Origin of the sequence: Pseudoflavonifractor phocaeensis (genome assembly GCF_038439875.1) — a bacterium.
Lineage (GTDB): Bacteria > Bacillota > Clostridia > Oscillospirales > Oscillospiraceae > Vermiculatibacterium.
Genome location: NZ_JBCDMT010000007.1, coordinates 56,054 through 113,724, shown reverse-complemented (window position 1 = coordinate 113,724; position 57,671 = coordinate 56,054). Strand labels below are relative to the sequence as shown.

At 62.0% G+C, this 57,671-nt stretch carries 46 protein-coding genes, 2 tRNA genes and 1 pseudogene (1 of these 49 cut by a window edge); 21 read left to right on the top strand and 28 right to left on the bottom strand.

Annotation, left to right across the window (positions count from 1 at the left end):
- Positions 1-2 precede the first annotated feature (2 nt).
- The 9 genes from AAEU42_RS13665 to AAEU42_RS13625 all read right to left on the bottom strand — a co-directional run bounded on the left by AAEU42_RS13665 (position 3) and on the right by AAEU42_RS13625 (position 11,996).
- Entirely contained in the window at positions 3-512 is a 510-nt protein-coding gene (locus AAEU42_RS13665) for a 4Fe-4S dicluster domain-containing protein (protein ID WP_342234128.1), read from the bottom strand.
- Positions 509-2,656: a molybdopterin-containing oxidoreductase family protein gene (locus AAEU42_RS13660; RefSeq protein ID WP_342234127.1), complete on the bottom strand. Its 2,148-nt coding sequence runs from the start codon at positions 2,654-2,656 to the stop codon at positions 509-511. The genes AAEU42_RS13665 and AAEU42_RS13660 overlap by 4 nt, the downstream gene beginning before the upstream one ends.
- On the bottom strand, positions 2,649-3,908 hold the full coding sequence (locus AAEU42_RS13655) for an NAD(P)/FAD-dependent oxidoreductase (protein ID WP_342234126.1): 1,260 nt from the start codon (positions 3,906-3,908) through the stop codon (positions 2,649-2,651). The genes AAEU42_RS13660 and AAEU42_RS13655 overlap by 8 nt, the downstream gene beginning before the upstream one ends.
- A 27-nt stretch (positions 3,909-3,935) precedes the next feature.
- Complete coding sequence (locus AAEU42_RS13650) at positions 3,936-4,925, bottom strand: ornithine cyclodeaminase family protein (RefSeq protein ID WP_342234125.1); 990 nt, start codon at positions 4,923-4,925, stop codon at positions 3,936-3,938.
- Positions 4,926-5,047: 122 nt separating this feature from the next.
- On the bottom strand, positions 5,048-5,755 hold the full coding sequence (locus AAEU42_RS13645) for a maleate cis-trans isomerase family protein (RefSeq protein WP_342234124.1): 708 nt from the start codon (positions 5,753-5,755) through the stop codon (positions 5,048-5,050).
- Between the two features lie 12 nt (positions 5,756-5,767).
- Complete coding sequence (locus AAEU42_RS13640; RefSeq protein WP_342234123.1) at positions 5,768-7,180, bottom strand: MmgE/PrpD family protein; 1,413 nt, start codon at positions 7,178-7,180, stop codon at positions 5,768-5,770.
- A gap of 21 nt (positions 7,181-7,201) precedes the next feature.
- On the bottom strand, positions 7,202-8,236 hold the full coding sequence (locus AAEU42_RS13635; RefSeq protein WP_342234122.1) for an NAD/NADP octopine/nopaline dehydrogenase family protein: 1,035 nt from the start codon (positions 8,234-8,236) through the stop codon (positions 7,202-7,204).
- A gap of 42 nt (positions 8,237-8,278) precedes the next feature.
- Complete coding sequence (locus AAEU42_RS13630; protein ID WP_342234121.1) at positions 8,279-9,655, bottom strand: APC family permease; 1,377 nt, start codon at positions 9,653-9,655, stop codon at positions 8,279-8,281.
- 337 nt (positions 9,656-9,992) lie between these two features.
- Positions 9,993-11,996 carry a sigma-54 interaction domain-containing protein gene (locus AAEU42_RS13625; RefSeq protein ID WP_342234120.1) on the bottom strand — a complete coding sequence of 668 codons (2,004 nt, stop codon included), beginning with the start codon at positions 11,994-11,996 and terminating at the stop codon, positions 9,993-9,995.
- Between the two features lie 490 nt (positions 11,997-12,486).
- Here AAEU42_RS13625 and AAEU42_RS13620 point away from each other — a divergent pair.
- Positions 12,487-12,759: pseudogene (locus AAEU42_RS13620) on the top strand (HU family DNA-binding protein); the annotation flags it as partial.
- A 69-nt stretch (positions 12,760-12,828) separates the two neighbouring features.
- Here AAEU42_RS13620 and AAEU42_RS13615 read toward each other — a convergent pair.
- Positions 12,829-13,905: a sensor histidine kinase gene (locus AAEU42_RS13615; RefSeq protein WP_342234119.1), complete on the bottom strand. Its 1,077-nt coding sequence runs from the start codon at positions 13,903-13,905 to the stop codon at positions 12,829-12,831.
- Between the two features lie 253 nt (positions 13,906-14,158).
- A complete protein-coding gene (locus AAEU42_RS13610) occupies positions 14,159-15,043 on the bottom strand; it encodes a hypothetical protein (protein ID WP_342234118.1) in 885 nt (294 codons plus the stop codon).
- Between AAEU42_RS13610 and AAEU42_RS13605 the strand changes: the two genes are divergently transcribed.
- Positions 15,042-15,755 (top strand): hypothetical protein, encoded by a 714-nt coding sequence (locus tag AAEU42_RS13605; RefSeq protein WP_342234117.1) that lies wholly within the window; start codon positions 15,042-15,044, stop codon positions 15,753-15,755. The genes AAEU42_RS13610 and AAEU42_RS13605 overlap by 2 nt on opposite strands.
- Positions 15,756-15,942: 187 nt before the next feature.
- Positions 15,943-17,736: an EAL domain-containing protein gene (locus tag AAEU42_RS13600; protein ID WP_342234116.1), complete on the top strand. Its 1,794-nt coding sequence runs from the start codon at positions 15,943-15,945 to the stop codon at positions 17,734-17,736.
- Between the two features lie 262 nt (positions 17,737-17,998).
- Here AAEU42_RS13600 and AAEU42_RS13595 read toward each other — a convergent pair whose 3' ends face one another.
- The 5 genes from AAEU42_RS13595 to AAEU42_RS13575 form a co-directional block, all read right to left on the bottom strand.
- Complete coding sequence (locus AAEU42_RS13595; protein ID WP_342234115.1) at positions 17,999-18,688, bottom strand: S-layer homology domain-containing protein; 690 nt, start codon at positions 18,686-18,688, stop codon at positions 17,999-18,001.
- Between the two features lie 53 nt (positions 18,689-18,741).
- On the bottom strand, positions 18,742-19,617 hold the full coding sequence (locus AAEU42_RS13590; protein WP_342234114.1) for a chitobiase/beta-hexosaminidase C-terminal domain-containing protein: 876 nt from the start codon (positions 19,615-19,617) through the stop codon (positions 18,742-18,744).
- A 273-nt stretch (positions 19,618-19,890) separates the two neighbouring features.
- Positions 19,891-20,955 (bottom strand): GGDEF domain-containing protein, encoded by a 1,065-nt coding sequence (locus tag AAEU42_RS13585; protein ID WP_342234113.1) that lies wholly within the window; start codon positions 20,953-20,955, stop codon positions 19,891-19,893.
- Positions 20,956-20,999: 44 nt separating this feature from the next.
- Positions 21,000-23,510: an S-layer homology domain-containing protein gene (locus AAEU42_RS13580; RefSeq protein WP_342234112.1), complete on the bottom strand. Its 2,511-nt coding sequence runs from the start codon at positions 23,508-23,510 to the stop codon at positions 21,000-21,002.
- A gap of 96 nt (positions 23,511-23,606) precedes the next feature.
- A complete protein-coding gene (locus AAEU42_RS13575) occupies positions 23,607-23,984 on the bottom strand; it encodes a hypothetical protein (protein ID WP_342234111.1) in 378 nt (125 codons plus the stop codon).
- Between the two features lie 172 nt (positions 23,985-24,156).
- Here AAEU42_RS13575 and AAEU42_RS13570 point away from each other — a divergent pair, with 172 nt between their 5' ends.
- From AAEU42_RS13570 to AAEU42_RS13555, 4 genes are all read left to right on the top strand, one after another.
- Entirely contained in the window at positions 24,157-24,882 is a 726-nt protein-coding gene (locus AAEU42_RS13570; protein WP_342234110.1) for a LytR/AlgR family response regulator transcription factor, read from the top strand.
- On the top strand, positions 24,879-26,246 hold the full coding sequence (locus AAEU42_RS13565; protein ID WP_342234109.1) for an ATP-binding protein: 1,368 nt from the start codon (positions 24,879-24,881) through the stop codon (positions 26,244-26,246). The genes AAEU42_RS13570 and AAEU42_RS13565 overlap by 4 nt, the downstream gene beginning before the upstream one ends.
- 82 nt (positions 26,247-26,328) lie before the next feature.
- Positions 26,329-26,877, top strand: coding sequence for a dihydrofolate reductase family protein (locus AAEU42_RS13560; protein WP_342234108.1), 549 nt, complete (start codon positions 26,329-26,331; stop codon positions 26,875-26,877).
- Entirely contained in the window at positions 26,867-27,217 is a 351-nt protein-coding gene (locus AAEU42_RS13555) for a DUF2200 domain-containing protein (RefSeq protein WP_342234107.1), read from the top strand. The genes AAEU42_RS13560 and AAEU42_RS13555 overlap by 11 nt, the downstream gene beginning before the upstream one ends.
- A 623-nt stretch (positions 27,218-27,840) precedes the next feature.
- Here AAEU42_RS13555 and AAEU42_RS13550 read toward each other — a convergent pair.
- Both AAEU42_RS13550 and AAEU42_RS13545 read right to left on the bottom strand, forming a co-directional pair.
- Positions 27,841-27,917 (bottom strand) — tRNA-Met (locus AAEU42_RS13550).
- An 11-nt stretch (positions 27,918-27,928) separates the two neighbouring features.
- A tRNA-Leu gene (locus AAEU42_RS13545) sits at positions 27,929-28,017 on the bottom strand.
- Positions 28,018-28,371: 354 nt separating this feature from the next.
- Here AAEU42_RS13545 and prfB point away from each other — a divergent pair.
- A complete protein-coding gene (gene prfB / locus AAEU42_RS13540) occupies positions 28,372-29,493 on the top strand; it encodes a peptide chain release factor 2 (protein WP_342234106.1) in 1,122 nt (373 codons plus the stop codon).
- Positions 29,494-29,840: 347 nt separating this feature from the next.
- On the opposite strand, the gene AAEU42_RS13535 is transcribed toward prfB, so the two are convergent.
- Positions 29,841-30,080 carry a hypothetical protein gene (locus tag AAEU42_RS13535; RefSeq protein WP_342234105.1) on the bottom strand — a complete coding sequence of 80 codons (240 nt, stop codon included), beginning with the start codon at positions 30,078-30,080 and terminating at the stop codon, positions 29,841-29,843.
- A gap of 97 nt (positions 30,081-30,177) precedes the next feature.
- On the opposite strand from AAEU42_RS13535, the gene AAEU42_RS13530 reads away from it, so the two are divergent.
- The 4 genes from AAEU42_RS13530 (at position 30,178) to AAEU42_RS13520 (ending at position 35,796) form a co-directional block, all read left to right on the top strand.
- Positions 30,178-30,426 carry a helix-turn-helix domain-containing protein gene (locus tag AAEU42_RS13530; RefSeq protein ID WP_342234104.1) on the top strand — a complete coding sequence of 83 codons (249 nt, stop codon included), beginning with the start codon at positions 30,178-30,180 and terminating at the stop codon, positions 30,424-30,426.
- Positions 30,413-30,667, top strand: coding sequence for a helix-turn-helix domain-containing protein (locus tag AAEU42_RS14585; protein ID WP_425288224.1), 255 nt, complete (start codon positions 30,413-30,415; stop codon positions 30,665-30,667). Before AAEU42_RS13530 ends, AAEU42_RS14585 begins: the two co-directional genes overlap by 14 nt.
- Before the next feature lie 143 nt (positions 30,668-30,810).
- Entirely contained in the window at positions 30,811-33,108 is a 2,298-nt protein-coding gene (locus AAEU42_RS13525) for a bifunctional metallophosphatase/5'-nucleotidase (RefSeq protein WP_342234103.1), read from the top strand.
- A gap of 183 nt (positions 33,109-33,291) precedes the next feature.
- Entirely contained in the window at positions 33,292-35,796 is a 2,505-nt protein-coding gene (locus tag AAEU42_RS13520) for an alpha/beta fold hydrolase (protein WP_342234102.1), read from the top strand.
- 63 nt (positions 35,797-35,859) lie between these two features.
- Here the strand turns inward: AAEU42_RS13520 and AAEU42_RS13515 are convergent, their stop codons facing one another.
- Together AAEU42_RS13515 and proB are read right to left on the bottom strand one after the other, a co-directional pair.
- The gene (locus AAEU42_RS13515; RefSeq protein WP_342234101.1) at positions 35,860-37,110 is read right to left on the bottom strand and encodes a glutamate-5-semialdehyde dehydrogenase; all 1,251 of its coding nucleotides are present in this window, start codon (positions 37,108-37,110) and stop codon (positions 35,860-35,862) included.
- Between the two features lie 60 nt (positions 37,111-37,170).
- Positions 37,171-37,983 carry a glutamate 5-kinase gene (proB, locus tag AAEU42_RS13510; RefSeq protein WP_342234100.1) on the bottom strand — a complete coding sequence of 271 codons (813 nt, stop codon included), beginning with the start codon at positions 37,981-37,983 and terminating at the stop codon, positions 37,171-37,173.
- Positions 37,984-38,232: 249 nt separating this feature from the next.
- On the opposite strand from proB, the gene AAEU42_RS13505 reads away from it, so the two are divergent.
- The 6 genes from AAEU42_RS13505 (at position 38,233) to AAEU42_RS13480 (ending at position 45,705) form a co-directional block, all read left to right on the top strand.
- Entirely contained in the window at positions 38,233-38,733 is a 501-nt protein-coding gene (locus AAEU42_RS13505) for a tRNA (cytidine(34)-2'-O)-methyltransferase (RefSeq protein WP_342234099.1), read from the top strand.
- 13 nt (positions 38,734-38,746) lie between these two features.
- The gene (locus AAEU42_RS13500) at positions 38,747-39,940 is read left to right on the top strand and encodes a phosphoglycerate kinase (RefSeq protein ID WP_342234098.1); all 1,194 of its coding nucleotides are present in this window, start codon (positions 38,747-38,749) and stop codon (positions 39,938-39,940) included.
- Positions 39,941-40,222: 282 nt separating this feature from the next.
- Positions 40,223-40,996 (top strand): triose-phosphate isomerase, encoded by a 774-nt coding sequence (gene tpiA, locus AAEU42_RS13495; protein ID WP_342234097.1) that lies wholly within the window; start codon positions 40,223-40,225, stop codon positions 40,994-40,996.
- Positions 40,997-41,209: 213 nt separating this feature from the next.
- Positions 41,210-42,724: a 2,3-bisphosphoglycerate-independent phosphoglycerate mutase gene (gpmI, locus tag AAEU42_RS13490; protein ID WP_342234096.1), complete on the top strand. Its 1,515-nt coding sequence runs from the start codon at positions 41,210-41,212 to the stop codon at positions 42,722-42,724.
- Between the two features lie 88 nt (positions 42,725-42,812).
- Positions 42,813-44,117, top strand: a complete 1,305-nt coding sequence (gene eno, locus AAEU42_RS13485; protein ID WP_342234095.1) for a phosphopyruvate hydratase — start codon at positions 42,813-42,815, stop codon at positions 44,115-44,117.
- A 349-nt stretch (positions 44,118-44,466) separates the two neighbouring features.
- Positions 44,467-45,705 carry a serpin family protein gene (locus AAEU42_RS13480; protein WP_342234094.1) on the top strand — a complete coding sequence of 413 codons (1,239 nt, stop codon included), beginning with the start codon at positions 44,467-44,469 and terminating at the stop codon, positions 45,703-45,705.
- A gap of 162 nt (positions 45,706-45,867) precedes the next feature.
- Here the strand turns inward: AAEU42_RS13480 and AAEU42_RS13475 are convergent, their stop codons facing one another.
- The 7 genes from AAEU42_RS13475 to AAEU42_RS13445 all read right to left on the bottom strand — a co-directional run bounded on the left by AAEU42_RS13475 (position 45,868) and on the right by AAEU42_RS13445 (position 54,876).
- On the bottom strand, positions 45,868-47,340 hold the full coding sequence (locus AAEU42_RS13475) for a S41 family peptidase (RefSeq protein ID WP_342234093.1): 1,473 nt from the start codon (positions 47,338-47,340) through the stop codon (positions 45,868-45,870).
- A 54-nt stretch (positions 47,341-47,394) separates the two neighbouring features.
- Positions 47,395-47,967, bottom strand: coding sequence for a chromate transporter (locus tag AAEU42_RS13470; RefSeq protein WP_342234092.1), 573 nt, complete (start codon positions 47,965-47,967; stop codon positions 47,395-47,397).
- Positions 47,964-48,542 carry a chromate transporter gene (locus tag AAEU42_RS13465; RefSeq protein WP_342234091.1) on the bottom strand — a complete coding sequence of 193 codons (579 nt, stop codon included), beginning with the start codon at positions 48,540-48,542 and terminating at the stop codon, positions 47,964-47,966. Before AAEU42_RS13465 ends, AAEU42_RS13470 begins: the two co-directional genes overlap by 4 nt.
- A gap of 112 nt (positions 48,543-48,654) precedes the next feature.
- Positions 48,655-50,574 carry an NAD(+) synthase gene (locus AAEU42_RS13460; RefSeq protein WP_342234090.1) on the bottom strand — a complete coding sequence of 640 codons (1,920 nt, stop codon included), beginning with the start codon at positions 50,572-50,574 and terminating at the stop codon, positions 48,655-48,657.
- Positions 50,575-50,841: 267 nt separating this feature from the next.
- A complete protein-coding gene (locus tag AAEU42_RS13455; protein WP_342234089.1) occupies positions 50,842-53,466 on the bottom strand; it encodes a cation-translocating P-type ATPase in 2,625 nt (874 codons plus the stop codon).
- A gap of 297 nt (positions 53,467-53,763) precedes the next feature.
- Positions 53,764-54,297, bottom strand: coding sequence for a methylated-DNA--[protein]-cysteine S-methyltransferase (locus tag AAEU42_RS13450; protein ID WP_425288227.1), 534 nt, complete (start codon positions 54,295-54,297; stop codon positions 53,764-53,766).
- Positions 54,298-54,336: 39 nt separating this feature from the next.
- On the bottom strand, positions 54,337-54,876 hold the full coding sequence (locus tag AAEU42_RS13445) for a transcription repressor NadR (protein ID WP_342234087.1): 540 nt from the start codon (positions 54,874-54,876) through the stop codon (positions 54,337-54,339).
- A 346-nt stretch (positions 54,877-55,222) separates the two neighbouring features.
- On the opposite strand from AAEU42_RS13445, the gene AAEU42_RS13440 reads away from it, so the two are divergent.
- The 3 genes in view from AAEU42_RS13440 to AAEU42_RS13430 are tightly spaced (at most 29 nt apart) and all read left to right on the top strand, a layout consistent with a single transcriptional unit that may run on beyond the window.
- Positions 55,223-55,867 carry a helix-turn-helix transcriptional regulator gene (locus AAEU42_RS13440; protein ID WP_342234086.1) on the top strand — a complete coding sequence of 215 codons (645 nt, stop codon included), beginning with the start codon at positions 55,223-55,225 and terminating at the stop codon, positions 55,865-55,867.
- 4 nt (positions 55,868-55,871) lie between these two features.
- Entirely contained in the window at positions 55,872-57,284 is a 1,413-nt protein-coding gene (locus AAEU42_RS13435; RefSeq protein WP_342234085.1) for a Sapep family Mn(2+)-dependent dipeptidase, read from the top strand.
- A gap of 29 nt (positions 57,285-57,313) precedes the next feature.
- Positions 57,314-57,671, top strand: partial view of a hypothetical protein gene (locus AAEU42_RS13430; RefSeq protein WP_342234084.1) — the 5' portion only. Its footprint extends 344 nt past the window's final position; 358 of the gene's 702 nt are visible here — the first part of the coding sequence; the start codon lies at positions 57,314-57,316; the stop codon falls past the right edge of the window.

Genomic DNA, 57,671 nt, shown 5'->3' with positions numbered 1-57,671 from the left:
CTTCACCGCTCAGTCAGTGACCTGCATATTGTTTGAAGGGAGTGCTTGCGTTTGGCGGACAGGTATTCCTCCTGCGTGGCGTAAACCGATAGGGCGCCGAAGGGGCAGACCCGAACGCAGGCGGGAGTGAGTCCGGCGCGGACACGCTGGATACAGCCGTCGCATTTGGTGAGCTTGTCCCTAGCGTTAAAAGACGGGATGCCGAAGGGGCAGGCCATGGCACAGGAGTGGCAGCCGATGCAGTTGATCGGATCATAAAGGGTAAGACCGCTTTCCGGGTCCTTCCGAAGTGAGGCGGTAGGGCAGCCGGCAACACAGGGGGCGTCGGCACAGTGCATGCAGGCCATGGAGAGATTCGTGTATCGTATCCGCTCCCCCACCTGCTCCTCCAGGGTATACACTGAGCGGAAGGGAACGTCTCCATTCAGGGGATCGGTGTCGTTCTGATCCATACAGGCCACGGCACAGGCCCCGCAGGAGACACATTTTTCCATATCCAGGTCGATAATCATTGTCTCCTCTCCGTCCTTTCCTCTTTGGTCACGGCGCACCGTGTCTGCCGGAATCCGGGGAACCCGGAATAGGGGTCCAGGTGATCCGCTGGGATGAGCTCGTTGGCGTCCGCCTCCCGGTAGCCGTGGTAGAGGTAGACTTCCCCGGGGGACACCGCCTCGGTAAGATGGGCCTTGACGTGGACCGAACCCGCGGAGGTGGACAGGCAGATTCCGTCCCCCTCCTGGAGGCCCAGTCCGGCGGCGTCGCCGGGATTCAGGTCGGCGGCGGGCTCCGGCCGGAGGGAACGGACCCAGGGCACGTCATGGAGGCGGGAATGAATGGCGTTGGGGAGCCGGGCGCCGGTGATTAGGGTGAGGGGAAACCGGACCGGGTCCGAGCTGTCGAAGCTGTCGGTGTAGGTGGGCAGGGGATCTAAGCCGGGGCGGTGGAGCGCGTCGATAAGCAGCGAGAAAAGCTCCAGCTTGCCCGAGCGGGTCTCGAAGCCCCGCTCCAGATAGGTTCCGGGCCGGTACGGCTTGAACTCTTTTACCCGGATGGGCAGGGGCGCGGCCTTCAGCTCCTCCAGGGTGACCGAGAGATCAGAGATGAGGTAGCGCATGGTGTTTTCGTATCCGCTTTTTAAAAGAGGATCGTTCAGATCCAGGTACGAGGCCAGCTCACAGATAATCTGAGGATCGGGTTTGGAACTGTACAGGGGGGAGATCGCCGGCTCGGTGCAGGTGAGGAGACCTCCGGGATAGCCCTTGAGCTCACTGCGCTCCAAGGAGGAGCAGGCGGGCAGAAGGATGTCGGCATAGGCGCCCATGTCCGTCATCACCAGATCCACACAGACCACCAGCTCCAGCTTGTCCAGAGCCGAAAGCAACCGCTTGGGCTGTGGGAACATCCGGTGGTTCATGCCGAAGCCCACCAGGGCCTTGATGGGGTAGGGGGTTCCCTCTTCAATCTGGCGGGTCAGGTCCATGGCCTGAAACTCGTCGGAGAGGGCGGCCCAGACGGGGAAGCGGGCGTCTCCGATCCGCTCTTTGCAGTGCTGGGGCGCGGTGTCGGTGACGAAGCTGTGTTCCTTGGTATCAAAACCGCAGTCGGTGTAGACAAGGCTGGTGTGGATGGGGAGCATCCCGCCTTTGCGGTCAATGTTTCCGCATAGGGCCTGAAGGGCGATGACGGCCCGGAAGTTGTTGTAGCCGTTTATGTGGTGCGTGAGAGTGGCGGAGGGGGAGTAGGCGGCTGCGGGGCCGTTGGTGGCATAGAGCTTTGCGGCGGCGTACAGCAGTTCCTTGGGCACTCCGGTGACCTCCTGGGTGTATTCCGGCGTGAAGCGGGCGGCGTAGGCCCGGAATTCCTCAAAGCCATAGACATATCGATCCACATAGTCCCGGTCCAGCCACCCGTTTTCGATCACCAGATGGCAGAGTCCCAGAGCCAGAGCCCCGTCTGTGCCGGGGCGGAGGCGGAGGTGGATGTCCGCCAGCTTGGTGGAGGTGGGGGTCTCGCGGGGGTCGATGATGATGACCTTGCCGCCCCTGGCCTTGAAGGCATTTAACTCCTTGCCCATGATGTGCCAGTTGATAAGCACGTTGCTCCCCCAGCCCAGATAGGTGTTGGCATTTCTCAGATCAGGCCGGTAGTTGCGCCCGGTCACCGTGGTCCAGGCCATCTGGGTGGCCTTGAAACAACTGGAGCTCTCGGTGCCGTAGTTCTCACTGCCAAAGGAGTGGACAAGACGGTGGAGCCAGGGCCGGTACCATTTGGAGTAGCCGGTGTACCAGGCTACGGCCTCCGGTCCGTCCTCCTTCTTGATACGGTTCAGAGTCCCGGCGATTTCCCGGTATGCCTCCTCCCAGCTGATAGGCTCGAAGGAACCGCTCCCTCGCGGCCCCACCCGGCGCAGAGGGGTCTTGATCCGGCCCTCCCGGTAGACATATTGACGGCTGCAGGCTCCCTTGGTACACAATTTGCCGTCGCTGCCGGGGAAGCCCTCGGTGCCCTCCACCTTGAGGATGGCGCCGTCCTTTACATACACATCCAGACCGCAGTGGGCGCCTGGAGTACAGATGTCACAGATGCTATGCTTGATCTCGATGCCCGTATCGGGACCCGGAATTTTGGATTTTAGGCGCTGGTCCGTTTCACACATGGCGGTTTCCTCCGATCTTTCGGATAAATTCCCTGCTGATCCCACACCCCAGCAGAGCAGCGGTCTGGACCGGGGTAAGGCCGCATCCGGGCCGGTCCAGCTGGGCCAGGAGCAGGCTCTTGAGGATCCCGGCGGCCCGGCGGCAGTCCAGGAGATTGACGCATTGCAGCGATCCGTTCCGGACCCGGGCCTCGATGTAGGGCCCCGCGGATAACCCGCCCCAGACCACCGGTTCCCCCTCCCGCCGGCTGTCTCCCAAACCGACGAAGTCCAGGCCCATGAAATGGGTAATGTTGTGTATGATGTTCCCGGCATAGGGTTCGGGGTGTCCCGCCATGGCCCGGCCGGCGGCCTCGCCCTGGCGGGCGGCGTTAGCCCACAGGCCGATGGGCATGGTTTGGCCGGACTGGAGCTCGGTGCCTTCACAGCAGTCTCCGGCGGCGTAGATGCCGGGGCAGGAGGTCGACATATTGCCGTCAACTACGATACCCCGGCCCACTTGGACGCCGCAGCCTGGGCCGGACACCGTGTCTGCTTCGGCGCGGGTGCCGATGCACAGACAGATGAGATCGGCGGGGAGCAGTGCGCCGGAGGTCAAAACCACGCCCTCGGGGGAGATCTCCCGCACCATGGCGCCCCAGGTGAAGCGGAGACCCCGCAGGGTGAGACGCCGTTCCAGCTCCCGGCCCACGTGGGGGAAGGCGGCCAGGGGGAAGAGCCAATCGGCCCCGTCGGCGATGGTTACCTCTACGCCGCGGGCAGCAAGAAGCTCGGCCACTTTGATGCCAACCATGGACCCTCCCACTACCACGGCCCGGCAGGGAGGGGCGGACGCAAGACGGGCCCGGAGCCGCTCGGCGTCCCCGAGGGTGCGCATCACAAGGACCCTGGAATCGGGGAGGCCTTTGAGCGGGGGCAGGAGGGCCCGGGCACCGGTGGAGACCAAGATGGCGTCGAAGGAATAGGAGCTGCCGTCCTCCAGGGTCAGGGTATTTTGGGAGATGGAGCTGACAGTCTGGCCCCCGTGGAACTGGAGGTCCAGTTGGGAACAGAGGGAATCGAGATTTCCGAAAGGAAAGACCCCGTCCAGGGAGATACGGTCGGAGGCATAATAGGTGGAGAGCATGGGGTTGAAGGGGGGCATATTCAGCCGGTCGAAGACGTGGAGTTCTCCGGTCTTGTCCAGGGACCGGATGGCCTTGGCGGCGTGGTAACCTGCGCAGCCAAAGCCCACTATGGCGTATCGTTTCATTCTATCACCCGCTTGCCAACGGCCCGGTCAAAGGAGCCGCAGGGTATGGCCGATCCCCGCGTCCCGGGCCTTGCGGTAGGCCAGATCCCCCACCGCCACGTCCAGGGCCCCCATGCCGAAGTGGGTGTATACAATGATTTCCCGCTCCGATTCCCGCCCAGGTTTTTTCCCCAGGATAACTTCTCCCAGGTCGGCGGCCACATTCTCTTTTCGGAGGCCATAGTGCTTCAGACCAGGATTTTCAAGGACCTGGAGGGTGTCCTGGCTCCAGGAGCCCAAGATCCATTTATCGGCCTGAGCGGCGCAGGCGCCGTCCAGGTCAAAAAAGGTGTAGAGGCCTACGACCAAACAGCCCGGGGATAAGTCTTCGTAGTGAATGAGCGGGGTGCGGGATGTGGTGGCCATCACCAGAATGTCGGCTCCCTGAGCGGCCTGGGCAGGCGTGGCACAGCACACCACATCAGCCCGGTCTGCGTAAAGCCGGGCCAGCTCCGCCATGGCCTGTGGGTCCCGGTCACACAGCCGCAGGGCGGTCAGCTGGGGGAACTGCTCCAGGAAGCTTTGGGCCGCAGCGCGGCCCTCCTCCCCGCAGCCCACGATGGCCAGGGTTGCGGCGCCGGATTTGGCCAGGTATTTGGCGGCCACCACGCCGTGGCCGCCGCCGGTGCGCATGGCGGTGATGGCGGAGGCCTCCATGAGGGCGTAAGGCTGGCCGGTGGAGCCGTCGGTGAGGATGAGCAGATTCCCGCCGCAGGTGGGTAGGCCCGGCTTTTGGTGGGTCATCATACTGACCCACTTGATCCCGGCGACGCCCGTGTCCTTGAGATAGGCGGACATGGCTTTGATCATATTGGTGTGGGCATCGTCAAGCCAGATGGGCTCTTTGACTGGGTGAAAGAGGAGTCCTTTTCCGGAGCGGCGGAAGGTCTCCTCCACTGCGTCCACCACCTCGGGGTAGGTGAGCAGGCCTGCTACGTCCCCGGCGGTCAAAACGGTCAGATCTAGATGGTATTCCATATGTACCTCCTGTGCTGCTTTGCTTTTCGGGAAATTTCCCGCGCCGCTCTCCGCTGTGGAAAGACGGCGCGGCCACGGCTTTTCAAAAAGCCGCGGCCGCTTTTGGAAAGCCAGGGGAGTGATCAGTGGTCGAAGAGGGAGCCCGGTATCAGCCGGTCGCTCCGGCCCAGGGTGCGCAGGGCCATCCAGAGAGTGGCCTGGTTGCTGGTGATAACGCTCTTTTGAAAGTCGCTCTCCAGTCCCCGGATGTAGTCCAGGACCCGCAGGCCCGCGCAGCTGATGAAAATGCAGTTGGACTGGGGGCGGTCGGTGTCCCGAACGAGGGCGTAGAGCTGGTCGAAGGGGACCTTGGCTACCAAGTTCATCTGGACGATGCCCAGCCCTTTGGAGGACACCAGATGAAAACCGCTTTCCTCCAAGAAACGGATCTCCACCTCGTTGACCGAATCGGGGTAGGGGGTGACCATGGTCAGGTGGGTCCCCCCGACGGATTTGAGGGCGGCCACCACCGCGGTGGTGGTAGTGATGGCGGGCAGGCCCGTGGCCTTTTCCAGCCGCCGGATGATTTCCAAGTCGTAGCCCAGGCCCCTGATAAAACTGCCCGAGGTGCAGTTAAAGACCACCAGATCCGCCCCCTGGGCGGCCAAATCCTTCGCGGCGTCGTCCGCCATGTCTCCAAAGTCGCTGAGGACCTGGGGGTCGATCTTGGCCAGGGGGATCTGCCGGGTGAGCAGCTTGATGTCCGCCGGGGCGTATTTGGCCATCTCGATCTCCGGGTTCTTGATGCCCCCGCCGGGGCAGATGAGGCCGATGGTCAAGTCCTGCTTCATGGCCACTCCTCCTCAGCGGTGGAGCAGATGGCTGAGGGAGGCCACATCCTTGCAGCTCTCCAGGCCCATGATGGCCCGGATCGCCTCTTCGCACTGCTCGGGGGAGAGCACTCCGGTGGTCTGCATCCGGAAGCGCTGGGCCATCTCCTCCCAGGTGAACATGGCCTTGGGGTGGCCGGGGTGTACGTCCATGGAGGCCTCATAGACCTTCCCGTCCTTGGTGGTGATGGTCATGTGCTTCATGGGGTAGGTGCCCTCCTGCATGAGCTTGAAGCCGCCGCCCAGAGTGTGCTGGGGACTGGGGCCGCTCTTGACCTTCTGGGCCAGGGCCAGCACCTTGGGATCCTTCATGTTCTCCAGAGAGTACCACTGGGCCCCCGGCGTGCGGTCATAGAGCATGGCGGCGATGCAGAAGGGGATGCTGAACTGGGCCTGGGTCAGGGAGGTGTACCCCTCGGGGCGGATGCCCATGCGCAGCTGGGTGGGGGGGTCCAGGACGATCTCCTGGATCTCCTCGGGGGCGATGTGGTGTTTACCTGTAATGTCGTAGGCCAGTTCCATGGCGGTCTGGTTCCACATGTTGGCCGGCCAGTGCTTGAGCAGGGTCTCCATGGTCAGATACCAGCTGCCCAGGTCCTTGGTGTACCACTCTGGCCGGGGGTCGGGAGTCATGTGGATGGCGTAGACCTTGGGGTCGTCGAAGCAGTCCTGGTAGTTCTCTACGCCGCTCTGGGCGGTCTGGCAGAGCTGGACGCCGTCCCTGGCCCGGAAGCCGTGGAGGTAATGGTAGGCGTCCGACATGGTGGTGTGGTGAAGGCTCCCGTTCGTGGTGCTGCAAGCGGTGCCGAAGCCCAGGGCCTGGTTGACCTGCTCCTCGGTCAGCCCCATCAGCTTGGCGGCGGGGACAATGGCGGCAAAGATCTGCCAGCTGGTCAGGCCCCAGCCGTTGCCCTTCTCCTGGCCGGCAAGATCCTGGATAGCCATGGCGACTCTCTGGTAGACCTCATAGCCCGCCACCACGGCGGTGAGGAAATCCCTGCCGGATTTATGGAGCCCCTCGCTGACGGCCCAGGCCGTGGGGATCACGCCAGCCGAGGGATGGCCGGTCCAGGAGCAGTCCTCCCAATCCAGCATGTCGGACAAGGCGCCGTTGACAAAGGCGGCGTTGGACATGCTCAGCTTGCTGCCGTCGATCCAGCAGGTGGCCTCACCCCCGGAGCCGCCGTTAAAGCGCTTGCCCAATTCAATGGCCCGTCCGGACATGGGCACACCGTTGGCGGCAATGGCCACGCCGATGGTCTGCATGGCGATCATTTTGGCCCGGTCAATGACCTCGGGGGGAATATCTTCGTAGGTGAGTCCTTTGATGTAGGCGGAAAGGGTGTCGGTATAGTGTGTAGTCAGCTCGTGGATGCTGAATTTCATATTGGTTCCTCCTATGTCGTGTCAGCCGTTTTGCAGCCGTTCATTGAGGGCCTTCGGATCCAATCCGCCCAGCCCCAGGGCTTCCAGCGTGCGGCCGGAGGTGTAGTCCCGGCCGTTGAGGACCGAGACCAGGGTGAGCAGGGCGTCCAGGACCGGAGTTGACAGCTCCAGCAGCCGGGCCAGGGACCACAGCAGGCACAGGCCGGTGGAGGCGTCCTCGGAAATATAGCGGTGGGTGAGGCTGTCCGGGCCTGAGACGTCCCGGAAGGGATCCATCTCAGGAAATTGGTCAAAGGCCAGGATGCACCGCCGGGACTCGGCGAAAGAGACGAACTGGTAGCCCAGGGCCTCCATCACCGCCTTCTTCTCCAGCTCCAAAGCGTCGATGAGCGCCACCACGTGGGGGGAGAAGCCGTCCCGGTAGAGGCGAAAGGAAGGGTTCCGGTCGATATTGGCCGCGTTGAGCAGGGAGGCGGCTACATGGTTGTTGAGATTGGGGGAGTTGAGCGTGGTCTGGATGGGGTTGGGGGCGGGCAGACACTCATAGATCCCCTCCAGAGCTTCCAGCAGCCGGGGTGTGTCCCGTCCCGGGGAGGCGGCCACCCGTTTGGGCTTGTAGCCCATGACACAGGTGACTGTGGCGGGGGCGGTCATGCGGCAGGGGTAGACGTTGCCCCCCATCTCCCCCACCACGGCCGGGTGGTCCGGCCCCAGGGTATTGCGCAGGAGGATGGAGCCGCAGTTGCCGGCGGAAAAGCAGACGCACTGGCCGGGCTGGAGCAGGGGGGCCAGGGCCCGGGAGATCCGTTCATGGCGGCTGGCAAGCATGGCGATGAAGATGACGTCGGCGCCCTCCACCGCGTCCTCCAAATGGTCGGTGATCAGGTGGGGGGAGGCGAAGCCCTCTCCCGCCAGGCCCCGCATGGTAATACCGCCCAGGCGGATCACGTCGGTCAGATTTTCGTGGAAATACTCGGGAAAGTCAAAAAGAGATACCGAAAAACCTCTCCGGCCCAGATCCGCGGCGATGGTACATCCGGTACCTCCTCCGCCCAATACGGCAATTTTTTTCATAGCGTGTTTCTGACGGAACTGCCGTCAGCCCTCCAGGTTGGCGCGGGTCTCCTCATCGGCCTTCCGGAGGAACTCCGCCGTTTTTTCCCGCAGATTGTTTTTCTCAATGATCTTGTTTCCGAAGATCAGGATATAGAGCAGTACGACGGCCAGACAGATGAGGATGATGATGAGAACGTTTTTGGGCAGGCCCAGGGCGTTTTTCACGATGAAGAAGAGCATCAGGGCGTTGGAGACGATCGTCAGGGCCATCAGTTTGGGCGTGGACATGTAGAAGCGGGAGGCTTTCCACTGGTCGGGAAAGAGCTTGGGGAGCAGGATGGGGGTCAGGTTGGGGATCATCATGGTAAAGAGGACCAGCCCGGAGGAGAGCCGGGAGAGGGTCTGACCGTCCACGTTGAGCAGGATGGGGATGATGCCCATGAGCCAGAACAGGATGCAAAGGCGGTGGGGTACACCGTATTTGTTTTTCTTGGCCAGGCCGTGGGGGAGCCAGCCGTCCACACAGGCCTGGATGGCGGCGCTGTAATAGAGGACAAAGCAGGAGTTCATGGTGGTCATGATGGCCAGGAGGGCACCGCCGATGATGAAGAAATTATAGAAAAGAGGATTTCCGTCGTAGACCGTGTGGGCGGCGACGGTCAGGGGCTTGCCCGCCACCTCGGAAATGGGCAGGACGCCGGAGCCCACCAGGCCCACCACGGCAAAAAAGAAGGCGGCCACCAGGGTGGACCAGAAAATGGCCTTGGGCAGGATGCGCTGGGGCTTATCCATGCTGCCGGCATATTCCAGCAGGGTGAAGCCGCCGCTGATGGCGAAGATGACCAGGCTCATGGCGTCCACGATGCCGTTGGCACCGTGGGGGAACATGACCTCCGGGCGGGTGATGGAGGCGAAGTCCACCTTGGGCAGGCCGAAGATGACAAAGGTGGAGAGCGCGACCAGCAGGATGGTAGTCATGATGTTCTGCATCTTGGCGGCGTTTTTGATGCCGAACAGGTTCATGACAAAGACAATGGTGATGATGGTCACCCCCACTACAGTGGGGTTTACGTTGATGAGGGAACAGAAGTAGGTGGCAAAGGAAAAACCGAAGAATGCCATTGTTACCCGGGCGATGGTTGAAACGCCGATATAGAAGGCCCCGAACTTGGGGGAAAACAGGTTGGAGTAAGCGTAGGAGGCACTGGTACGGGGGATGGTGGTGCCCATGATGAGGGAGGGGAACTTACAGATAAAAATGCAAACGGCGGCCAGAATGTAGGCCCAGAAGACGCCGCTGCCGGTTTTGGCAATGGCGATGCCGGTCATGGTGATAACACCCGCGCCGATGGTCTGACCCACGCCCATAAAGAAGCAGTCGCCAAACCGCAGGTTCTTCTTGCTGGGATTCGATGCCATAATGATTCCTCCTCTAGTTCTCGTATGTGGGAGCCGGGGTTCCAACTGTCCGCGCAACATATCTTCAGGCCTGAAGTGTTATGTTTCGCTTATTTGTAATGCAAATTCGGTGCCAAATCAAAAAACGAAGAAATGACGGTGCTTTTTTGTGGAGAATATCAAAAAAGGATTGACTTTGTTCAGCAGGTTGACGAAAAGCGAGCCCCATTTACCCCGTTTATTGTAATAATGGGGGATAAATGGGACCCGCTTTTTGAGGGGATGTCCGTTGTACCAAAGGAGCGCAATGGGTGTTTCCTTGAGTTGTGGTCAAGTGGGGATGTCATTCATACCCCGGCTATCCCAGGTATGCCCTTCCGGAAGGAGTCAGTTCAATGCCCCGGCGGCCCCTGAATACGGAAATAAGTCCCCGGTCCGCCAGATCCTCTAATATCTCTCGGACCGCCGACTCTGTGAGGGGGCGGCCCTGCTGCTGCAGCTGGGTTCGGATGCTGCGCCGCCCCGCCCCCAGGCCCAACGTGTTATAGTGCCGGATGATGCCGAGCACCCGGACGGCCACATCCCCCTCCGCCGAAAGGGGAGAAGCTGTTCCCGCAGCAGTTCCCGCCGGGGGGAGGCGGCGCTGAATGTAAACGGGCAGGGAGCTGGGGGTAATTTCCTCCAGACCCAGATTTGCCAGGTATTCCACACAGTTGGCAAGCTCCCGTACATTTCCCTCGAAGGGATAGGAGATGATGGCCTCCACTGCCTGGGGAGAAAGGGTAAAGTGATAGTTGTTTTCATCCTTTAGATATTGGATGAGGTAGATGATATCCTCCTTCCGCTCCCGCAGGGGGGGGATAGAGAGGGGCAAGACGTTCAGACGGTAATAGAGGTCGCTTCGGAAGGCACCCTCCTGGATCATGCGGCCCAGATCTTTGTTGGTGGCGGCAATGACGCGTACGTCTACCGGGATGACGCTGTCCCCGCCCACCCGGGTGATCTCCTTTTCCTGAAGAGCCCGCAGCAGGCGGACCTGAAGATGGAGAGGCATATCCCCGATTTCATCCAAAAAGAGGGTGCCGGTGTGGGCCAGCTCGAAAAGACCCAATTTCCCCTCCTTTCTGGCACCTGTAAAAGCACCGCCCTCGTAGCCGAAAAGCTCGCTCTCCAGCAGGGATTCGGCGATGGCGCCGCAGTTTACCGCCACGAAGGGCCGCTGTTTGCGCCCCGAGAGATTGTGGATGGCCTGGGCAAAAAGCTCCTTGCCCACGCCGGTCTCCCCCGTGATGAGAACATTGGCCTCGGACAGGGCGATGCGGCGCGCTATATTTTTGGTGGACTGAATGGCCTCGCTGATACCGGCGATGTCGTCGATGGTATACTTGGCGGTGTGCTTTTTATGAATAAGCTGGCGGCGCAGATCGTTCTGCCGCTTTTCCTGTTCCCAGTAGTTGGAGATGCGCAGGTAGCCCACCTGGTCCTGGTGGTGGGAAATGACGTTGATGCTGACGATATACTGCCGCCCCCGGTAGGTGATGACCCGTTCCTGAAAGCCCTTGAAGCCGTTGGCGGAAAACGCGTCCATGGAGGGGAAGATGTCCAGAAGGTTCTTGCCGATCAGATTTTCCTGTGGGATACCCACCACCTTTTCCGCATAGCGGTCACAATATTCGATGATATTTCCGCTGGAGAGAAGCATCAACCCCTCCTGGGCCAGCTCGTCCAGCACGTCCTCGTGGTAGCTGGCTACGGTGATGCTTGGATTGAAGAAAAGTTCGGTTCGCATGCGCCGGTAGTAATCCTGAAAGGCGGGGCGGGTCAGCAGTTCCGGCATGCCCAGAGCACAAAAGATCTCCAGAATGGTGGAGACACTGAAATAACTGTGGGGAATCAAAAGAACCTTATGCCCCTCGGGGACCTGAAGGGAAGCCCGGCCAAACAGAAGCACGTTTTGGGCCAGTTTTCGCTTTTCGATGCCGGGATGCCAGACCGTCATGCTGCTGCGCCGGATGCCCAGCTTTTCCAAAAGCATCATCTTCCGGTTGGAGTCCACCAGCGTTCCGTCGCCCACAATGGAGAGAGGACCGGTCCGCTCCATGGCCTGGATCTGTTGAAAGGTCTCCTCTTCCAGGGTGTAGTAGGCCAGGACCACGGAGCTGACATGGGGAAGGTGCTGTTTGGTATAGGCAATGAAAAAAGGGCTGGTCAGGACGGCTACATCAGCCTCCAGGTCATCGGAGCCCAGGGCCGAGAAGAGCCTGGTCTCGATATTTACCGTCTCCGGCAGAAGTTCCGCAAGAGACTGCTGGTAAAAGTCAAGCCTCTGGGCCGTGTGCCCCAGAATCACAATCTTTTTCAAAGCCCTGCCCCCTTGTCTTGCGTCGATTTTTGTCTAGTATAGCATGTGCCTGGGATGATTGCAAAGTCTAGAGCTTATTTACCAATTAGAGAATAAACGGTTCCAAGCTTGGTATCGGTAACAATTAAGAAAGGAAATGAATATGTGAGCCTAATTAATTAAAAAAGACAAATTAGCCGTGGATGAAATCGTGGATAGCGTTGTCTCAACAAGAAGAAGGCTCTGTATAGCTAATAAAAAAGTTGTGCAGGGCTTTTTATTTAGAAAACGACGTTTGGTTATAGAAGCTTGAGGTGCTGATTTGTGCCGCAAATTATTTTTCGCGGTCCCCATATCAGGAGCGGCACGAGGAATCTGCCTCCCATCTGGAGGACTTACACCGTCTGCGTCGCCGCTCGGGAGGTTGCCATACTTGCATTCTTCTGCTGAATCGGCAATAATGCCATGGTGATATTTGTATCAATAAGTAAAAAGAAGGGGACCCGGCAAAAATAAAACAGATCTTATCGCCGCTGTGGCGGAGAAGTTTGGGCTGACCAAGAAAGATTGCGAGGCCGTCGTCAACGCCTACCACGAAACGATTTGTGAGACGCTCAAAGCCGACGGCAAGGTTCAGGTCGTGGGATTTGGTATTTATGAGCTTCGGCCCCGCGCCGAGCGCCGAATCCTTAATCTGCAGACCAAGGAAATCATGACTGTGCCCGCCGGAAAAACGCCCGGCTATAAGGCTGGCAAGGCCTTAAAGGATGCTGTCAATCAATGAGGATAAAAGAAGGAGCCCTCATGATGAGGGCTCCTTCTTTTACCTTCCTGCCCTGTGAAAAATAGTACATCAGACCTCATTGAGGCTATCCACAGGCAGACTCAGTGAGAGAATGACCCGGAGCATGCCCTGTTCTTGGCTAAAGTGCAGGACCCCGTCGTACTGCTCCACCACCTGTTTCATCAGCCGTAGGCCGATGCCGTGCCCGGGGTCAGCCTTTGTGGAGACGGGTAGGCCGTCCCGGAACTTTACGGGCCTGGGGCATGTGTTGACGCAGTCGATCTCCAAGGCCTGGCCGCTGCAGCGCAGCATCAGGTCTACCCGCCGCTCCGTGCCGGGTAGAGCCTCGGCGCAGGCGTCCAGGGCGTTCTGGAGGAGGTTGGTCAGCACTGTCGTCAGGTCCAATGTACGGATGGGCAGTTCCGCCGGTATGCTGAACGCTTCATAGTGGAAGGAAACCCCCTGTTCCTGTGCGTCGCGGCAGCATACGGAGAGGATGGAGTCGATCAGATGGTTACTCGTATAGGTGGGGGTGTGAGTGGTGCCCAGTGACCGGTCCACCAAGTCGCCTATGGCCGCCAGGTCACCTGTCTCGCTGAACCGCTTCAGCGCAAGCAGCGTTCCACGTATCTCGTGCCGTGTTTCCGCGAAGGCGTCCAGGTGCGCCGCCAAGGTGTTGTACTGGCGCTCACGCTCCTCGGCCAGAATCAAGATCGCCCGCCTCTGGAAATCCAGCCGCAAATTCTCCTGATAGACGTGGACGGCGTCGGCAATGAGGACCGCGGCGATGGCTCCAATCTGGAACAAGGCGCCGGTTTCCACCGGCCAGTGGATCAGTGCCGGTTCATACTGGGGATGGAGACGGTCGGCCAGCAGGGCGGCGGCAAAGAAAAGGGAGCCCGTGAGGAGTGGGAGCGAACGGGGTGCCCGCCGCCAGGCGGAGAGGCCGGCGGCTGTGATCAGGAAAGCGGCCACGGTGACTTTGTACCCTCCGATGGAGAGCGAGAAAAGCTGCCGGGCGGTGCCTCCCCATGTGCCGCCCCATATCTGGAACACCAGGGCCCAGACACAGAAGGAGATGCCGATTAGGCCGGTGGCTCGCTGGACAGTTCGGTGGATGCCGCATATTTCGCCAAAAATCGACATAAGAGCGGCAAAAACTCCATAATAACACACTCTGCAAATGATATACCACGCCTCAGTTTGTATCCCCGCCGTCTGAATGAGTACCCTGGAGACCGTACCAATATAACATAGGCACAGCAAAGCAAAGGCCAGGGCCAGGGACTTGCGGCCGGTGCGGACGCCCACGCACAGATAAAGCAGGGCCAGAAAGAGGGCGCAGCCTACGGCCAGTGCGGCCAGTAGACCGCACAAAAACAGCAGGAGCCAGACTGCGTCAGGAGTGCCGAAGGCCGGTGATGACTGCGGACAGCGTCAGCAGGAGAAATGCCAGGATACCAGCAAGGGCAGGTGGACGAGAGCGCAGTTCTGGACTGCCGGGAGGCCTGATGCTGCCATGAGGGGGTGCCGTGGCTGGCGAAACGGCGTTGGAAGGAGGCGCAGCCGTGTTTTCTTTAAGCGGGGTCGGCAGAGCCTCCGGGACTATGACCTCAGTATCCTGCGGCTTCCAAACAGGCGATGGTGCCGCCGTCGGCGCTTTTATGTTCGGGAGGGCAGTGGAGGGGGAAATCGGAAGAAGATCTGCGGACGCTTCCAACATGGGTGTAGCTGCCGGCGTGGGTACGGTCTCCGGCGGTTCTTTAACTGGGCTGGGCAATATTTTGATGGATTGGCCAGGTGGGATAATGGAGATACAATCTTGCTGTTCCATGGATTCGAGCGATTCATGCGACACATCCGGAGGCACCGCATGATCATCATTGATCGATGGACTTAGTTCTTCGCCCCCCCCCCAACCAAACGGTAGCTCCGGCGATCCGCCGCCGCCCGCGTATCCCCCGTCGTAGTCGCCGTTGCCGTGCTTTATGGTGACGGTGTCGTCAGCGTCAACCTGAACTTCCAAAAGATTTGAATAGGCCAGGCTGCCGTTTGGAAGTTCCTCCTCGATGTAAAAATAGGTTGTCTGCTCTGCCATGAGAGTTAAATTTAAGGAGATCAGGCTGCTGGTGGAGGAGTTGGTAATTGCCTTGGACCATGTTTTCTGCCCATCAATGGAATAGTAAACTTTTTGTGGGCCAGGAATGCGGGAGCTATACAGGTGCAGGCTGGTTGAACTATTATGGATCTCTGGACGTGGATTAGGGGTAAGCGGCTGCGCCATGCAGGCTCTTGGCGTCCAGGGGCATACGCCCGCGCCGGTGGCTGTTTATCGGTATGGCGGCTCCCTTTACCTAAAGCTCCAGCCGGATGGACAAATCACCGTGACCCCAAACTCGGCTAAGGCAGGGGGCCTGATCCGTTCTGCCAAACTGGTGGATTTGCTCCATAAGGAGATAGGGGACGGCAAGATGATCTCCGTCCAAGCCTTTGACGGTGGGGTGCTCCTCTCGCCCAAAAGCGTTCCCCTGACGGAAGAAAAGGAGTTCAGCCGTGGGGCAAGGATTGATGGGGAACTTGCGGCCAATCAATGTAACCCGGGGCAGCCTACGGTGGTGCTTAGGACGGATGCGATCGAATTTTCGTCCAAGACGGCTGCCTGCATGGGTGTCCGTCTCAGCTTGTACTCCAGCAACAGGGCCCTGGCCTTCGTGGATGATGTCCACGGCGGCCTGCGCCCACGTTCCTCCAGATCAAGAAAACAGATTAACTCCAGAACACTGACCCGTTTTATCAAATGCTTTTTTAGGTGCGGAGAACGCAAGGACTTAAGTGTTTATGCCGAAACCGGCCGCGTCATTATCTCAGAAAGCCCGCTGTCAGCAGAACAGGTGCTCCGGCTGCGTTGGAATAAGGTGCCGGAGGAATGGCTTGGTATAGCCGACGATGATCGGAATACGCCGCAAAACTGTGAAAGCAGGAAGCAGCTTATGTAAGGAGGAACGCCTGTGCCGAGAGACAGATCGCGCAGTACAGCACATAGTTCAGACTACCTGCATCTCAGTCTGCCGGGACCTGTGTACCAATACCAGAAACCAGCAGAGAGCCCATTTCCAAAGTGGAAGAGCAAAAAGAAAGAACCGGCTGTGGCCCCATGGCGTGAGCCGGAACAGGTGAAGAGCGATGAATGAGGGGCTGGCCGCTTTTATCCATGAGCTGGTTGAAGATTACTTTGTTCGGCGTGATTATCAAAAGCTGCTTGGGCTGCTTACCGATGACTTTTCCTTTATCGGAACCGGGATCAAGGAGGTTGGTCATAGCGGTAATATCGCCGAGTATTTTATTCGGGAGTTGGAAATATACAGCGGCAGCTTCCAAGTGAGCGAAGAAAATTGCCGCGTCACCATGCTGACTCCAGGCGTGGCCCTGGGTTTAGTTACTCTCTGCATAGAGAGCGACCCTTCCTCAGGGCTCGTGGTCCGGATGCCAATGCGCTTTACCGTGGTACTGCGCAGGGCGTCAGGAACCTGGAAGGTGGCGCACGTCCATAATTCCGTCCCCTATCAGGAACAGGGTGAGGAGACGTACTTCAACCACGATGTGGCCCGCCAGAATTATCATCTGTTGGAATCTGTGGCCCGGAAAATGGCTGAAAAGGAGGTCATGCAGGCCCGCCTGCATGATTCACTCACTGGCATCCTTAACATGGAAGGATTTGTAAAACAAGCCGGGGAGATTATCGATCAAAACCCGGGACTGACGTTTGCGCTGATGAAATTCGACATCAACAACTTTGGATACCTCAATGAGTCGTATGGATACGGCGTTGGAGACGAGATCCTGAAAGATATCGCGGAACATTTAGATGCCGCCTGCCAAGAGAACGAGGTCTGCGGACGGGTGGAAAAAGACAATTATGCGATGCTAATGGTTTTTCACAGCAAGATGGAGACTGATCGCAGGATGGATGAGCTTCGGGAGGAGCTTTTGGGCCGGGAACTTCGTGAGCGGGTTCAGGGTATCAGCTTCACCGCGGGGATCTATTTGGTGCCGCCCAAGAGCGTGGAGAGTGTCAAAAGAATGCTGGACAAGGCATTGCTTGCCAAGCAGAATCTGGTCCGTGCACCAGGCGGGCAAAGTCAATACGAATATTACACTGAGGAAATGGAAGAACGTCACCGCTATCATACCAAGCTGGCCGAGCTGGCCTCAGCGGCTTTACTCAATGGTGAGTTTCGGCTTTACATTCAGCCGCAGGTGGATCTAAAAACCCAATGCCCTGTTTCGGGCGAGGCCCTGGTCCGGTGGGTGCGGCCGGACGGCGGTATCATTATGCCCGATGATTTTATTCCGATTTTTGAAAAAAACGATTTTATAATACAATTTGATTTTTACATGCTGGACGTTCTCTGCCGGCAGATGCGCACATGGATGGACCTGGGGATCGCATTGACGCCCATCTCTATTAATCAATCCCGCCGGCACCTGCGGTCTCCGGATTATATTGATCGATTCTGTGCCGTGGTCGATCAATACGACATTCCGCACCGGTACATCGCGTTTGAATTAACGGAATCGGCGTTCATTCAGTGCGGTGACGTGATGCTTACCTTAGCCCGGGAATTACACCGCCGGGGGTTCCTGTTGGCCATCGATGACTTCGGCACAGGCTATGCCTCATTGAACCTGCTGGGCCAGCTTGCCGCCGACATTTTAAAAATCGACCGCAGCCTCCTGGCTGGTTTTGAGTACAGTCCCAGGAGCAAGACGATTCTCCGCAAGGTCGTTGAAATGGCGCAGGACACGGAAATGGTCAGCATTTGCGAGGGCGTCGAGACAAGGGAACAGGCCGATTATCTGCTGGAGCTGGGGTGTGACGAGGCCCAGGGCTATTTCTACTACCGTCCCATGCCGGCAGAGCAGTTTGAGACAACCATCCTTCGGCGCCGACAGGCTGGTGAGCTGCTGAAAAATTGAGGTAATCCTGCAACCCGGGAATTGAATAAATGTTCTTATGCCTTTTGGCTTTGGTATAGACGACTCTAAAAGTGGAAAACAGATGCTTGCCTCTAGGTATAATGGTGGGTGCAAGGCTTACCATCCTCCAGGGTAAGAATCCGTGTAGCCAGGCTCGAAAGGCGGACATAAAATGAGGGCGGCCGGCAGGCCGCCCTCTGAGTTGAAAGAATTACACTGAGATATCCAGCACTTTTATTTTGGGGCAGAAGGAGTTCTGGCTTCAACCAGCGTCTGGGGCGGTGACGTTCTCCGTGAACCGGTGGAGCATAGTGGCGACCTCGGCCCGGGTGGCGGTGTCCAGGGGATTCAGGTGGCCGCCGTCGCCCTGGATGATACCCGCGCCACAGGCCCACTGGAGGGCGGGAACAGCCCACTCGGATGCGTCAAAGGCGTCCGTATAGCTCAAAATGTTGGTGTCCTCCCCAACGCTCACGTCCAGCCCCTTGCACTGTGCGCAGCGGTATAGCAGGGCCGCGAGCTGTTCCCGTGTGATGGGGTCCTCCGGGCCGAACAGTCCGTTTCCATAGCCGTCCATTAGGCCCTGCTCCGCACACCAGGCCACGGCGTTGGCGTACCATGTGCCGGGGACCGTGTCGGTAAAGGCGCTGTCCGCCCCGGGAGCGGGACTGCCCTCCATCCGCCAGAGTATGGCGGCGAGCTGGGCGCGGGTGGCGGTGCCATCGGGGCTGAACCGCTTGTCGGCGGTGCCCTCCAGGAGGCCGCGTCCGGCGACAAAGCGGATGTCGTCCTCCGCCCAGTGCCCACCGATGTCGGTGAAGTCCGGGGCGGGCTTCTCGGCGATGCCGAAGACGGTGAAGTGGCCGGTCCGGCCGGTCACGGCTTTGGCGCTCCCGTCATAGCCGGAATCCGCCACGTACTGGACCTCGCCCGCGGCGTCCAACCAGGCCATTTGGAGCGCGGCGCCTTGCTCGCCCCTCTGGAGCGCATAGGGCAGGGTGACCGTCACCAGCCCCCGCCGAAGGCGGAAACCGTCTCTTTGCCGCTTGTGATGTTCAGCTCGTCGTCCGGCTCCAGGGTGTCCTTGACAGGCCCCTGAAGCTTTGCCGGCAGGGTTTCGCCGTTTTGCGTGATGTTGGTGAAGCCGTCATTGCCCTCCCCGTCCATGGCAAACAGGGGATCGGTGGGCGCCACCAGCCGGTTCAGCGAGGCGTCCGTAAGGGCGGTAAAATCAACCGTCTCAGGGCTGGGAAGGGCGCCTGCCGAGGGTTTGTACATCAATGCCGCGCCGGAGATCGATGGCAGACTCTCACGGTAGGTGGCGCGTTGACCGAAAACCGTGATCTCCTGCCCCCGTGTCACGCCGGGCGCGGTGGAGAACATCAGGTAAATGCCCCCCGTACTGTCCTGGAGGGTCAGGTTGGGTCCATCCACCGAGGTCACAATGCCGGTCGTTGTGACGGTTTCCCCGTCCGCGGCCTCCAGCGAGTCCTCAATCCCAAGAGAAACAGGCACGAAGGTGTAGGTAAAGGTGGACACGGAGCTGGCCTCCGTCCCCTTGATCGCGACAGCCTTTAGTACCGTATTACCCGCATCTGTTCTGTTGATCATAATGTAACCGGTGTATTTTTGACTGCCGCTGTCCGGCTCTTTGCCGTCCAGTGTATAGTAGATCTCCGCGCCGGAGGTCGTGGTCTCCAGGGGGACGGCAATAACTGTGCCGAGGGTATATACGCCGCCAGGGTAATCGGATGTGGGTGCGGCCACCTGCTCCCCAATGACAGGATCCGCGGGGAGAGCCGCCGCCCAAACAGCGGATGGTAATAGGGATAAAAGCATTGCGAAGATCAGGAGAATTGCTGGCGTTTTTTTGTGTTTCATCTTTAACGTCCCCTCTTTCCCGTTGGGGATCCCCAACGGGGCCGGATGCGCGCATACGGTCTGAAGATTCCTATGATACCACGGCAAAAGCACCCGCTCTGTTCACGCCCCCCTTGTTCCGGGTGTTCATCATGCCGCAATTCCGCCTTTTTTGTTCGGCCACAGCGGTCAGAGGTCTCACGCGCCTGCTGTGCAGGCGCGTGGAAGGGGGGTACCCCCCTTCCAATGGGTCTTATTCTCTTTTTTGCCGGGCGGCTTCCGCCGCCCGCGCACTTACAGCGCGGCGGACCTCCTGTCCCGGCTTTCGTCGTCCTCGGGCGCGCCGCTCTTTTGCAGGGCGGGCTGCAGGGGATAGAAGCAGAAGGAGAGCCGGATGTCCATCCTGTCCGGGGTGCGCGTGTGGAAGGCATTTTCAATGCGGGCAGTGATCCGGTCCGTGTGCTCCTGGGGCGCGCCCTGGGCCATGACGAGGAACTGGCAGGCGCTGTACTGGGTGTAGATGTCGCTGGTGCGCAGGGTCGTGTAGATACTCTCCCGCAGCTGTTCCACCAGTTGGTCCCGCTCCTCCAGGGCGATAAATTCGCCGTACTGGTTCATCAGGGAGACGAGGATGAGCTGGACGCTCTGCCCGGTCCGCTTGAGGCCCCGCTCCAGGAAGCGGTATACGGACAGGAAGGTGTTGAAGTCGTAAAAGCAGGCACCGGCGGCGGGAGTTTTCTCCCGGAGCTGTTGGCTGATGTATTTGATGTCGATGGAGGGGGGCTGTATCGTCTGCGGCGCCGCCGGGCCCGGGGTCTGCCGCCTGAGGGAGGCGTCGTAGAACCGGACGGTCATCGTCCGGGCCTGCTTTTCGGCCCGCATGGCGCTGTCCGCCCGCTCATACAGCCGCGGAAAGCTGTCGTTGTTCTGAGCAAACTCCGCGCCCGCGGTGACGTGGAACCCGTCCCCGATGCCGAGCGCCGCCCCCGCCTGGGCGATCCTGGCGTTGAGCCGCTCCATTTGCTCCCGCACCAGCCGGCGTGTATGGCGGCCCGTCAGGAAGACGGCGAACTCGTCCCCGCCCATGCGGCCGATGACGCTGCCCCTGCCGAAATAGTAGCCCAGCAGGCGGGCCAGCTCCCGGAGGGCCTTGTCCCCCATCAGATGGCCGTATTGGTCGTTGACGCTCTTAAAATGGTCCACGTCGATCATCAGCAGGACACCGGGGGTATGCTCCCGCAGCAGCGCGGCGACGCGCGCCTCCACGGCGCCGCGGTTGAGCAGCCCTGTCAGGGAGTCCTGCTGCGCGAGAAGGCGGAGGTGGTCGTTTTCCACTCTCAGCACATCAAGTTCTTCCATATCCGTGACCATCCCTTTCCGCTTCGGCGTAAATGTTCCGTGTGTCAGTCTTCCAGCGCATGGGCCAGGCGCTGGAACAGGGCGGCGGCCTCCGCCCGGGTGGCCGTGCCGGCGGGGTCGAAACGCCCGCCGTCCTTTCCCTGCAAAACGCCCGTGGTCCGCATGACCTCCACCGCGTCCACGGCCCAGCCCGCGACGGCGTCCCCGTCGGTGAAGGCCGCGGGGGCGGGGACCTGGGGCAGGGTCCGGCCCCAGGCTTGGAGATAATTTGCCAGGATGACCGCCATCTCCTGCCGGGTGACGGCCCGGTCGGGCTCGAAGGTATCATCGGAGGTGCCCCTCACGATGCCGCGGGCGGCGGCCCAGTCCACCGCGGCGGCGCAGTAGGCGCCGGCGGGGATATCGGTGAAGGCTCCGCCTTCACCGCCGTCTTGCGGGGAACCCGCGAGACGATAAAGAACCGTGACGAACATGCCCCGGGTCATGCTGACGCCGGGACTGAAGGCGGTCTCCGTGGTGCCGGTCATCAGGCCGCTGGTATAAACATAGAGCGCCGCGTCGTAGAACCAGTCGCCCTCCGCCACGTCCGTGAAGGGGTTTTCCGCCGGGGGCGCGGCCAGCGCCTCCAAGTCCGCCAGGGTGTACGCCCCGTCCAGCACGGCGAAGGGGGAGAGGCTGTCCGCCGCCACCGCCGCGTAGCCGTCCGCTACCTCCACGTCGGTGAGGACCAGCGTCCCGTCCCCGCAGTGGGCCACGGTGAGGGTCTTCCCGTCCATGCCCTCCGCGGGGAGGGAGACGGTGACGCCGCCCTTGGGGGCCTTGGAGAGGGTCAGGTCCCAGGCCCCCAGCACGTGACCCGCGTCCCGGGCCGCCCGGAGGAGGTCACAGCCCGGGTCCCCGGCGGCGTGGAGCTTTCCCGCCTCCACCGTCAGCTTGGCGGCGGAGTAGACCTGTTTGCCCGCCACCTTCACGCCGGTGGCCTTGTCGGTGAGGGTGCGGCGTTCGTAGCTGGGGCCGGAATCGTCGGAAGAGCCGCCCGTGCTGGGGATGGGCGAACAGAGCGCCGTCACCGTCACGTTTTCCGGGGGCATGGTAAAGATGTTGTTTTCCACCGTCACGGTCCCCGGGTCGGCCTGCCAGCCGTCGAACTGATAGCCGTCTATGGGCACGGCGGAGAGGGTCACGGTATCACCCGCCTGATAGCTCCCGCCTCCGGTGGCGGCGGCGTGTCCGTTTGTCTCCAACGTCACGGTATAGAAGGGGGAGGCGCCATCCACCGACCCGGTGATCGCGCCGCCGGGCAGATTGTTGACGGCGCCGCCGTTCGTAAAGGAGCCGCTGTTGCTGATGGTGCCGCTGTTGCTGATGGCCCCGCTGTTGTTGATGGTTCCGCCGTTGGTGATAGTCCCGCCGCTCTCCACGGTCAGGGTTGTGCCGTCGGGGATCGTCAGCGCCGCGCTGTCCGGCACCGTCAGGGTCACGCCGTCCGGGATGGTCAGGCCGCGGGGCAGGGTCACGCCGCCGTACACCGCGCCCTGATCCCCCTCGAAGATGACGCCGCCGTTCCTGGAGACGCCGTCGTTGGAGCCCACGCCGCCTTCTTCGGAGCCGTTGCCCCCGGCTCCAATGTGGTCGCAGCTCCCCCCGCCATAGGCGAACACCACGGCGTTTTCCCCGATTTGGATGGTCCCGCTGTCGCCGCCGAGCGTGAGGGAGTTGAATACGCCCCCTCCTCCGATGCCCGCGCCGTAGCCATGGCTGCTGCCGCCATGGGCCTCCACCCAGGCGGAGTCCCCGATGGTGATGGTCCCGCCGGGAGCGCCTGTATTAAACCCACCGCCGCCGCTGGCGCCTCCTCCGATGCCCGCGCTGTTGCCGGCCCCGAAGGCCGTCACCCGGGCGGTGCCGTCGATGGTGATGGTCCCGCCGGCGCCGCCCGTATAGTCTGCACTGGCGCCTCCTCCGATGCCCGCGGCAGTAGTGCCGACAGCCGTGACTGTTCCGCCGCTGATGGAGATGGCGCCGCCGTCAATTCCCTTGTAGGTTCCGTACCCTCCTCCGATGCCCGCGCCATATCCGCCGCCGGTGGCGGACAGGCTGTCTGCTTCGCCGCCGGTGAGGAAGAGCGCCGCGCCCTCCGGCACGGACAGGCCGGGGTAAAAGAAGCCGCTTTTCAGGACGCTGTCGCCGAAGAGGGTCACGCGGGCCGTTCCGCCCGGCGCCACCGAAAAGGCGCACAGGTAATCCCCAGTGGCCTCGATAGTCACGCCGTCCAGCGAGATCTCGGCCTCCACGCCGTCCGGCACCGTGATCACGGCCTTCGGATTACTCTGGGTGGCGCTCATGCTTCCCGTCCACTCGCCTGAGATGGTGTAGGGCCCGCCGCCGCCCAGCGTGATCTGGCCGTCGTCCGCCTGGGTGACGGCTTCGCCGGTGATGGTCAGGCCGTCATAGAGTACCACGTCCACCGCCAGCGCCGCCGGGGGCAGCAGTGCTAGCAGCAGGCAGGCGGCGGCCAGCAGGGAGAGCAGTTTGTGGGTGATGGGATGTTTCATGGTCGATTCCTCCTTCGAATCCGGGCCATTGTGGCCAGAGGTTTCACGCGCCTGCTCCGTAGGCGTGTGAAGAGAGGTGACCCTCTCCATATCTTCTTATCTCTCTCCGGCCTCCGGGCCGCCCTCCATGAGCCGGGAGAGGGCCTGCTCCATCTTCCGCCGGGACACCGGCTTTTGGCAGAAGAACGGGACACACAGCCGGTACGCCTGGACGCCGAAGTCCAGGTCGGAGAACCAGATGAGCTTCCGGGACAGGAGCTTTGCGCTGGTGATGGTGTTGAGGCCCTCCACGCCGTCCTGGGCCACGAGCACACCGTCCGGCAGCGCCCGCTTCACCGCCGCGTCCAGCTCCGGCCAGTCCGCGCAGCCGGTGACCTTCGCCTCCGCCCCCCGCTCCGCCAGACACCGCCGGGCCAGGTCCATCAGCCGCTCCCGCTCCGCCGCGTCATCGTCGCAGACGATCATGCTCCACATAGGCGCACCCCCTTTTTTAGGCCTTTTCATGATTTCACAATAGGGGGATCAAGGCGGAGTTTCAAGGGGGTGGCCGCAATTTGCGGTTTTTGGCCTCAAATTGCATTGTCCAAACCGTATTTTTGCGGTAAACTGGTTTTGGAAAAGGATTTGCGGAAGGAGGGCTTCTGGTGTGAGAGCCGCTATTATAGACGACATGGACCTGTGCCGGGAGGACCTGCGGAACTGCCTGGACCGGTACTGGAACGAGCATTACGCCGGGGAGGCGCCCGATGCCGCGGAGTTTTCCAGCGGGGAGGAGTTCCTCTCCCATTTCACGCCACAGGCGTGGGACATCATTTTTATCGACCAGTACATGCCCGGGCTCTCCGGGATCGAGACGGCCCGGGCCATCCGGGAGCGGGACGCCCTGGCGGCGCTGGTGTTCGTCACCACCAGCGTGGGCCACGCCGTGGAGAGCTACGGGGTACGGGCCTGCGGCTATCTGGTGAAGCCCTACGGGTACGAGGACTTTGCAAGGACCATGGACCTGGCCGGGGTGGAGAAGATACGCGGCGCCCGGGCCATCCGCGTGGAGCGGGAGAAGGTCCTGCTCCGGGAGATCCTCTGGTGCGACCGGGACGCGCATTACAGCCAGGTCCACACCGACGGACGCGGCGTCCTCCGCTTCCGCCTCCCCTTCGGGGAGCTGTCCGGACTGCTGGCCCCCTTTCCGCAGTTTCTGCCCTGCTACAAGGGGTGCGTCGTCAACGCGGAGCGGGCGGTAACCATTGACGGGCTGGATTTCGTGATGGACACCGGGGAGAAGGTCCCCTTCGCGCGGCGGGAGAAAAAACGGCTGGAAGAGCTGTACAGCTCCTATCTGTTCCAGCGGGAAAGAGAGGAGGCGCTGTTATGATGGATGCCGTGGACACACTGATGGTGCTGCTGTTCCCGTTCCTCGATTCCCTGCCCTTCACCCTGCCCCGGTACTGGCTGTTTCGGGGCAAGCTCCGCATCCCCTTTCGGTACGTGGTGGCGCTGCAAATCGCCCTGTCGGCGGTGTACAGCGCGGTCTTTTACTACATCAATCTGGGGGGCTACGAGGCGGCGGCCCGGTGGACGACGATCACGCGCTACTTCTTTCTGCTGGTTTTCCTCGCCCTCGCGTTCCTGCTGATCAAGGACAGCTTTCCAAAGCTGATGTTCACCTATCTGCTGCTGCTGGCGTGGTCGTTTTTCGTCATGGGGAACGCGAACTACATCGAGAGCCGGTTTTTCTGGGATTTTTCCGATCTGCATCCGTACCTGGTCTACAACCTCGCCCGGGTGGCGGTCTACCTGATCACCTGTCCGTTTTTGCTGCGGTTTTTCAGCCGCACGGTGGCGGACGCACTGAAGATCGATGACAAGGCCATGTGGCGGCACCTGTGGATCATCCCGCTGTTTTCCACGCTGTTCGGGATGCTCTACTGCACCGTGACGGACGTTTACGCCTACGCCTCGTGGCAGTTCCTCGTATCCCGCTACCTCATGCTGTTCGGCGCCTGCTATGTGTCTTACGTGGCTTTGAAGGTGCTGGAGAGCTCCCGCGCCCGGACGCGGCTGGAGGCCGCCCTCATCTATGCCGACCGGAGCCTCCTGGCGCAGAAAAAGCAGTTTGACGCGCTGGCCGCCAATATGGAGGAAATGCGGAGGGCCCGTCACGACCTCCGGCAGCATTTGGCCGTGGTGCGGTCCTACATAGAGCGGGACGACAAGGCGGGCCTTTCGGATTACATCGACCTCTACCGCGGCAGGCTGCCCCCGGACATGCGGGAGCGGTATTGCCAAAATGACATGGTGAACGCCATCGTCTGCTACTACGCGGCCCTGGCCCGGGACAGCGGCGTTGAGTTTGAAGCCGGGGTGGACTACCCGGAGGACTGCCCGGTGTCCGGGACGGACATCACGGTGCTGCTGGGGAATCTGCTGGAAAACGCCGTGGAAGCCTGCAAGCGGGAGACGGGGGAGCTGAAAACCATACAGCTTCGGGTGAAGCGGCGGGGCCCGTCGCTTTTGATCCTGGTGGACAATCCATGTACGGCGCCCATCGTGTTCGACGGGGACACGCCCCTCTCCTCCAAGCGGGAGGGGGCCGGGATCGGGGTCGTCTCCGTGCGGGAGATCGCGGCCCGGTACGGCGGTACGGCGCAGTTTGAACAGAAGAACGGCATGTTCTATGCCTCCGTCCTGCTGAAAACCGCCCCGGACAGGGTTCCGGCAGGGGCGTCCAGGGGTTAGAGGCTTAGGATACAGGACAGAATACCCACAGGGTTTTATCTGCGATGCTCCCATAGGGGGCGGCTAAACGATGGAGGAAATAATGAGGAAAGTCACACTCTTCATCGCCATGAGCCTGGACGGACGTATCGCCGACGCAGACGCCAGGGTGGACTGGCTGCAAGGGGAAACGCCGGGAGCAGACGATATGGTGAGCTACCAGGCGTTTATCAAGGACGTAGACACGGTCCTGATGGGCTGGAACACCTACCACCAGGTTGCCACGGAGCTGTCCCCGGATGTATGGCCGTATGGGGAGCTTACCAGTTACGTGCTCACCCACAGAACCCTGCCCCCGGCGGACGGGATTCGGTTTGTCGACGAGGACGCCTGTGACCTGGTCCGGCGTCTGAAGCGGGAGCCGGGGAAGGGCATCTGGGTCTGCGGCGGGCCGAATATCATCCAGCCGCTGCTGCGGGAGAACCTCATTGACGCTTTCCACATCTCCGTCATCCCCACCATCCTGGGCGGCGGCGCCCGCCTCTTCGGGGAACTGGACCAGGCGCACACGCTGCGTCTGGTGAAGACGGAGCACTACAATGGGATCGTGGACTTGGTCTATGAACGGAGGGAGGGCCAGCATGGAGCCTGACAAGGTATATCAAATGGACGTCTCCAAGGTCTACCCGCTGCTGGTCAGCAAGGCCGAGAAAAAGGGCCGGACCAGGGCCGAGGTGGACGAAGTTACCCGCTGGCTCACGGGGTACAGCCAGGAGGAGCTGGAGAAGGTCCTGGCACGGCCCACCAGCTACGCAGCCTTTTTCCAGGGCGCTCCGGCCTTGAATGAAAACAGGAGGTTGATCGATGGCTCGGTCTGCGGGATCAAGGTGCAGGACATCGAGGACCCCCTGATGCAAGACATACGGTATTTGGACAAGCTCGTGGATGAGCTCGCGAAAGGGAAACCTATGGAGAAAATTCTGCGCAAGTAGCTGCTGGAAGAGAAAAAGGACCTTCATCCATGACGGGATGAAGGTCCTTCTTTTGTTGAGGGACAGCGTTCCCAGCATAGGACTGGGGCAAATGGCCTGGAAGATTCCACCTCGGGGCACCGTGGTTAAAAAGAATGAATCGAAGCTGTGGAGCATCACAATACTCCACAGCTTCGATTCATTTGTGGACTGTTTAAGAGAAGAATGGTAGGAATTTCAATTAGTTTGGCGATACCCCATCCTTCTTCGAGATTTTCTTTGTTTCCAACGCCTGGGTATCGAAGTTTGAATCCTCTGCGAGAAAATGACTAATTGAAACGTCTATCCCTGAATAATAAGATGCCACAAACTGAGCATTATGCTCACAGAGATAGCATTTCAAATCGTCTTCCGAAGTGATGAATTCCCGTAAAGGTGAGCGTGAAAAAACTAAAGGGGGTGTATGAGAATGGTGGACGACACTATTTTGGCTTTTCGGGACTCGCGATGTAAGGGATAAGCATCAGAAAAAGTAAAATAAGCATCGCATAAGCATCAGATAAGCATCACAAAAAAGCGGCCTCAACAATTTGAATTAAAAAGTAAAAAAAGCATCTGATTTCCAAAGAAATCAGATGCTTTTCTGGTTGCGGGGACAGGATTTGAACCTGCGACCTCCGGGTTATGAGCCCGACGAGCTACCGAACTGCTCTACCCCGCGATATGAATTTGTGGTGCCGGAGACCGGGATCGAACCGGCACGTTCTGTTGGGAACACAGGATTTTAAGTCCCGGGCGTCTACCAATTCCGCCACTCCGGCATGGATGACACGGGCCTCTCAAGTGCTTAACTACTATACCATAGGATACACGCAGTGTCAAGGAAAAATTCCAAGTATCTTTTTTGGGGCCCCCGCATAAGATAGGGGGAACCGCTGTTTTTTAGAGAGGAGGCGCCGCTATGGAGGAAAAAAACCTTCCCATCCGGGCGGGTGGGGAAAAGGGCGACGTGGACGACCTCATATTTCCCATTCAGTCCGCACCCATTCCCAGCGACCGATAAAAGGACCAAAGACCGCCCGAAGGGGCGGTTTTTGTGTATCTTTCCCTTTACAAGCCGGGCGCTTTTGGATATAATAATATCCGCTGATTTTAAGAATGCGAGTGTGGAACATATGCTGCAATTTGATGAATATAAGATCAAGCTCAACAATCTAAAGCCCGCCTTGGACGAGCTGAGCCAGGCCTTGGACCTGGACAGCGCCGCCCGTGAGCTGGAAATGCTGGAGTCAGAGAGCGCTTCCGATGGGTTTTGGGACGATTTGGAGAAGTCCCAGAAGGCCACCCGGCGGATGAATTCCCTCCGGGGCAAGCTGGAGAGCCAGCGCAAGCGGGAGAGCGAGTGGGACGACCTTATGACCCTCTGCGAGATGGGCAACGAGGAAGAGGACGAGAGCCTCCTGCCCGAGCTGGAGGAGGGCTACGCCAAGCTGGAGAGCGAGATGGAGGAGGCCCGGCTTTCCACCCTGCTGAACGGTGAGTACGACAGCTCCAACGTCATCCTTACCATCCACGCCGGTGCCGGTGGCACCGAGGCCCAGGACTGGGCCCAGATGCTTCTGCGGATGTATACCCGCTGGGCCGAGCGCCACGGGTACGAGTGCAAGGTGGCCGAGGTCACCGACGGGGACGAGGCTGGCATCAAGTCCGCCACCATCATGATCGAGGGAGATAACGCCTACGGCCACCTGAAGAGTGAGCACGGCGTCCACCGCCTGGTGCGGGTCTCTCCCTTTGACGCCAACGCGAGAAGGCAGACCTCCTTCGCCGCGCTGGAGGTCATGCCCGAGATCGAGGACGACGTGGAGGTGGATATCCGCCCCGAGGACATCGAGATGCAGGTCTACCGCTCCTCCGGTGCCGGCGGCCAGCACATCAACAAGACCTCCTCCGCCGTCCGGCTCATTCACAAGCCCACCGGCGTGGTGGTGGCCTGCCAGACCGAGCGCAGCCAGTTCCAGAACAAAGAGACCTGTATGAAGATGCTCCGCTCCAAGCTGGTGCAGATGAAGATGGAGGCCCACGCCGAGAAGATCTCCGACATCAAGGGCGTCCAGCTCAAGATCGAGTGGGGCAGCCAGATCCGCTCCTACGTGTTCATGCCCTATCAGCTGGTGAAGGACAACCGCACGGGGTATGAGACCAGCAACGTCAACGGCGTGATGGACGGGGATCTGGACGGGTTCATCAACGCGTATCTGAAGTGCAGCGCTACCGGGAACTGGGTGACCAAATAAGGGATTGGGACGGATGCCCGAGGGGGTGTCCGTCCCAATTTGTTTTCCGCCTTTTGAAAGGTGGGGGAAATCTGGGGGAGGTCTTTTCTGGAAAAGACCTCCCCCCAGGCCCCCCAGAAAAGCACTCGGGGGAGAGAGTTCCGACTCTCTCTCCCCCGAGACCTCCTCGCTCAACGGCCAGCCAAGGGGGCCTCGGCCCCCTTGTTTGGATTCATCCCCCGGGGCCGTCCACAAGAATGTGGGAAAACCCCGTCCCCTTACTCCGTAACGGGTCCGGGGTTCGGCAGCCCTTAGGCTTCCCCTCGGGGGAAGCTGTCTGCGAAGAAGACTGATGAGGGGAACCTGCCCTACCCAAAATCGTGCCGTGAGGTAATCAACCCGGCGTTGTTCATAATCTCCACAATTTGGTCAAGACAGTAGAAATCCTCCAAATCCTCGTCGTCCAGCGTGGCTCGGATGGCGTCCAAGGTCTGAATTGCCTCGCTGTTGACACGCTCCTCCAAAATGTGCAGATCCGGGGGGAGCAAGTACTGTACAACCATCCGGCCAATCTCATGAGTGATGAGGTCCATAGTAGAATCCGGCATAGTTTTTCCTCCGTGTATCATTTTTACAACCGATTGTATCACGCGCTTCGTATAAAATCAAGAAAAAGTGCGAAAAGTGATACAAGGCGGTGATGGTATGCCAAAGCCCAGAACAGAAACAGGGGAGAAAAATTTGGTTGGTGCAAGGCTCAAACTGTTGAGAGCCAGGGAGAAGATGTCTCAACGCGATTTGGCGCGTAGACTTCAGCTGATGGGCTTTGATATGGATAAGAATGTGATTACCCGAATTGAAACCAACAAGCGATATGTGACAGATTTGGAAATTCGGGCTTTGGCGAAGGTCTTTAAAGTTTCTTATCAATATTTAATTGATGGTGAAGAATGACATGAGAGCGGAGGACGGGAGCAAAAACCTGGTTGGACCCCGTGTCCGGGCCCTGCGGCAGAAAGCGGGACTTTCCCAAGAAGAATTGATGACACAGTTACAGCTTTTGGGAATGACATCTGAACGAGGTGTGGTAAAGCGAATGGAAAACGGAGACCGGGCGGTCAGTGATTTAGAAGTGCGTTTGCTGGCCAGGTATTTTAAGGTTTCCTATGAATATCTCATTGACGGCACAAACTAAGGCCATCCTTAATATAAGGATGGCCTTTTCTTTTATTTTCTTTGGGACAGGCTATTGTTTTTTTGTCACCATTTTGTTACAATTATAAATGTCATAAATCTTATATTTTCCCGGCAAAAAAATAAAGGAAAAGGTGAATGTCCATGAAGAAGAAAAAACTTCTGTCCCTGGCGCTTTCCCTGGTCATGGCCTTCTCCCTTGCGGCCCCCGTCATGGCGGCCGATGAGGAAGAGACCCCCGTTACCCCCTACACCGTCCCTGCTGATGTGAAGGATAAAATTGTTATTCTCCACACCAACGACACCCACGGCGCCGATATGGCCGTGGAGGGCAAAACCATTGGCACCGCTGGTGTGGCCGCACTGAAGGCCGACTTCGAGGCCGCCGGTGCCAAGGTGCTTCTGGTCAACGCCGGCGACTCCATCATGGGCAAGCCCCTGGTGAGCGCCGACAAGGGCAAGAGCGCCATCGAGTTCATGAACGCCGCCGGTTACGATGCCATGACTGTGGGCAACCACGAGATGGACTTTGGTTATGATAACCTCAAGGAGCTGGCCAAGCTGGCCGAGTTCCCCATCCTGGGCGCTGACATCCTGGACGCCAAGACCAATAAGCCCGTCTTCGAGGCCAACAAGATCTTTGATCTGGGCGGCGTGAAGGTCGGCGTCTTTGGCTTGGCCACCCCCGAGACCCTGACCAAGGCTGACGCCTCCAAGATGGAGGGCATTACCTTCCCCGAGAAGGAAGAACTCTACAAGTGCGCGCAGGCTCAGGTCGATGCCCTCAAGAAGGACGGAGCGGACCTCATCGTGTGCCTGGGTCACCTGGGCATCGCTGACGAGAGCGCCGGCAACCAGTCCATTGACCTGTGCGAGAACGTCAACGGTATCGACCTGTTTGTGGACGGCCATAGCCACTCCACGACCGAAGAGGTCACCGCCGCCGTTGCCAAGGCCGAGGCTGGCGAGACCAATGTGGTCAACGGCACCAAGATCGTCTCCACCGGCACCGCTCTTGTAAACGTGGGCGTGGTCGTTTACGACAAGGACGCCAAGACGCTGACCGACTCCCTGGTTCCCGCCGCCGAGTACACCAAAGTGGACGAGGCCGTTGCCAAGATGATCAGCGACCGCAACGACGAAGTGAACAAGATGTACGGTGAGAAGATTGCCGTGACTGAGGTCGACCTGAACGGTTCCCGCTCCGGCGGTGATTCCACCGCCACCAACACCAAGACTGTTGTCAACTTCCCCGACGGTATCGGCAACCGCACTGCGGAGACCAACCTGGGCGATTTTGCCGCCGACGCCATTCTGTGGCAGGCCCGCAAGACCCTGGGCGAGGATAAGGTAGATATGGCCCTCACCAATGGCGGCGGCATCCGCGAGACCATCGCCAAGGGCGATATCTCTAAGCTGGACCTGCTGGCGGTGTTCCCCTTCGGCAACACCGTGGCGACTATTGATGTCACCGGCGCCCAACTGTTGGAAGCCTTGGAGGCCGCTACCTCCACCACCCCAGACGCCATCGGCGCCTTCCCCCAGGTTTCCGGCATCGAGTTCGTCATCAACACCTCCAACAGCTACGACCAGGGTGAGCAGTATCCCGCCTCTACCTACTTCGCCCCCAAGACCATCAACCGGGTGGAGATCCTGACCGTGGGTGAGAACGCTTTTGACCCTGAGGCCACCTATACCATTGCCACCAACGACTTCACCGCCAAGGGCGGCGACACCTTCGGCGTGTTTAAGGCCGTGGGAGGTTGGAAAGATGTGGGCGTTTCTCTGGATGACGCGCTCATTAATTACACCACCGAGGTTCTCAAGGGCACCATTACCGCTGAGCAGTACGGCGAGGCCGCCGGCCGCATCACCATCGTCAACCGTCCCGCCGATCTGGACGCCAACGAGTGGTACTACGCCGCCGCCATCCAGGTGCTTGACAACGGCTACCTGAAGGGCACCGACAAGGGCTTTGACGCTGCCGCCAACGTGACTGTGGCCACCGTCTACCAGACCCTCTACAACATCGAGGGCAAGCCCGCCGCCGCTGAGGACGCCAAGACCGTCACCATGCCCGAGGGTGCCTGGTACGCCGACGCCATCAACTGGGCGTTCAACGCCGGGCTCTACACTGCCGAGAGCTTTGACGCCGACGCCGTTATCACCCGCTCCGCCCTGGCCACTATCGTGGCCAACTACTGCCAGAGCAAGGATCTGGCCGTGGAGGGCGGCATGGCCGTCAAGGAGGCCCCCGACTACGACCAGGTCCCCGAGGCCGACGTGGCCGGCGTGGGTTACTGCTTCGAGGCCGGCATCATGACCGGCAACGAGGCTGGCGCGCTGGTGCCCGCCGGCCAGCTGACCCGGGCCGAGTGGGCCCAGGTCCTGGTCAACCTGGAGGCGTTCACCACCGAGAGCGCTCCCGCCAAGGCCGCCTGAGCGGCCCTCTGATCCGAACAGCATGCAAAGGACCCGGGGATGAATTCATCCCCGGGTCCTTTTTCTTTATCAGTTCCAAAGGTTTTGGTAAAATATATTTGTGTTTTATGTATAGGAATGGTAAGATAATAGTACATTCCAAGCCGCCGCGATAGAAACCATGAAAAGGAAAGGTGAACGCATATGAATTGGAGAAAACCCCTCTCTCTGGCGCTTTCCGCCGCACTGTCCCTGTCTTTGGCCGTCCCGGCCTTTGCCGCGGACGAGACCCCCGCCCCCTGGTACGCCGAGGCCCAGGCCTATGTGACCGACAAGGGCTATATGACCGGCACCGACAAGGGCTTCGAGCCCGACGGCACCGTGGACCGGGCCACCGTGTTCCAGACCCTCTACAACTTGGAGGGCAAGCCCGCCCCCGAGAACTCCACCGTTCTGACGGACGGCGGCTGGGAAGTGGACGCGGCCAGCGCCTACTTCACCGATACCACCGCGACGTGGTATTCCAACGCCGCCAACTGGGCGGTGGACGCCGGGCTTGCGAAAGTCCCCGAGGATAAGCTCTTCAACGGCGAGCGGGCCATCACCCGGGCCGAGATCGCCGCCATCTTCTCCCGCTATGCCCAGATGGACGGCTGGATGGTGGACGTCACGGACAGCGCCGTGGCGGAGGCCGCCGACTACGCCGCCGTCCCCGCCTGGGCCGCTGAGGACATGGCCGTCTGCTATGAGCTGGGGCTGATGACTGGCGACCAGAACGGGAACCTGAACCCCGCCGCCACCGCCTCCCGGGCGGAACTGGCCACCCTCCTGATGAAGCTGGACACCCTGGTGCCCGCCTACACCGAGGAGACCGTCGCCATTGAGGTGCCTGAGACCGACGGCATCCCCGCCCACACCATCCCCGCCATCGTCACCATCCCCGGCGGCGAGGGGACCTTCCCCGCCGTGGTGATGCTCCACGGCACCGGCTCCGATAAGCACGAGGCCGGCGGCGGCTACGATCTGGCCGCCCCCGCCATGGCCGCCTCCGGCATCGCCACCATCCGCTTCGACTTCATGGGCAACGGCGAGTCTGAGGCTGACTACTCCGACTATAACTACACCTCCGCCAACATCGACGCCAAGGCCGCCGCCGACTACATGGCCGCCCTGGACGCCGTGGACGGCGGCAAGCTGGCCGTCATGGGCTGGAGTCAGGGCGGCACCAACGCCCTGCTGGCCGCCGCCGCTTATCCCGAGACCTTCAAGGCCGTCATCACCTGGTCCGGCGCCACCAAGCTGGACGGGGTGAGCCTCTTCGGCGACAAGACCTTTGACCAGGCTTACGCCGCCGCCAAGAAGGACGGGGCCTACACCATGGAGTTCGACTGGCGGGAGCCCCTCCAGGTGGGCGAGCGCTGGTTCCGGGAGGTCAAAGAGACCGACGTCCTCAAGGAGACCGCCAAGATCGCTGCTCCCGTCCTGGCCATCAACGGCGATAAGGACGACGTGGTACCCATGGACAACGCCGAGGCCATCCAGAAGGCCGCCCAGAACGGACGGACCTGGATCGCGGAGGGTGCCGACCACACCTACAACGTCTTTACCGAGGCCGAGAGCGGCTATCCCACCATCGGCAGTGTCATCAACGTGGGCATCGGCTTCCTGGAGGAGACCCTTAACGGTGCCCTGGAGCCCGCCTACGCCCTCTCCGTCAGCAAGTACGGCAACGTGACCACTACCATGCCCGTGTCCGTCTTTGACGGCGCCGGCTATTGTACGGGCGACATCCTGAAGGTCACCGTGGGTGACACCACCATCGAGGCCCCCTACGGCACCGGCTATTCCAACGTGGACACCGGCAGCGTCATCGTTCTGCCCGACGGCGACACCGGCACCGTGGCCATCGCCATCAACATGGGCAACTTCGCCGGGACCTACAGCGTCACCGAGGAGACCCCCATCGTCTTCTCCATGGGCGAGAAGGAAGGCTACCTGGAGGAGTACGAGATCCGCAACATCGACTCCCTGCGCACCAACGACCGCAAGGACTACAAGTCCGACGAGATCTTCGCCAACTTCCGTGAGATCAAGATGGGCGATATCGCCGCCGGCACCCTCTACCGCTCCGCCAGCCCCGTCAACCCCGAGCTGGGCCGGAACACCTACGCCGACGCCCTGGCCAAGAAGGCGGGGGTCAAGACCTTCATCAACCTGGCCGACGACGAGGAGACCCTGAAGGCTTACGAGGGCTATGCCGAGAGCTACTACGGCAAGCAGAACGTGGCCGCCCTCAATATGGGCGTGGATTTCGCCGCCCCCGAGTTCGCCGAAAAGCTCAAGACCGGCCTGGAATTCATGATCGCCAACGAGGGCCCCTACCTCATCCACTGCACCGAGGGCAAGGACCGGGCCGGCTTCGTCTCCATGCTGCTGGAGGCCCTGATGGGCGGCAAGAAGGACGAGATCGTGAACGACTACATGCTCTCCTTTGAAAACTACTACGGCGTGGAGCACGGCTCCGACCGCTGGACCCGCATCGCCCAGAGCAACATCATCTCCAACCTCCTCAAGCTCACCGGTGCGGAGGACGAGAAGGCCCTGGACAAGGCGGACCTGGTCAAGGCCGCCGAGACCTACCTCACCGACACCGTGGGCCTGACCGCCGAGCAGGTCACCGCCCTGAAGGACGTCCTGTCCGGGAAGTAAGGACAGCGCAAAAAGACCGTTCCCCGAGAGGGGAACGGTCTTTTTTTAATAAAATGGGAAGCCTTACTCCCGGACCTGCCCGGAGCCGTAGATGACGTACTTGGTGGAGGTCAGCTCCTCCAGCCCCATGGGGCCTCTGGCGTGCATCTTCTGGGTAGAGATGCCGATCTCCGCTCCTAGGCCGAACTCAAAGCCGTCGGTGAACCGGGTGGAGGCGTTGACGTACACCGCCGCCGCGTCCACCGCATCCAGGAACCGCTGGGCCACAGTGTAATTCTTAGTGACGATGGCCTCGGAGTGGCCGGTGGAGTGGGCGGCGATGAAATCCACCGCCTCGTCGAAGCCGGAGACCACCTTCACCGCCAGCTGGTAGTCGCCGTACTCCGTGTCCCAGTCCTCCTCCGTGGCGGGGACCACAAAGTCCCCCAGGATATCCCGGGCCTCGGGGCCGCCGTGGAGGACCACGTTTTTGTTCTTGAGGTACTCCCAGGCCATGGGGAGGAAATCCTCCGCCACCGCCCGGTCGATGAGTACGCACTCGGCGGCGTTGCACACCGAGGGGCGGGAGCACTTGGCGTTGTAAAGGATGCGGGCGGCCATGTCCAGGTCCGCGTCCTGGTGGACGTAGACGTGGCACACCCCCTCGCCGGTGCGGATGACGGGTACGTGGGCGTTGGCCGCCACCGAGCGGATGAGCCCCGGCCCGCCCCGGGGGATGAGCACGTCCAGATAGCCCGTCAGGTCCATCATCTCCTGGGCGCTCTGGCGGCTGGTGTCCTCCACCAGGGCCACGCAGTCCCGGGGCAGGCCGCTGGCTTCCAGGGCGTCCCGGAGGATGGCCACCACCGCCTTGTTGGAGCGGAAGGCCTCTTTCCCGCCCCGGAGGAGGACGGCGTTGCCCGCCTTGAGGCAGAGGACGGCGGCGTCCACCGTGACGTTGGGCCGGGCCTCGTAGATGATGCCCGCCACCCCCAGGGGGACCCGGCGCTGTTCGATTTTCAGCCCGTTGGGGCGGCGGATAGTCTTGACCACCTGGCCGATGGGGTCGGGGAGGGCGGCCACCTGCCGGACGCCCTCGGCGATGCCGGCCACACGGCCCTCGTCCAGGGCCAGCCGGTCCAGCAGGGCGGGGCGCATCCCGGCGGCCCTGGCGGCCTCCAGGTCGGCGGCGTTTGCGGCCAGCCACTCGTCCTGGCGGCGGAGCAGGGCGTCGGCCACGGCGGCCAGGGCCCTGTTCTTTTCCTCCATGGAGGCGGCGGCCAGCCGCCGGGCGGCGTGTTTGGCGGCGAGACCCTGGGTTTCCATGACTGTCATAAAGATGACCACCTTTCTGTGAGAGATTTGGGGAGGAGGGGGATTGGAAGGCTGGGGCGGTCAGCCCACGGAGGTGGGCCGCCGGGCGGCCGCGAACCGGGTGCCCACGTCTCTGCCCTCCACGATGTCGTAAAGGGCGTCCAGATGCTCCGAATTGGCGATGACCATGTCGATGCCGTGGTCCATGGCCCGGCGGGCGGCGGTGAGCTTGGTGTACATGCCCCCGGTGCCCCACTGGGTGCCTCCGCCCCCGGCCAGAGCCTCGATCTCGGGGGTGATGGCCTCCACCCGGTGGATGAGTTTGGCGCCGGGGCACTTGTGGGGGTCGGCGTCGTAGAGCCCGTCGATGTCGCTGAGGAGGACCAGCAGGTCGGCCCCGCACAGCCCGGCCACGATGGCGGAGAGAGTGTCGTTGTCGCCCAGCACCTTTTTCTGGCCGGTCTCGATCTCGGTGGAGGACACGGAGTCGTTCTCGTTGACCACCGGGATGCAGCCCAGCTCCAAAAGGGCGGTGAAGGTGCCCGACAGGTGCTCGGCCCGGCTGGGCACGTCCACGTCCTCATCGGTCAGCAAAATCTGGGCCACGGTCTGGCCGTACTCGGCGAAGAACTTGTCGTAGAGGTGCATCAGCTCGCACTGGCCCACGGCGGCCACGGCCTGCTTCTGCCGCAGCTCGGTGGGCCGGGCCTTCATCCCCAGCTTGCCCGCCCCCACGCCGATGGCGCCGGAGGAGACCAGGATGACCTGATGGCCCATGTTTTTCAGGTCGGCCAGCACCCGGGCCAGGCCGTCCATCCGCCGCAGGTTGACCCCGCCCCCCTCCCGCAGGAGGGTAGAGGTGCCCACCTTGACGACGATCCGCTGTGCTTCCATGGGGAAGCCCCCCTTCTTGTGTTCTATGGATGCTCACCATCATAGCACACTTTTCTGTGGAAACAAAGAGGATAGGGGAGATGAAAAAAGCATTTTTGGAGAATCATACGAAAAAGGGACAAAGTCTGAAAAATTTTTGCCCAACTGAAAGAAAACTGAATGGTTTTCTCCATTTTAACCTGATTTCTGTTGAAATCATCCGACAAATGGGGTACAATATCCCCTGCGAGTGTTCAAGGGGGGGGTTTTGTGCTCAATATCGTGTTGGTAGAGCCGGAAATCCCCCAAAACACGGGCAATATCGCCCGTACCTGCGCCGCCACCGGGGCCCGGCTCCACCTGGTGGAGCCCCTGGGCTTCGATATCAGCGAGAAGGCGGTGCGGCGGGCCGGGCTGGACTACTGGCATCTGGTGGACCTGCACGTCTACTCCGGCCTGGACGACCTGTTCAGCCGGTGCCGTCCGGAGGACTTCTGGCTGGCCACCGCCAAGGCGCCCCGGAGCTACACGGATCCCTCCGTCACCTTCCGGGACGATTGCTGGCTGTTCTTCGGCAAGGAGACCAAGGGCCTGCCCGAGGATTTCCGGGAGAAGCACCGGGAACGCTGTATCCGCATCCCCATCCGGGCGGAGGCCCGGTGTCTGAACCTTTCCAATTCCGTGGCCATCCTCGCCTATGAGGCCCTGCGCCAGACCGGGTTCCCCGGCCTGAGGGAGGCGGGGGAGATGGCATATCCCACATCTGAATAGGAGGTCAATAGGTATGAATTACAACAAGAAGACCGTCAAAGACGTGGACGTGAAGGGCAAAAAGGTCCTTCTGCGCTGTGACTTCAATGTTCCCCAGGATAAGGCCACCGGCGCCATCACCGACGATAAGCGCATCGTGGCCGCCCTGCCCACCATCCAGTACTTGCTGGACAACGGCGCCGCCGTCATCGCCTGTTCCCACTTGGGCAAGCCCAAGGAGGGGCCCGATCCCAAGCTGAGCCTGGCCCCCGTGGCGGGGCGCCTTGCCGAGCTGCTGGGCAAGCCGGTCATCATGGCCGCCGACGTGGTGGGCCCCGACGCCACCGCCAAGGCCGCCGCTTTGAAGCCCGGCGAGATCATGCTGCTGGAGAACACCCGCTTCGAGAAGGGCGAGACCAAGAACGACCCGGAGCTGGCCAAGAAGATGGCCTCCATGGCCGAGGTTTACGTCTCCGACGCCTTCGGCGCGGTGCACCGCGCCCATGCCTCCACCGCCGGCGTGGCCGACTACCTCCCCGCTGTCAGCGGCTTCCTCATCCAGAAGGAGCTGGAGATCATCGGCGGGGCCCTGGCCGACCCCAAGCGGCCCCTGGTGGCCATCCTGGGCGGCAGCAAGGTCTCCTCCAAGATCGGCGTCATCAATAACCTGCTGGAGATCGCCGACACCATCATCATCGGCGGCGGCATGGCCTACACCTTCTCCGCCGCCGAGGGCGGCAAGGTGGGCGACAGCCTGCTGGAGGCCGACTGGGAGGACTACTCCAAGGAGATGGTGGCCAAGGCAAAGGCCAAGGGCGTGAAGCTCCTCCTGCCCGTGGACACCGTTATCGCCGACGCCTTCGCCCCCGACGCCAACCATAAGGTGGTGGCGTCCGGCGAGATCCCCGACGGCTGGCAGGGCTTGGACATCGGGCCCGAGACCGTGAAGCTTTACTGCGACGCGGTGAAGGACGCGGGCACCGTCATCTGGAACGGCCCCATGGGGGTCTTTGAGTTCCCCGCCTTCGCCGTGGGCACCAAGGCCGTGGCCGAGGCCCTGGCGAATACGAATGCCATCACCATCATCGGCGGCGGCGACTCCGCGGCGGCCGTGCAGCAGCTTGGCTACGCCGACAAGATGACCCACATTTCCACCGGCGGCGGCGCCTCGCTGGAGTTTATGGAGGGCAAAGAGCTGCCGGGCGTGGCCTGTCTCCTCGACAAATAAAAAGCCCTCACCGGGCGACGCCGTCGGTGGACCCGGGGTCCCCGCAAAGCCGTAGGGCTTTGTGGGGAGAGGAGGAGCAAACGAAATGAGCGAGCTTTCGCCGTGAGGCGGAAGCGAGGGATATGGAGTTTGCTCCGACGAGGCGGCGGCGCCTCGCTGGAGTTTATGGAGGGCAAGGAGCTGCCGGGCGTGGCCTGCCTGCTCGACAAATAAGCCGGCCTGTTTTTACCGAAGAATTGGGGCGGTTTCCCCATTGAGATAGAATGAAGGAGCTTGTGTCCAATGAATAGAAGATACCGAAAGACCATCATCGCGGGCAACTGGAAGATGAACAAGACCCTCTCCGAGACCCGGGCCTTTGCCGAGGAGCTCAAGCCCCTGCTGGGCCGCCCCAAGTGGTGCGAGGTGGTGCTGTGTGTGCCCTACGTCAACATCCCCGCCGCCACCCGGCTGTTCAAGGACTGCCGGATCGCCATCGGTGCGGAGAACTGCCACTATGAGTCCTCTGGGGCCTATACCGGCGAGGTGTCCGCCGAGATGCTCAAGGAGCTGGGCGTGAAGTACGTGGTCATCGGCCACTCCGAGCGGCGCCAGTACTACAACGAGACTGATTTTACCGTCAACAAGAAGGTCCACGCCGCCCTGGAGGCCGGCCTCCGGCCCATCGTGTGCGTGGGGGAGAGCCTGGAGCAGCGGGAGCTGGGGGTGACCCTGGAGCTCATCAACTATCAGGTCAAGTGCGCCCTGGCCGGGGTGCCCGCTGAGAAGATGCGCCACGTGGTCTTTGCCTACGAGCCCATCTGGGCCATCGGCACCGGCAAGACCGCTACCGCCCAGGAGGCGGGGGAGGTGTGCGAGACCATCCGCACCATCATCCGCAAGCTCTACGGGGCCCGGGTGGCCCGGGCCGTCACCATCCAGTACGGTGGGTCCATGAATCCCAAGAACGCCTTCGAGCTGCTGGCCCAGCCCGACGTGGACGGCGGCCTCATCGGCGGCGCGGCCCTGAAGCCGGACCAGTTCGTGGAGATCATCAACGCCGCGAACCAGGACTGAGACTGGAAGCACCTGTTTGGCGTTGATGGTCTCCCGCGCCGGGTGGTGCGTGAATTCGGAGCGAAGCGGAGAATTCCCGCAGGGCGAATTCAGTTCACCCGAGGATTTTGATCCAAAGGGGTCCCCGGAACGCCTGCGTTCTGGGGGATCATCAACGCCGCGAACCAGGACTGAGGCCAAACATCTTTCTAAATTTTAGAATTGAGGCAATGTATGAGTAAAACACCTACCACTCTCATTATCATGGACGGGTTCGGCCTGCGGGACGACACCACGGGCAACGCCATCGCCAATGCCCGCAAGCCCTTCCTGGACAAGGTCTTTGCCGAGTGCCCCGGCTGTAAGCTGTCCGCCTCCGGGCTGGACGTGGGCCTGCCCGAGGGGCAGATGGGCAACTCCGAGGTGGGCCACACCAACATCGGCGCGGGCCGGGTGGTATTCCAAGACCTGCCCAAGATCACCAAGGCCATCGCCGACGGGGACTTCTTCCAGAACGAGGCCTACCTCGCCGCCATGGCGGCCTGTAAGGAGAAGGGCACCGCCCTCCACGTCTTCGGCCTCCTCTCCGACGGCGGCGTCCACAGCCATAACACCCATATCTACGCCCTGCTGGAGCTGGCCAAGGCTCAGGGCCTTACTGAGGTCTACGTCCACGCTTTCCTGGACGGCCGGGACGTGCCCCCCTCCTCCGGCAAGGACTTCGTGGCCGCGCTGGCCGACAAGTGCGCCGCGCTGGGCGTGGGAAAAATCGCCACCGTGGCGGGCCGCTATTACGCCATGGACCGGGACAAGCGCTGGGACCGGGTGCAGCTTGCCTACGACGCCATCGCCAAGGCCCAGGGCGTCTCCGCCGCCGACCCGGTGGCCGCCGTCCAGGCCTCCTACGACCAGGACGTCACCGACGAGTTCGTGGTGCCCGTGGTGGTGGGGGACTACCCCGGCGTGAAGGCGGGGGACTCCATCGTCTTCATGAACTTCCGCCCCGACCGGGCCCGGGAGATCACCCGCTGCTTCGTGGACCCCGACTTCACCGACGTGACCCGGGACTTTATTTCCGTCCAGTTTGTCTGCACCACCGAGTACGACGCCTCCATGCCCAATGTGACGGTGGCCTTCCCCAAAAAGCCGCTGGAGAACGTCTTTGGAGAGTATATCAGCTCCCTGGGCCTGACCCAGCTGCGCATCGCCGAAACGGAGAAGTACGCCCACGTCACCTTCTTCTTCAACGGCGGGCAGGAGACCGTCTTCCCCGGGGAGGACCGGGCCCTCATCCCCTCCCCCAAGGTGCCCACCTACGATTTGAAGCCCGACATGTCCGCCCGTGAGGTGGCCGCCGAAGCGGTAAAGCGCATCGAGAGCGGGGAGTACGACGTCATCATCCTCAACTTCGCCAACTGCGACATGGTGGGCCACACCGGCGTCTACGAGGCCGCCCGCCTGGCCGTGGAGACGGTGGACGAGTGCGTGGGCCAGGTGGTGGAGGCCACCTCCAAGATGGGTGGCATCTCCCTCATCACCGCCGACCACGGCAACGCCGACCGGATGCTGGAGGACGACGGGGTCACTCCCTACACCGCCCACACCACCAACCTGGTGCCCTTCTATATCGTGGGGGCCAACGTGAAGCTGCGGGACGGCAAGCTCTCCGACATCGCCCCCACCATGCTGGACCTGATGGGCCTGAAAAAGCCCCAGGAGATGGACGGGGAGACTCTCATCGTCTCCTGACCCGGTCCGGCCTGACCTGTTTCCCCGCAGGCGCGGACCATGTCCGCCGCTGTTGATAATTCCTCATTTTGAAAGGAGCACTACACGTATGAAGCAGATCATTGAAATCGTTGACGTCCTCGGCCGCGAGATCCTGGATTCCCGGGGCAACCCCACCGTCGAAGTGGAAGTCTACCTGGAGGACGGCACCGTAGGCCGTGCCGCCGTGCCCTCCGGCGCCTCCACCGGCATCTACGAGGCCTGCGAGCTCCGGGACGGCGACAAGGACCGCTATATGGGCAAGGGCGTCCTCAAGGCCGTGGAGAACGTCAACTCCGAGATCGCCGAGTGCCTGGTGGGCATGAACGTCCTGGACCAGGTGGCCATCGACAAGGCCATGATCGAGCTGGACGGCACCACCAACAAGACCCGCCTGGGGGCCAACGCCATCCTGGGCGCCTCCATGGCCTGCGCCAAGGCCGCCGCCGAGAGCCTGGGCGTGTCCCTCTATAACTACATTGGCGGCGTCAACGCCAAGGTCCTGCCCGTGCCCATGATGAACATTTTGAACGGCGGCGCCCACGCCACCAACAACGTGGAGATCCAGGAGTTCATGATTATGCCCGTGGGCGCCCCCTCCTGGCGGGAGGCCCTGCGCTGGTGCACCCAGGTGTTCCACACCCTCAAGGGCACCCTGAAGGCCAACGGCACCCCCGCCGCCGGCGTGGGCGACGAGGGCGGCTACGCCCCCAACCTCAAGAAGGACGAGGACGCCCTGAAGGTCATCGTCCAGGCCATCACCGAGGCCGGCTTCAAGCCCGGCGAGGACTTCATGATCGCCATCGACGCCGCCTCCTCCGAGTGGTGGAACGCCGAGGAGGAGTGCTATATCCAGCCCAAGTCCGGCAAGAAGCTGACCCGCCAGCAGCTCGTGAACATGTGGAAGAAGTTTGCCGAGACCTATCCCATCATCTCCCTGGAGGACGGCATGGGCGAGGACGACTGGGAGGGCTGGGCCATGCTCACCAAGGCCATCGGCGACAAGGTCCAGCTGGTGGGCGACGACCTGTTCGTCACCAACACCCAGCGGGTGCAGAAGGGCCTGGACCTCCACGTGGCCAACTCCGTGCTCATTAAGGTCAACCAGATCGGCACCCTCACCGAGACCCTGGACACCATCCAGAAGGCCAACCGGGCGGGCTACACCACCATCGTGTCCCACCGCTCCGGCGAGACCGAGGACGTGACCATCGCCGACATCGTGGTGGGCATGAACGCCGGCCAGATCAAGACCGGCGCCCCCAGCCGTACCGACCGGGTGGCCAAGTACAACCAGCTCCTGCGCATCGAGGAGGAGCTGGACGACGTGGCGGAGTATCTGGGCCGGGAGGCTTTCTTCAACCTGAAGAAGTAAGATTTTCTGTACAGCTTAGAAGGGGAGCGGCCATAGGCCGCTCCCCTTCTTCGTGTCATCCAGCTCGGGGCCCCAACAAGGCCAGAAGGCCTTGTTGGGGAGAGGAGGGGCGGCAGAGTGAGTGAGCCTTCGCCGCCAGGCGGAGGCGAAGGATACGCAGCTTGGCCCGACGAGACGGCGTGGCGGAGTACCTGGGCCGGGAGGCTTTCTTCAACCTGAAGAAGTAAGATTTTCTGTACAGCTTAGAGGGGGAGCGGCCATAGGCCGCTCCCCTTCCTTTTACCCGATTGGCAAGGGAACCTTTCCCAGCCCGGTTCGTCCAAAGGGAAAAAGGAAGGAGGTCCTTGGCATGAAAAAGCGTATCCTTGCTCTTGCCCTGACCCTGCCGCTGCTCTTGTCCTGCTCCGGCTGCGGCGCCCCGGCGGAGGCGGTGGATCTGATGAAGGGGATATGGCCGGACGGGGGCCAGCGCCCACCCAAACAGGGGCCTTCGCCGGAGCAGATTGCCGGACTCAGCGATTTTTCCCTGGCCCTTCTGCGGGAAAACGCCGGGGAGGGGGAAAACGTCCTGCTGTCCCCTCTGTCCATCGTCAGCGCCCTGGGCATGACGGCCAACGGCGCCCAAGGCGAGACCCTGGCACAGATGGAGGGGGTGCTGGGCCTGCCCCTGACCGAACTGAACCTGGCTGTCTACGCATCCTTGTTCCCGCCCTCCGACCAGTTCCATGCCGCCAACTCCATCTGGTTCCGGGACAGCGGCGGTTTGACCGTGGAGGAGGAGTTCCTCCAGGCCAACGCCAACTGGTACGAGGCGGGGGCTTACCGGGCGCCCTTTGACGAGACCACCTGCCGGGCGATCAACGATTGGGTCGGGAAGAACACCGACGGCATGATCGGGAAGATCCTGGACGAGATCCCCGGGGACGCTGTGACCTATCTGATCAATGCCCTGGCCTTTGACGCCAAGTGGGAAAACCCCTATGTGGAAGGCCAGGCCCAGGAGGCCCTGTTCACCACGGAGAACGGGGAGGCGCGGAAGGTAACGCTGATGTATTCGGAGGAGGGGCGTTATCTGGAGGATGAAAACGCCGTCGGCCTGCTGAAGGCCTACGCCGGGGGACGGTACGCCTTTGCCGCCCTCCTTCCGGACGAGGGGGTGGAAATGGACGGGTACCTGGAGTCCCTTACTGGGGAGCGGCTGGTGGAGATCCTGGAAAACGCCGGGACGGCCACCGTAGACGCGGCTATCCCCAAGTTTGAGCTGGAGTATGGGACCGAGCTGAGCGAACAGCTCCGGGCGCTGGGCATGACGGACGCCTTCGACGCGGACCGGGCGGACTTTTCCGGGCTGGGACACAGCGAGGCGGGGAACCTCTATCTCAGCCGTGTGCTCCATAGGACCTGTCTGTCGGTGGATGAGCAGGGCACGAAGGCGGGGGCCGTCACCGTAGTGGAGATGGAATGCGGCTCCGCGGCGCCGGTGGAGGTCAAGACCATCCACCTGGACCGTCCTTTTGTCTGCATGATCGTCGACACCAATACCAATCTCCCTCTCTTCCTGGGCACGGTCATGGACATCGGGGATTGAGGAAAAAAGAAGAGCCGCCGGCAGCTGCCGGCGGCTCTTTTCTTTTATAGCTGAGCTCTGCTCAACCATAAAAACGGCATGCGGCCGTCCCGGCCGCTGCCTGAAATCCAGGGTATGGCCCGGAGGGCCATATGCCGTAAAATAGCTGAAGAAGCTATTCTTTCATTTGTCCTTCAAAAAGGCCAGGGCCGTTTCCAGGGCGTCCTCCCCGGGGGCGGTCTCAATGTCCGGCACCAGGGTGGAGGGGTCGGCCTGGGTGTCGGGCCGCTGCCACTGCTTGTGGGAGATGGTGCCCATCATACCGGTGTTGTCCAGCTGATAGAGGAGGATGTCCCCATAGCTGCTGGGGGCGTTGGCGCTGGCCCGGCCAATGACCGTGCCCAGCCCGCCGTCCTGGACCCACACGCCCAGCATGGTGGCCGAGCTGTACGTGGCCTCGTCGGTGAGGACCACCAGGTCGATGTCGGGGTTTGCCTTGGCGGTGGTCAGGTCAGGGGCCTCAGCGAGCTCGGCCCCCTCCGTCTGGGTGTAGCCCCGCTCATAGGGATAGGGCTTATAGGGATCCTGGACCTCATCCAGCGCCAGGGTGGAGTAGCGGACGTATTCCCCATAGAGGGGGATATCCATCCCCAAAGTCTCCAAGAACTGATAGCAGGCCTCGGAGTTTCCGCCGCCGTTGCCCCGGACGTCGATGATGACCTTGTGGGTCCCCTTCTTGACCGCCTGGGCCAGCTGGCCGGAAACGGCGTCCACCTCATCCCCCAGGATGCACTGGTTCAAATCTACGTAATAGACGTCGCCCATCTGTTCCCCGGCGGCGATGGGAGGCATGGAATCCACGGCCTGGGGCAGAGTCAGAGCGGCCGTTTCCTCCTTCCCCTCCACGGTGACGGCGACGCCGTCATCGGTGAAAGCGGCCCCGGCCACATGGAGGAGGTTTTTATTGGTGCTCCAGGCGGCATGATTCACATCCCGCCCGGAGGCGTTCTCCGCCGGGATGTACTTGTCCACTACGGCGAAGAGCTGGGCCACGGGGATCCCGCCCACGCTGGTCACCGGCCGCCCATTCCAATAGAGGGCCTCTTCCTGGGCCGTCCACTGTCCCTCCAGAGAGGCCTGGGGGCCGTTGCCGAACACGTTGATGTTGGTGTGGCCGTCGTGGAGGGAGGCGGTATAGGCCAGGGCGGCCCAGCTGAAGTCGTAAAGGGTGGTCTCGGGGTCCTCCGCCACGGCGAGGAGCTGGGCCTTGGCCTCCTCATAGCCCTGGGGCACCAGCTCCAGGGGGAAGGCGGGGTGGGCGCTCTCGGTCAGGGAGATGAGCTGCAGGGCGTCCTCCACGAAGGGGGCCTGGCCTACCATTACGGTGTGGGACTCCTCATCCCAGACCACCTCCTTGCCCAGGATGCCGCCCAGGGTGCGGACGGGGATATAGATGGTCCCGTCCACGGCGAAGGGCTGGGCCGGGGCCCCGCTTCCATCCACGGGGGTGACGGTCTGGCCGTTGACCTGAAGGGCGATGTCCATATACTGGGCCTGCAAGGTCTTGGTGGTGATGGCGCTGGAGGCCGCCGCCGTCCCCGCCGCCAGGGCGGCGGCGCAGGTCAGGGCCAGGGCGAGCTGACAGGGTTTTTTCATGGAAGGATCCTCCTAATATAATATTGTAAGGCCGCCGCTGCCGGCGGTCTGGGCTCACATCTGGAACAGGACCCCGGCCCCGGCGGCCAGGGCGATATAGAGGATAGGGTGAAGATCTCTCAGCTTGGGCAGGCGCAGGCACAGAAAGACCCCGGCGGCCAGGGCGATGGCGGGCCAGTAGGGGACGTAGGCGTTCATGCTGGCGGTATCCACCGGGATCTCCTGGATCAGGGCGATAAAGGCCACCGAAAGCCCCGCGGAGGTGATAAGGGCGGTGGAGGCGGGCCGCAGTCCGGAAAAGACGCCCTCCACCACCCGGCTCTGGCGGAAGCGCTTCAGGAAGCCCGCCACGATGAGGATGACGAGAATGGAGGGGGTCACCAGCCCCAGCACGGCCGCCACGGCGCCGGGGACGCCGCCGCAGGTGAAGCCCACGTAGGTGGACATGTTCACCCCCATGGGGCCGGGGGTGGACTCGCTGACGGCGATCATGTCTGCCAGATCGGCGGCGGAAAACCAGCCGGAGGTCTCCCCAAGGTGCTGGAGAAAGGGGATGGTGGCCAGGCCGCCCCCCACGGAGAAGAGCCCCACCTTGAAAAACTCATAAAAAAGGCGCAGATAGATCATCCCTTCCGCCTCCCCGCCGCTGAAATGAGGAGGCCGCAGGCCCCGGCCAGGACCACGTAGGTCACGGGGCTGAAGAGAAAGCCCACCGCGGGCAGCAGGGCGGCCAGTTCAGAGGAGAAGAGGGAGAGGAGCAGCACCCCCACATAGACCGCCACAGCGGAGGGGGAGACCAGGGTGGACTTGCCCAGCTTGAGGACGCTGGAGGCGATGAGGGCCACCACGGCGGCCCGGACGCCGTTGAAGGCGTGGGCCACGGCGGAGATGTGGGCGAAGTTCCTGAGGAAGGCGGCGATGAGCACGATGATGACCACCGAGGGGAAAACCACCCCCAGGGTGGCGACGATGCCCCCGAGGTTCCCCTTCTGCTTGTGGCCCACGAAGGTGGCGGTGTTGACGGCGATGATGCCGGGGGTGCACTGGCCGATGGCGTAGTAATCGGCCAGCTCCTCGTCGGTGCACCAGCCCTTTTTGCCCACCACCTCCCGCTGGAGGATGGGCAGCATGGCCAGGCCCCCGCCGAAGGTACACACGCCAATCTGGGCGAAGGTCAAAAATAAATCCAGATAGAGGTTCATAGTGAGGCAGGCACCGCCTTTCCCGCGTGGCAGTGGATTCCCCGGCAAAGCCGGACGGCTTTGCCGGGGAGAGGAGGAGCGGCGGGAGATATGCGGCCTGCGGCGGTGATATTCACTCCAACCCCTCCAGTTCATCCAGCCAGAGGGCGGCCGAGGCGTCGGAGGGCATCCGCCAGTCACCCCGGGGGGAGAGGGTCACGGAGCCCACCTTGGGGCCGTCGGGAAGGCAGGAGCGCTTGAACTGCTGGGAGAAGAACCGGCGGTAGAAGTTTTTCAGCCACTTCAAAAGGGTGGGGCGGTCATAGGCCCGGCCGAAGGCCTGCTCGGCCAGCCGCAGCACCTTCCGGGGGGAGAAGCCCCATCGGACGGCGTAATAGAGGAAGAAGTCGTGGAGCTCGTAGGGGCCCACCAGGTCCTCCGTCTTTTGGCTGATCTTCCCCTCGATTGCGGGGAGGAGCTCGGGGGAGACGGGGGTGTCCAGGATATCGGTGAGGACGGCGGAGAGGCGCTCGTCCTCCTCGGCCTTGTCCCCGGCCACGAAGGAGACCAGGTGGCGCACCAGGGTCTTGGGGATGGAGGCGTTGACGCCGTACATGGACATGTGGTCGCCGTTGTAGGTGGCCCAGCCCAGGGCCAGCTCGGAGAGGTCGCCGGTGCCCACCACCAGCCCCCCGGTCTGGTTGGCGATGTCCATAAGGACCTGGGTCCGCTCCCGGGCCTGGCCGTTCTCAAAGGTGACGTCGTGGTCCTCCATGGACTGGCCGATGTCCCTGAAGTGCTGCTTGACGGCCTCGCTGATGTCGATGCGCTTCAGGGTGGCCCCCAGCCGGGAGGCCAGCTCCACGGCGTTGTCCCGGGTGCGGTCGGTGGTGCCGAAACAGGGCATGGTGACGGCGATGATGTCGCTGGCGGGCCGGTCCAGCAGCTTCATGGCCACCCCGGTGATGAGGATGGCCAGGGTGGAATCCAGACCCCCGGACAGGCCCACCACGGCGGTCCTGGCCCCGGTGTGCTCCAGCCGGTGCTTGAGGCCCAGGGCGGCAATGCGCAGGACCTCGTCGCACCGCTGGGCCCGGTCCGCCGCGTCCTCGGGGACGAAGGGGGTGGGGGAGATCCGGCGGGTCAGGGTGGTGGTGGCCCGCTCCAGGGAGAAGTCGGAAGTCCAGATCTCCCCGCCCTCCGGCCCGGCGGCGAAGGTGTTGACCCGGCGGCGCTCGTAGGCCAGCTTGTCCACGTCGATCTCCGAGATGGTGAGGCCGGTGGAGAACCGGCGCTCGGCCAGCAGGGCCCCGTTTTCCGCGATGAGGTCGTGGCCGGTAAACACCAGGTCGGTGGTGGACTCCCCCTCCCCGGCGTCGGCGTAGACATAGCCGCACATGATCCGGGCGGACTGGCTGGTGACCAGGGCCCGGCGGAAATCCGCCTTGCCCACCACCTCGTCGCTGGCGGAGAGGTTCAGAATAAGGGTGGCCCCGGCTTGGGCCAGCCGGGTGGAGGGGGGCAGGGGAGCCCACAGGTCCTCGCAGATCTCCACGCCGATGCGCAGGCCGGGCATCTCCTCACAGGCGTAGATGTTCTGGGTGGTCATGGTGACCCACTGGCCGGCCAGAAAGACCCGGTCGTCCCGGTCCAGGCCGGAGGCAAACCAGCGCCCCTCGTAAAACTCCCCATAATTGGGGATGTTGGTCTTGGGGATCAGGCCCAAAATTTCTCCCTTGTGCAATAAAGCGGCGCAGTTATACAATTTGTTGTCACACCGCACCGGCAGGCCCAGGGCGGTGACCATGTCCAGGCTCTTGGTGGCCTCCAGGATGGTGGCCAGCCCCTCGTCGGCCCCCTTCAAAAGGGTGTCCTGCAAAAACAAGTCCCCGCAGGTGTAACCCGTCAGGCACAGCTCGGGCAGGCAGAGCACCCGGACCCCCTGGCGGGACGCCTCCCGCATGAGGGTGAAAATCTGCTCGGCGTTATAGCGGCAGTCGGCCACCTTGATCTTGGGGGTGCCGGCGGCCACCTTGATAAATCCGTCCCGCATGGAAAAGACCTCCTTTTATTGAGACTTATTTTACCCTGATTTCAAAGGAAACGCAAGAGCGGCCCATTTGTGCCCAAAGGCCCAAAAAGCCCCTGGCCAAACGGCCAGGGGCTTTTTGGGTGTGTGTGTTGTCGCAGAGAGTTGGAGAGGGATGGTTTTGGGAGGATGTGTGTTTGTTTTGGCTCTTCCTGTGTCCATCCTTAAGATACCAAACAATTACGGCCAAACTTTGACGGAACTATGAATAAACTGTAAATTGGCTTGAACTTAAGAGTTTTTCTTTTTCCGATCCAGGAAAAACACCTTGTAGAGCTGGATCAGCAGGGTGGGCAGGAAGGCCAGCAAGGCCACCAGACCGATCTCGCGGGAGGAGAAGGGGCTGACCTGGAACAGGCGGGACAGGCCGGGAATGAAGAGGACCGAGGCCAGGAGGACCACGCCCACGGCGAAGGCGCCCAGGCTGTACGGGTTGGTGGCAAGGCCCAGCTTAAAGATGGAGCCCTCCCCCCGGCAGCTGAAGCCGTGGAACAGACGGGCCAGGGTGAGGGTGGAAAAGGCCAGGGTCATACCGAGGCCCGCACCCCCGTCCTTGAGGCCGATGAAGTAGGCTCCCAGGGTGGCCGCGGCGATGAGAGCGCCGTAGGAGAGGATGCGCCCCATGAAGTTCCGGGTGAGGATGGGCTCCTTGGGGTCCCGGGGGGGCTGGTCCAGCAGGCCGGAGCCGGCGGGCTCCATGCCGATGGCGATGGCGGGGAGGGAGTCGGTAAGCAGGTTGATGAACAGCAGGTGGACCGGGGCGAAGGGCATGGTCAGCCCCAGCACGGAGGTGAGAAAGACACAGAAGATGGCGGCCATGTTGCCCGAGAGGAGGAAGTTGATGGCGTTTTTGATGTTGGCGTAGACCCCCCGGCCATTGACCACCGCCCCCACGATGGTGGCGAAGTTGTCGTCGGTGAGAATCATGGAGGCGGCGTCCTTGGAGACCTCGGTGCCCGTGATGCCCATGGCCACGCCGATGTCGGCGGCCTTGAGGGCGGGGGCGTCGTTGACGCCGTCGCCGGTCATGGAGACGATCTTCCCCTTGCGCTGCCAGGCCTCTACGATGCGTATTTTATGCTCGGGAGATACCCGGGCGTATACCGAAATGTGCTCCAGGCGGCGGTCCAGCTCGGACTGGTCCATGGCGTCCAGCTCGGGGCCGGACACGGCCTCGTCCCCCTCCCGGAAGATGCCCAGCTGCCGGGCGATGGCGGCGGCGGTGGATTTATGGTCGCCGGTGATCATGACGGTGCGGATGCCGCCCCGCTTGGCGTCGGCCACGGCCTGGATGGCCTCGGTCCGGGGCGGGTCGATCATGGAGATGAGGCCCAGGAAGGTGAACTCCCGCTCATCGGCCAGCTCCAGGGGACGGACGGCGTCCAGATCCCGGAAGGCGAAGGAGAGGACCCGAAGGCCCTGGTCGGACCACTGGGCGTTCTGCCGGGTGATCTCCTGCCGGTGGTCCTGGGTCATGGGGACCCGCCCCTGGCTGGTGAGGATGTGGGTGCAGCGGGGAAGGAGCACGTCCAGGGCCCCCTTGGTGTAGAGGGTAGGCACCCCCTCAATCTCGTGGAGGGTGGACATGAGCTTGCGGTCGGAGTCGAAGGCCAGCTCCCCCAGGCGGGGGTGCTGGGCCCGGTAGACGGTCTCCTCCACCCCCAGCATGTCGCCCAGCATCACCAGGGCGATCTCGGTGGGGTCGCCCACGGCCTGGGCCCCGGTGGTGGCGTCACTGGCCAGGAGGGCGGATTTGAGAAGGATATGGCAGGGCTCGTTGGAGAGGTCGATGCGGTCGGCGGGGAAGACCCTGCCGTCGGTGTAGAGCTCCTGGGGGGTCATCTGGTTGAGGGTCAGGGTGCCCGTTTTGTCCGAGCAGATGACCGACACGCACCCTAGGGTCTCCACCGCCTTCAGGTCCTTGATGATGGCGTGCTGTTTGGCCATCTTCTGGGTGCCCATGGCCTGGACGATGGTGATGATGGAGCCCAGGGCCTCCGGGATTGCGGCCACCGCCAGGGCCACGGCGAACATGAGGGCGTCCAGCACCGCCGCCTGGTGGAAGAGGGACATGGCGAACACCACGGCGCAGATGGCCATGATGCAGAAGGCCAGCTTTTTGCTAAAGGCGTCCAGGCTGATCTGGAGGGGGGTGCGCCGCTCCTTGGCCTGGTTCATCAGCGCGGCCACCCGGCCCAGCTCGGTGGACATGCCGGTGGCGGTGACCACCACAGCGGCCCGGCCGTAGGTCACCAGGGAGCCGGAGAAAACCATGTTTTTCTGGTCCCCCAGGGCCACCTCCCCACCGGTGATGGCGTCGGCGGTCTTGTCCACCCCCTCGCTCTCGCCGGTGAGAGAGCTCTCGTTGACCTTGAGGGAGTAGTTTTCCAGAATGCGGCCGTCGGCCACCACCATATCCCCGGCCTCCAGCTCCACGATGTCCCCGGGGACCACTTGGGCCGAGGGGACCAGGGTCCGGCGGCCGTCCCGCAGGACCTTGGCCGTGGGGGCGGACATGGCCTTGAGGCTCTCCAAGGATTTTTCCGCCTTCACGTGCTGGACGGTGCCCAGGATGGCGTTGAGGATGAGGACGGCGAAGATGACGATGGTGCTCTCGGCGTTTTCCGAGAAAAAGGAGATGACGGCGGCGATCATGAGGATGAATACCATCAGGTCCTTGAACTGCTCCAGAAAGACCTGGAGGACCGATTGCTTCTTCCCCTCGGCCAGGGCGTTGGGGCCGTGCTCTTCCAGCCGTTGCCGGGCCTCCTGGGCGGTGAGTCCGGCGGTGGTGGCGCTGAGAAGCTCCAGGGATTCCCGGCCGGTGCGCTGATAATAGGGGGTTTTGGGCTCCATAGGACATCGCTCCTTTTTTCTCTTGAAAGTAGTGTGGCCCAAACGATGACCGGATAACAAAAAAGACTTTTGAGTATGCGCTCCACCCTTTGGTCGAGAACATACTCAAAAGTCTTGTAACCGGAAGGCCGGCGTCCGCCACCAGGCTGTAAGGCCGTGATGTTGATGGCGGAACTTGCTACTACTCCCTTTTAAGTGAGCTTAGTCTATTCGAAAATGAACCTTTTGTCAAGAGGGGGGCGGAAATATTTTCTTCCCGGGGGAAGGTACTGGGCCCGTCCTTATGGGTACGGTCCCTTACAGCGCCGTCCCCTTTTTGGGAAGATGAAGATGGGCCGTGTCGGCCTTTTCCAGTTCCAGCAGCTTGACCTTCCGGTCCAGGCCCCCGGCGTAGCCCGTCAGACTGCCGCTGCTCCCCACCACCCGGTGGCAGGGGATGAGGATGGAGATGGGGTTGTGGCCCACCGCCCCGCCCACCGCCTGGGCGGACATGGCGGCGGTGCCCCGCCGTTTGGCGAGGAGGGCGCCGATCTCTCCGTAGGTCATGACCGTTCCGCGGGGGATCTGCGCCAGCACGTCCCAGACCTCCCGGCGGAAGGGGGAGCCCTGGGGGGCCAGAGGGGGCATAAAGTCGGGAACAAGGCCCTGGAAATAGAGGTCGAGCCAGCGCTTTGCCTGCTGGAACACGGGGATCTCCCCCTCCTGGCGGCCCGGCTCCAGGGTGCTGCCGAAATACTTTTGGCCCAGGAACCACAGCCCGTTCAGATGTTCGCCATCCCCGGAGAGGAGCATCTCTCCCAGGGGAGAGGAGTAGGTAGTGGTATACTGCATCTGATTCATCCTTCTTTCTCTATGTAATGAGATCTGTTTTCAGCGGGCCTCCGGCCCCGTCCCTTCCTCCAGCAGGTACCCCAGCGCCCGGAGGGCCTGGGCCGCCCGGTCCAGGGCAGCCGGCTCGAAGGCGCGGATGGTGTGCAGATGGATACCGTCGGTCAGATCGGACAGGGGCCGGGCCTCATTGGCGGCCACCTGTTCCAAAAACTGGCCCACGTCATACCGGGAGCGCAGCCGCAGGGCCCCCGTGAGCTGGCCGTAGAGGGGGTGCTCCACGATGACGTCCACCACCTCACAGCCGGCGTCCACGATGGCGTAGAGCTCCGCCCCCATCCCCTCCGGGGGATGGACGCAGGCCAGGGTGCGGGCGGTTCCGGGCGCCCGCTCCGTCAGGTAGCCCCGGGGGGTGGCCGAGATGGGGTGTCCTCCCGCACGGAGGAGGGCCACGTCTCCCACGATGATCTGACGGCTGACGCCCAGCTCCCTGGCCAGCGCCGCGGCGCTCACCGGCGTGTGGGTCCCGCCCAGCCGGGCCAGGATAGCCTCCCGGCGGGCCTGTCCATCCAACGCGTCCAATTTGTTCCCCTCCCTTGTCCGTTAATGGCGGCCTGCGTGCGGCCGCGGCAAGAACAGCTATCATAACCACAGGTTCAAACCGAAAGGGGCCCGGGCGGCAGAAAGCCGCCGGCCGTTTCCCCTGTGGCGCGGCACCAATCGCAGGAAATTTCACATGCAATATCCCGGCAAAACCCTAGCGTGCCGGCGCGGCCGCACACCGTTTGCCGATATTATATCATAGGAAGACCACGGACGCAAAGGCAAAGGTGTGGGAAAGAGGCGGAAAACAGCTTGATTTTCCCTTTATTTGGTGTTAAAATAAACTCACTTATTTGCCGGAAAAAAGAAAGGTGGGGCAACACCTGTGACAAAAGAGGAGGCCTTCGAATTTTTGGACCGGACCGCCCGGGGGATCGCCGAAACCTTCGGCGCCTCCTGCGAGACGCTGGTGCAGGATATGGGAAATCCCAATCACCCCATTTTGTCCATCTACAACGGCCAGGTCTCCGGCCGGGAGGTGGGCTCCACTTTGGACATTCTGGGCTCTGACAAGAGCCTGGATGCCACCCAGCTTACCACGGATTATGTCAACTTATTTGCCACCACCCCCTCGGGGCAGCAGATCAAATCCTCCACCTTCCATCTCATGGGGGAGGGCTTCAATCTGGCCCTGGGGATCGACTTCGACTTTACCTCCCTGGCCTATGCCAACCGGACCCTGGTGGGCCTCATGAGCGCCGACGCGGACCTGCAAAGCGCCCTGTGGACCGGCGGGGAGGGCCAGCTCAGCCAGATCTTCGAGGAGTGCCTGGCCTCCCTGGGCAAGCCCATCGACGAGCTGAACAAGCGGGAGCGGATGAAGCTGGTGGCCCTGATGGACCAGAAAAACGCCTTTTCCTTCCGCAAGTCGGTGCCCTTCGTGGCCTCCCGGCTCAAGGTGTCCCGCTACACCGTATACAAATATTTAGGGGAGCTGGCCGAGGAGAAGGCCACCGCCCGGAAAGAGTGACAGGATGTACAAGGAGCAGATCAGCGCCTATTTTGACGATCCCGCCCGCCGGGCCGAGCTGGTGGCCGCCGTGTCCCGGCTGGTGGGGGTGAAGAGCGTGCGGGAAGCGCCCGCCCCCGGCGCCCCCTTCGGCCCCGGCCCCCGGGCCGCCCTGGACGAGGCCTTGAAGCTCTGCTCAGAGCTGGGCTTCGCCACCCGGGACTACGACCACTATGTGGGCCTGGCCGACCTGAACGACAAGCCCACCCAGCTCCACATCCTGGGACATCTGGACGTGGTGGGGGAGGGCACCGGCTGGGACACCGACCCCTACACCTGCGTGGAGAAGGACGGGATGCTCTACGGCCGGGGGGTCAGCGACGACAAGGGCCCCGTGTGCGCCGCCCTGCTGGCAATGAAGGCTGTGCGGGACCTGGGCCTGCCCGTCAGCAAGAACGTCCGGCTCATCCTGGGCACCGACGAGGAGTCGGGCTCGGAGGACATCGCCTATTACTACGCCCGGGAGCCCTACGCCCCCCAGGCATTCACCCCTGACGCCGATTTCCCGGTGATCAACATCGAGAAGGGGCACTACCACCCCGACTTCGGCGCCTCCTGGGCCGCCGCTTCCGCCCTTCCCCGGGTGACGGCCCTCACCGGCGGCTTCCGCCACAACGTGGTGCCTCCGGAGGCCCAGGCGGAGATCTTGGGGCTGAAGGCCGCCGACGTGGCCCCCCTGTGTCCCGGACTGGAGGAGGCCACCGGGGCCCGCTTCACCTGCACCGACGCCGGCCAGGGCGTGACGGTCCGCTGCGCCGGCCGCAACGCCCACGCCGCCAGCCCCGACGACGGCATCAACGCCATCGCCGCCCTATTGGAACTGCTCTCCCGGCTGCCCCTGGCCGACTGTCCCTCCACCCAGGCCCTCCTGGGGATGCACGCCCTGTTCCCCTTCGGGGATAACCGGGGCAGGGCCCTGGGCATCGCCCAGTCCGATGCCGAGAGCGGGGAACTGACCCTCAACCTGGCCCTCATGACCCTGACGGAGACCGGCTTTACCGCCAAGTTTGACGCCCGGTTCCCCGTGTGCGCCACCGAGGAGACCTGCAAAAAGGCCTGCGAGGCCAGCCTGGCCAAATACGGCATCTCCGTCACCGGCGACGGGGAGATGACCGCCGTCCACATGGTCCCGGCGGACTCCCCCCTGGTCAAGACCCTTCTGAGCTGCTATGAGACTTACACCGGCGTGAAGGACGCCAAGCCCATCGCCATCGGCGGCGGCACCTATGTCCACGATATCCCCGGCGGCGTGGCCTTCGGCTGCGACTTCCCCGGCTTCGACCCCAAAATGCATTCAGCCAACGAACAGGCCAGCGTGGAGAATCTGCTGCTCTCCGCCAAGATCTTCGCCCTGGCCATCGCTGAGCTGTGCAGATAAAGCTAGAATGAGATTAAGGAGAAAAGAGAATGAAGAAACTGACCAAGCGCTTGAGCGCCCTTGCCCTGGCCATCGGCCTGGGACTGTCCCTGACCGCCTGCGGTGGCGGCGGCCTGAGCAAATTCGACGCCGTGGCCTACATGGACGGCCTCCTGAAGGAGACCTACCTGGGTGAGTTCGACAAGAACTATATGGAGCTGGTGGGCATCGACGAGACCGAGGCCCAGGAGACCTACGAGACCAGCCTGGAGGCCGAGACCGAGTTCTTCCTGTACTTCTACGACATTGAGTACCCCACCGACGAGATGCGCCAGGAGATCAAGGACATGTACGCCGAGATCTACAAGCACGCCAAGTTTGAGGTGGTCTCCGCCGCCGAGCAGGACG

Excerpts from the sequence above, each read along its gene's own strand:
- AAEU42_RS13665 (WP_342234128.1), bottom strand. The coding sequence starts at position 512 with ATGATTATCGACCTGGATATGGAAAAATGTGTCTCCTGCGGGGCCTGT.
- AAEU42_RS13660 (WP_342234127.1), bottom strand. The coding sequence starts at position 2,656 with ATGTGTGAAACGGACCAGCGCCTAAAATCCAAAATTCCGGGTCCCGAT.
- AAEU42_RS13655 (WP_342234126.1), bottom strand. The coding sequence starts at position 3,908 with ATGAAACGATACGCCATAGTGGGCTTTGGCTGCGCAGGTTACCACGCC.
- AAEU42_RS13650 (WP_342234125.1), bottom strand. The coding sequence starts at position 4,925 with ATGGAATACCATCTAGATCTGACCGTTTTGACCGCCGGGGACGTAGCA.
- AAEU42_RS13645 (WP_342234124.1), bottom strand. The coding sequence starts at position 5,755 with ATGAAGCAGGACTTGACCATCGGCCTCATCTGCCCCGGCGGGGGCATC.
- AAEU42_RS13640 (WP_342234123.1), bottom strand. The coding sequence starts at position 7,180 with ATGAAATTCAGCATCCACGAGCTGACTACACACTATACCGACACCCTT.
- AAEU42_RS13630 (WP_342234121.1), bottom strand. The coding sequence starts at position 9,655 with ATGGCATCGAATCCCAGCAAGAAGAACCTGCGGTTTGGCGACTGCTTC.
- AAEU42_RS13615 (WP_342234119.1), bottom strand. The coding sequence starts at position 13,905 with ATGTCGATTTTTGGCGAAATATGCGGCATCCACCGAACTGTCCAGCGA.
- AAEU42_RS13605 (WP_342234117.1), top strand. The coding sequence starts at position 15,042 with ATGCAGGCTCTTGGCGTCCAGGGGCATACGCCCGCGCCGGTGGCTGTT.
- AAEU42_RS13610 (WP_342234118.1), bottom strand. The coding sequence starts at position 15,043 with ATGGCGCAGCCGCTTACCCCTAATCCACGTCCAGAGATCCATAATAGT.
- AAEU42_RS13600 (WP_342234116.1), top strand. The coding sequence starts at position 15,943 with ATGAATGAGGGGCTGGCCGCTTTTATCCATGAGCTGGTTGAAGATTAC.
- AAEU42_RS13595 (WP_342234115.1), bottom strand. The coding sequence starts at position 18,688 with ATGGCCTGGTTGGACGCCGCGGGCGAGGTCCAGTACGTGGCGGATTCC.
- AAEU42_RS13590 (WP_342234114.1), bottom strand. The coding sequence starts at position 19,617 with ATGAAACACAAAAAAACGCCAGCAATTCTCCTGATCTTCGCAATGCTT.
- AAEU42_RS13585 (WP_342234113.1), bottom strand. The coding sequence starts at position 20,955 with ATGGAAGAACTTGATGTGCTGAGAGTGGAAAACGACCACCTCCGCCTT.
- AAEU42_RS13580 (WP_342234112.1), bottom strand. The coding sequence starts at position 23,510 with ATGAAACATCCCATCACCCACAAACTGCTCTCCCTGCTGGCCGCCGCC.
- AAEU42_RS13575 (WP_342234111.1), bottom strand. The coding sequence starts at position 23,984 with ATGTGGAGCATGATCGTCTGCGACGATGACGCGGCGGAGCGGGAGCGG.
- AAEU42_RS13565 (WP_342234109.1), top strand. The coding sequence starts at position 24,879 with ATGATGGATGCCGTGGACACACTGATGGTGCTGCTGTTCCCGTTCCTC.
- AAEU42_RS13560 (WP_342234108.1), top strand. The coding sequence starts at position 26,329 with ATGAGGAAAGTCACACTCTTCATCGCCATGAGCCTGGACGGACGTATC.
- AAEU42_RS13555 (WP_342234107.1), top strand. The coding sequence starts at position 26,867 with ATGGAGCCTGACAAGGTATATCAAATGGACGTCTCCAAGGTCTACCCG.
- prfB (WP_342234106.1), top strand. The coding sequence starts at position 28,372 with ATGCTGCAATTTGATGAATATAAGATCAAGCTCAACAATCTAAAGCCC.
- AAEU42_RS13535 (WP_342234105.1), bottom strand. The coding sequence starts at position 30,080 with ATGCCGGATTCTACTATGGACCTCATCACTCATGAGATTGGCCGGATG.
- AAEU42_RS13530 (WP_342234104.1), top strand. The coding sequence starts at position 30,178 with ATGCCAAAGCCCAGAACAGAAACAGGGGAGAAAAATTTGGTTGGTGCA.
- AAEU42_RS14585 (WP_425288224.1), top strand. The coding sequence starts at position 30,413 with ATGGTGAAGAATGACATGAGAGCGGAGGACGGGAGCAAAAACCTGGTT.
- AAEU42_RS13525 (WP_342234103.1), top strand. The coding sequence starts at position 30,811 with ATGAAGAAGAAAAAACTTCTGTCCCTGGCGCTTTCCCTGGTCATGGCC.
- AAEU42_RS13520 (WP_342234102.1), top strand. The coding sequence starts at position 33,292 with ATGAATTGGAGAAAACCCCTCTCTCTGGCGCTTTCCGCCGCACTGTCC.
- AAEU42_RS13515 (WP_342234101.1), bottom strand. The coding sequence starts at position 37,110 with ATGACAGTCATGGAAACCCAGGGTCTCGCCGCCAAACACGCCGCCCGG.
- proB (WP_342234100.1), bottom strand. The coding sequence starts at position 37,983 with ATGGAAGCACAGCGGATCGTCGTCAAGGTGGGCACCTCTACCCTCCTG.
- AAEU42_RS13500 (WP_342234098.1), top strand. The coding sequence starts at position 38,747 with ATGAATTACAACAAGAAGACCGTCAAAGACGTGGACGTGAAGGGCAAA.
- tpiA (WP_342234097.1), top strand. The coding sequence starts at position 40,223 with ATGAATAGAAGATACCGAAAGACCATCATCGCGGGCAACTGGAAGATG.
- gpmI (WP_342234096.1), top strand. The coding sequence starts at position 41,210 with ATGAGTAAAACACCTACCACTCTCATTATCATGGACGGGTTCGGCCTG.
- eno (WP_342234095.1), top strand. The coding sequence starts at position 42,813 with ATGAAGCAGATCATTGAAATCGTTGACGTCCTCGGCCGCGAGATCCTG.
- AAEU42_RS13480 (WP_342234094.1), top strand. The coding sequence starts at position 44,467 with ATGAAAAAGCGTATCCTTGCTCTTGCCCTGACCCTGCCGCTGCTCTTG.
- AAEU42_RS13475 (WP_342234093.1), bottom strand. The coding sequence starts at position 47,340 with ATGAAAAAACCCTGTCAGCTCGCCCTGGCCCTGACCTGCGCCGCCGCC.
- AAEU42_RS13470 (WP_342234092.1), bottom strand. The coding sequence starts at position 47,967 with ATGATCTATCTGCGCCTTTTTTATGAGTTTTTCAAGGTGGGGCTCTTC.
- AAEU42_RS13465 (WP_342234091.1), bottom strand. The coding sequence starts at position 48,542 with ATGAACCTCTATCTGGATTTATTTTTGACCTTCGCCCAGATTGGCGTG.
- AAEU42_RS13460 (WP_342234090.1), bottom strand. The coding sequence starts at position 50,574 with ATGCGGGACGGATTTATCAAGGTGGCCGCCGGCACCCCCAAGATCAAG.
- AAEU42_RS13455 (WP_342234089.1), bottom strand. The coding sequence starts at position 53,466 with ATGGAGCCCAAAACCCCCTATTATCAGCGCACCGGCCGGGAATCCCTG.
- AAEU42_RS13450 (WP_425288227.1), bottom strand. The coding sequence starts at position 54,297 with ATGCAGTATACCACTACCTACTCCTCTCCCCTGGGAGAGATGCTCCTC.
- AAEU42_RS13435 (WP_342234085.1), top strand. The coding sequence starts at position 55,872 with ATGTACAAGGAGCAGATCAGCGCCTATTTTGACGATCCCGCCCGCCGG.